A 57,671-nucleotide genomic window follows, 5' to 3' on the forward strand; every position below is an offset into this window, starting at 1 on the left:
TGAGGACTTCTTCTCGATTCTCGATACGTCGAAGGTGTCCAAAACGTCTGTCAATTCGGCTGACGTCATAACGCTCGACTGGAAACTCGTATCCGCGCGGGCTGCATTGCCGCGTAGCTTGAGCAATTTCGATGATTTGCTGGAAGCCTTCCCGCAGACTTGGTAGTAGGTTCCAGGAGCCACGGCCGGGAAGCGTTGGGTCCGCGGCAAAGCCTGTACCAAGCAGCGTCGGCGGTGTGACCCGACAAATCCGCCGCCCGGCGGGCAATTGCCCGCCGGGCATCCCTCCTCGATGCTGCTGGGTTCCTTCGGTTACCCCTGGAGAGCGGACGTAATTTTCTGTTCCAGGAAGGGAGCCAGGGTCCTGGCATAGGCAGTTGTCAGGTGGGACCCGTCGAAGTAGGTAATGAGGCCACCGTTGACGCCGTAGCATCTGCCATCCCGGCACAACAGCTCCGTGAGGTCAGCGACACTGATGTCGGCATCTCCAAGAGCGTCCGCTGCCTCGGCCATCGGATCAGGCTTCAGCCAGGAATCGCTTAAGCCCGAACATACGTCGGTGCGGTCAGGGTTTTCGGCGACACAATCCGGTATGGACGGAATTTCAGTCTTCGGATAGGGAGTATCCCGCAGGACCAGGACGTTCGTTCCGTTGTCGGCCCAGTCTTTCAGATAACTCGAGTAGCCATCGAACGCCAGTTTCTTCTGCTCGCTGGCTGAACCGCCTCCCTGCAAGGGAATGGAGAGCTGGGATGAGATGACCAGGTCAAACTTGTCGCCGGAAGTTGCCTCTTGGGCCCAGTCACCGAGCTCGGTGCAACCAGCCGTCTTCGCCGGAGTATCAAATTTAACTTTTGCATCCGTGAAATTGCATGCGCTGGCGAGAAAGGTGGTAATCGTCCAATCCCGGTCTTTTGCGATTTCCTGGAGCGCCGGTAGCCAGTGTCCGGCGTGGGAGTTTCCTACCAGGGCTATTTCAGTATCACCATCGCCGTAGGTACAGGTGACTCTGCTTCCGAAAGGCGGATGATTCCAGCAGCCGTCGGCATAGGCGGCAGGCTTGTCCTCCTTCGCCACGGCGGGATCGGTGAGTATTTCTTGATTGCTGCCGCAGTCCGGATCGGCCAACGCCGCAGCACCAAGGCAAGCAGAGCCGCTGTTCGTCTCGGCAGCAAGACGCTCATCAGCACGCAGGGAGCGCTGCCCAACCTCGACTAACTGCAGACTCCCAATGATTACCAAAACGATCATGCCGCCAACGGCGAACCTATATGTCGAAGCCGTCCTTCGGAACCAACCGGCCGATCGTGCTTTGTCTTCAACGAGGGTTTTCGTCGCTGCCGCGAGCAGGAGGGAAAGGGCCAGTATGGCCAATTTGCCGGCCAGGCCGATCTCGTCGCCGGCGGCGAAGGGTGCCAGCACGATCAGGGGCCAGTGCCACAAATAGATGGAGTAGGACACGCCGCCTAGCCATTGGATGGGTTTCGCCCGCAGGAATGTTGTCGGAGAACCCGATGCCGTCGAATTAGCGCCAATGACCAACACTGTTGCCACGACGGGCAAGAGGGCGGCATATCCAGGAAAGGCTGTCTCGCTGGTAAAGGCGGTTCCAGCAGCAACAATGCCTGCAATGCCTATCCAAGCCATGCCGGCCCGCAGCCGCGGATGGAAACTGTAAATCCGGTTGCCGGCCAGCGCGATTAGTCCGCCAAGACCGAGCTCCCAGATCCGCGTCGGAGTGATGAAGTAGGCACTTCCGGGTTCGGCGGCTGTGGCGGCGACGGAATAGGCGAAGGACGCGACCACTGTGGTCAGCAACGCCGCGAACAAGGCAGACTTCTGACGCCACCTGGTCCGCCTGGTCAGCCAGACTACTGCCGCTATCAGAAGTGGCCAAAACAAATAGAACTGCTCTTCGACCGACAGCGACCAGAAATGCTGGACAGGCGTCTGGGCGTTCTCGGCTGCCAGGTAATCGACAGAACTTCCCGCCAGAAGCCAGTTCTGCACATAGAGTCCCGAGGCGATTACCTCCTTGGCGATCTGCGCCCATTGAGTGGATGGAGCGACGAGCCGCGCCGCAATGCTGGTTGCCAGCAGGACAAGGAATGCCGCTGGCAGGAGGCGCCTGATCCGGCGCGCCCAGAACCGGCCTAGATCTCGCCAGGATACCGGGGGTTGCCGAACTAGATGAGAGGTGATCAGGAAGCCGGAGATCACAAAGAAGACGTCCACGCCCACATACCCGCCATGGAGGTGGTCCGGCCATAGGTGATAGAGAACTACCAGGGCGACTGCCACAGCCCGAAGACCCTGTATGTCCAAACGGAAGCCGGACTCGACATTTTGACGTTTCGACAGAGTCTCCATTGCAGAGGGTGCGGGGGATGTGATTGCGATTTCTCCCATCAATCGACGTCAGTCGCCGGAGGTATCCGGTACTCTCTCCTGACTTATCGTTTACCCAATGTTCATTTACACGATAGAGGGTTCAGGGGCTGTGAGCGCAATTGCCTCCCTGCCTGTTCCGGACGATCGCGATTTGTTCAGGCAGGTCGCTTCTTGGGACTGCCCTAGACTGAACTGTAGGTAAACACCAGCTGAAGCAAAGGTCTGTGGTAGCACGTGGGCAAGACGGTCCTCACATATGGAACATTCGATCTCTTCCACATCGGACATCTGAACATCCTGAAACGTCTTAGTGCACTCGGTGATCGGCTTATCGTGGGCGTTTCGACTGACGAATTTAACGCAATCAAGGGTAAGAAGCCTGTGGTGCCCTTTGAACAGCGCATCGAGATTGTCCGGTCCATCCGCTATGTCGATGAGGCGATTCCCGAAGACCGGTGGGAGCAGAAACGTGAAGACATCGAAAAGTACAGTGTGGATGTTTTTGGGATCGGCGAGGACTGGAAAGGGAAGTTCGACGATCTTGGCGACAGGGTCGAAGTTGTTTACCTGCCGAGGACTTCCGGTATTTCCACCACGGAAATGAAGCGTGTCCTGAGCGCCTTCGACGAACGGCATGTCGAGGAGCTCAAACGGACCCTGGACAGCATCAGCCAGATCGTCAAGGAGCTCAGCTAGGGTCTGGGCAACTACCGAATGACGTCTTGACCCCAAACTGTAGGGTTGAGGACAGCAGACAGGTGTCCGGCGCCACTTTGATGGCCTATCGCGAGAAAGACTTGGGTATACGGATGTCCGGCGATTTCGAATTTGCCAAAGCCCGCATTACCGCAGCAGGGGAGCTGATTCTGACGGGCACAGTCTGCCTGCCGGAAGGCGGGAATGCGGTGTCGGCGTCGTTCGTCGTCGTTGGCAGGAAAACGCAAATTGAGACAATATTCCCGGCCGAGTGGAGCGAAGGCAGGCAGCCGCTGGAGGTCACTGGGAGGATCCCGCTTCAGGCACTGGAACTGGAAGGCGAAACGTTAGCCAATGTCTACTTTGTCAGTGACGGCTCCGATCGGGAGAATCGCGCCAGAGTTGTATGGGATCCAGAGGCCGTCCACTGGCTTCCATACCCCACGAAGTTCGGCAACCTCAGCCTGAAAAGGATGGAATCTTGAGCGGTACAGACTCCGTGGCCAGGCCGCTGCTGCCGGCCATGAAGTATTTCATGGTGTTGTGGGGCATTGCCGACAATTTCGGCGGCATGACCACGATGAGCCTTCACCGTGCGGGTGCTTTTGGCGAAGCGGGACGGTCGGCCACCGTCGTAACTTTTGATCCCAAACCCAGCTATGAGGCGACCACCAAACGGCTGCGTGTCCAAGGCAAGCTTGCCGAAGACGCGAAAGTGGTCAACGTCTTCCAGCACTATCGCACTGCCGACGCCGGCAGCGTGGGCGGCCCGGCACCGGTCAAGGTGCCCGAAGACGAAGGGGAACGCGGGCTGCCGGGAGTAGTGCTGGATCCTGCCGGCAGCATCTTCTCCCGCACCTTTTTGCGTCCGGACGGAACCACCGTAGCGGCCAGGCATTTTTACCGTCCGGACGGGTCGGAGTACCTTCGGGATGAGGCGCCGCAAACCACGGCCGGCATCTCCAAGGGGCGCTTTCTGACCCTGGTCGATGAATCTGGTGCTGACGTGGCTCAGTGGCGGAGGGCCGGGGACTTTTACCGGTTCTGGATGGCGGACCTTGCGGCGGGCCAGCCTGCTGCCTTCATCGTGGACAGTTCATTTGCCAGCTCCGTCGTCGCACCGTTGGAGCGGCCCAACATCATCAAACTCATGGTGTTGCACAACAGCCACATCTCCGGAGGCGGAAACCCGTTCCTGGGCAAGCTTGCCGCAGGACAGCGACGCATCCACGAGAACAGCCTTGCCTGGGACGGGCTGGTGTTCCTGACGCACAAACAGCGCCAGGACTACGAGGCACGCTTCGGGACTTCCTCTAACCTCTTCACGGTCTCAAACCCCAAACCCAGAGCGGCCGCCCTGCCCGATTTTGCATACCGGGTGCCGGGACGCGGCGTCATGGTCTGCCGTCTGGAGGCCCAGAAGAACGTTCCGCACGCCATCGACGTCATGGCACGGGTCCACCAGGAGCGGCCGGAGGTGACACTGGATATCTATGGAACCGGCTCGTTGCGCGAGGAATTGCAGGAAAAAATCGACCTGCTCGGTCTCAGGAACGTCGTCCGTCTGCACGGCCACACTCCCAATGCTGCCGACCAGTTCGAGACGGCGCGGTTCTCTCTGCTGACCAGCCGGAACGAGGGGCAGCCGCTGTCCCTGATGGAAAGTTTGGGACGCGGCTGTCCGCCGATTGCCTACGACATCCGTTACGGACCCAGCGACGTCATCGAGGATGGAGTCAATGGGTTCCTGGTGCCGGCACAGGACGTCGGAGCCGCCGCCGCACGCACCATCCAAATGTGCGACGACGACGACTTGGCGCGCCGGATGGGGGAGGCGGCGTGGGAGCGCAGCGAGCGGTTCTCTGATGAAGCTGTTGTTGCACAGTGGGCCCGGACCATCGAAGGAGCCTGGAACCAGCGGACTGATCGACTCGTACTGAACGACCTGGACTTCCGTCTTAGCGAGCTCTTCTACACAGCAGCTGGTGGCTTTGGGCTGGCCGGCGACGTGGTGTGGAGCCAGCAGTCCGGGCCCCCTGCCGAGAACGTGTTGAAGGCCAATCTGGTCGTCGGACGGCGCTCCGGAGGGGCTCCCGCTTTCTATCCCATGGAAATCGTCGGGAAGGGGCCGGGCCTTCTGAGCCTTGAAGCCGAGATGACTGCGGATGACATCGCCAACGGAGTACCTGATGACAATAACGAGCTTGATATTTTCCTGCAGATCCATGGCAACAATGTCCTGAAATCCGTTCGGATCGGCTTTCCCGGGAAGAGTCCTTCATGGAAACCGTTCGCGACGGCACATGCGGCGATGAGCCTGAAGCTCGTTTAGGTTGGGCGGCTGGCCTCCGCCAAGGCCTTTTCGACCGCGTCGATAAAGCGTCTGGTACTAGCTCCGGGAGCGATGTCACCGAAGTGCCGGTCGATCAGAGCAAGCTGCTCCTGACCGACCGGTTGCGCCAAGAGCTCGCGCAGTTTGGATGGGACAAGGCGGCTGTCACGAGCGTTCAGCAAAGGGACGACGGCGGCAATTCCGTTTTCGTCCACGGCGGCGTCGGGTTCCACAGGCCGGGTAACCAGTAGCGGCTTCCTGCGTGGCAGCCAGTCCATGGCCATGGCGGAAATATCGCAGATGCATATGTCCGCTTCGCCTATGGAAACGCTGAAGTCCGTCCGTGTATCCACATAATGACCCGCGGCAGGGTTCTTTGTCGCCGCAGCAGCAATCATGGAGGTGATTTGCCGGACAGCCTGGCGGTGTGCCGGCAAGCGCGACCCGCTTCGCGGGTGCGGTCGGAACACCAGACGGAACTGGCCGCTGGCGAGAATCGACTCGACGAGGGCGGTTCCGTGGGATACCAGTGAACCGTAGGCCATGGCTGGACGGTCCCCTTCCCAAGTTGGCGCATAAAGGACCGTTGGCCTGGCACCAGGGGCGAAGCCGGTGGCTGTGTCGGTATCGTCAAGTTGCGGCCTGCCGATTTCCACGAGGCTGCCGGGGCGCATGTTCCTGAGCGCTGTTTCTATCCGTCGGCGGGAAGCTTCACCTGCTATGAAGCAGTAGTCGTAGGCCTTCAACTGGTTGGAGGCCATCGAGACCTTGTCACTCTCGCCATGGCTGAGGTGGATGTGGACCAGCGACGTCAGCCTAAGGACAGTAAAGTTCGCCTGATTATTGTTGACGTAAAAGACCACGCGGGAGCCGTGGGTTCTGATGAACTTTTCCACTTGGCCAATGCCTGTGGCCAAATAAACCGGGAGCGGTGAGTCCTCCAGCAAGGCAGCGGCAGTGGAGGGCCGATGGCATAGCACGGCGACAGGATGCTGTTGTGCGAGCCGTGACATTGGCCCGAACCACTGGCGTACCTGGTACGCGCTGGAAGAATCGTCCGCGAAGTAGATAACGGCGTCGTACTCCTGACCCGAAGGCGGCGTGGCCGCCGCCAACTGCCGCCGCACCTTGCGCTCCAGGCGGAGGTTGGATGCGTGGTCGGCGAAGACTTTCAGAGCACGCCGGATCTGCTCGGTACGCGGCACGGGGGACTCCTGTCGACGTGGTTTGCGGTGCAATCCAGCTTAACGAATGCCGCGGACGACGTGCTGCTTATGCTTTTCCTGGTGTGACCTCGGCGGTTGCTAGACTGAGACATCCCTTCACTGCCTTCAGGGGGCCAGCGCAGAGAGGAGCGTATGATCGCAGGATTGAACGGGAGGATCGCCCGTCGTCTGCCTCAACCGGTCCTCCGGGCAGCGTTCGACCTTCTGGAAAACCGTACATCCGTCCAACGTTCAATATCCGGGCAGCTTGGCAGGATCCGCGCCGGCCAGGCTTGGGCGGGTCTGGACCCGTGCTATGTTTCCTTGCGCTCAGGGCGCACCAGTGTCCTTGCTCGGACGGTACACCGTTTTTCGGCTGTTGAGGCCGCCGCGGAGAATGCTGCGTTTGCTTCCGCGGCGGCCGAGTCCGCAGGTGTTCCATACCGGATCGAAGCGGATGCGCCCCGACACGGCCTGCGTCTTGTCGCCGCCGCTCAGGACCTTCGTCTCATCGAGCGCGAGCTGACGCGCCAGGGCATCCAGCGGCCGCTCTACATGACCGGCGGAAACGCGGGCGACGCTATGCTGGTGCGGAACGGATCATCTGACCAGGGAGTGCCGGACGTATTCGAATACCTTGCTGCCGAACGGCTGATCCTGGCAGGTCCGGAGCTTGCCTGCAGACTCGTGGCTGCCGGAGCAGAACGGACGCACCCCGGCTTGGCTGAAGTTCTCCAACCTGTGGACCTCGTCTATACGTGGGTGGACGGTAGCGACCCCGAATGGATGCGGGAACGCGATCGAGCCTGGGCAAGGATCCATCCGGAAGAGGTGAATCCATACGCTGCCAACGCGGAGCGCTACCGGAACCACGAGGAACTGCGCTACTCGCTGCGTTCAGTCGACTACTTTGCTCCCTGGATCAACCACATTTACCTGGTTACTGCCGGTCAGGTCCCCGGGTGGCTTAATTGTGCCAACTCCCGGATCACGGTCGTCGACCACCGGGAGATCTTCCCGGCGGATGCCCTGCCAACATTCAATTCCCACGCGATCGAGGCGAGGCTGCATCGCATTCCCGGATTGAGCGAGCACTTCCTGTATTTGAACGATGACGTGTTCTTCGGCCGGCATGTTGGACCGGAGCGGTTTTTCCACGGGAACGGGCTGCCGAAGTTCTTTCAATCCGAGAACCGCATCCCGGCAGGAGAAGTTTCGATCGCGGACCTGCCGGTGGATAGTGCGGCCAAACGGAACAGGCAACTGCTGCAGCACAAATTCGGCAGGACCGTTGAGTTCAAATTCAAGCACGCGGCACATGCGCAGCGAAGGAGTACCCTGCAACGGATTGAGGAGGAGTTCCCGGCGGAGCATGCAAACACGACCCATTCGCGTTTCCGGAATCCGCAGGACATTTCCATCCCATCCTCGCTTGCACACTATTACGGCTTTGCCACCGGAGCGGCCGTTGCCGGTACGATTTCCTACCGCTTTTGCGACATCTCCGAGCCCGACGCGCTGGTAAAACTGCTGCGGCTGCTTCGCGACAGGAGCGCCGACGTTTTCTGCCTGAACGAAACGGGGCCATCGGCGCTCGACTGGGAACGGCTGGACAGGATGCTGGAGGACTTTCTCGAGGCATATTTTCCGGTGCCCAGTTCGTTCGAACGTGGATCTGAATGAATACGCCGGCATTTATCTCGAGGGCGAAGATGAAGGCCGGGAGGATGCTGAATCCAGGATCGGGTTCCGTCCGACGGGAGCTGCGCAGGCTTTCCATAGTGCAGTCTGGCCCACGCGTCAGCATCGGGGTCACGGTCGCCAACAGCTTGACCCCGATCAGTATCTGGGCGCTTGAGGAGAACAACCAGTGGGTTCATCTGGCCGATTTCGCCCCTGCCGTGCAACAGAAGCACGGTCAGGCTCGTACAGCGGAGGCCGCGTACGAGGCGGATCTTAACCTAGTCGAGCTCGCGCGGGAACTGCCTCCCCGGGCGGAGGGCGAACAAGGTGCCACGCTGACACTGTTCATCGAGTTCTCAGCCGCCGCAGCGGATGTTCCGTGGTACAGCCGCGACATTAGTTGGGGCGCTGCTGTACAAGGGCTGAGCTTCGCGGAGTTCAGGCAGCTGGGCGAAGTTCAGGGGCCGGGTTCCGCGAGCTGCCGGGCAAAGCTGGGTCTGGGCCGTTTCCTGAGGACCGATACTGGTGCCTTTGAGCCGGTTGAAGCCGAGGAGAACCGAGCCGAGCTGTACATTAGCCGCAGGGGCTTCCTTACGCTGGCGATTAACCGAACGCTGAAGCCGTACAACGCCGTATACGTTCACCGCCTTCGGGTAGACGGCGGCGTTGTGGCCTTCACCGGACGGTTGGTGACGCGGCACGGCCAGGCCAGCCATGCCGCCCTCGTCTTGCTCGGCCGCGACAGTGGCTGCCGGTTCGTCTCTGCAGCGGACATTAGCCTGAATGAAAAAGCAACTGCCCGCCGCTTCGGCCTGCGCGAGTACACGTTCCAGACCAGGCTTGACCTCGGGGGCTACTCCGATGATCAGCTGGCCGAAGAAAGCATTTTGGATGCCTGGCTCGAGGTCTACAGCGGGGCCGCCGCCGACCCAGTCCGGACCCGGATCGGCAGGACCAAGTATGTCGCGCGTAAGCTGTCTCGTGCTGGCTGGCAGCAACGTGGCACCAAGACACTACTGCTCACGCCCTATTACACCTTCAAGGCCCAGAAGACCTGCTTCCACCTGGAGCTGCTGGACACGGCGACTTTCAACCACCTGAGGCGCCGCACACGAATCCCCCTCCAGCCGCAGCGGTTTCCCGGAAGCAAGCCCGTGTGGCTGGTGGGCGAGCGGCCCTACAAAGCGCAGGACACCGGACTTCACTTCTTCCGGTACTTGCGGACTAAGCATCCGGAGATCGACGCGTACTACGTGATCGACCCGAAGTCGCCTGAACGCCGCAATCTCGACGGCCTGGGGAACGTGGTCGCATTTGGATCGCGGCACCATTTCGACCTAGCCCTGCGGGCTGAACGCTTTATTGGCTCGCATCATCCCGATTTCCTGTATCCGACCTGGATGCCGCAGTTCCGGCGCGCGGCTGGAGGCATCAAGGTGTTCCTGCAGCACGGGGTCATGGGGACAAAATGGATGGTTCCAAATTATGGCAAGAAGGCCCCAGGGTTTGACACAGATCTGTTCATTGTCAGTTCCGAGCGAGAAAAAGAATACATAGTCGACGACTTCGGTTATCCGGCCAAAGATGTCGTCGTCACAGGGCTTTCCCGGTTCGACGCGCTGTTCGCCGGCGATGTCGAGGTCAAGAAGAACCAGATACTGGTCATACCCACTTGGCGGGACTGGCTATTCCTCCCGGAGCTGTTTACGGAATCGGAATACTTCCAAACCTGGAGCGGCTTGCTCCACGACGAACGCCTGCGGACGCTTGCGACAGAACACAATGCCGAGATCGTCTTCTGTCTGCACCCGAACATGCAGCAGTATCGAAGTTACTTCGCCGATGCCCCTGCCCGGGTCATCTCCCAAGGGGAAATCGATGTACAGCACCTGCTCAAGGAAAGCGCTGTCCTGGTCACGGACTACTCTAGCGTCGGCTTCGACTTCAGTTTCCTTGACAAGCCGGTCCATTACTTCCAATTCGACCGGGAGCGTTTCCTCGGTCCCAAGGGATCGCATCTGGACCTGGACGCTGAACTGCCCGGTCGCATCTCCTTCAACGCGCAAGCACTGCTGGCCGGCCTCGAACAGACGCTGGATTCCGGCTGTACCGTGCCGGACGAGTATGTACGGCGTTCCCGCCGGTTCCTTAAGTTCAAGGACCGCAGCAACTCCGCCCGCATCTTTGAAGCGGTTCGCGACGCGAAACCGGCAACATCAAGGATCCGCAGGATCATCGACCCGGAGCTGGGGGAACGGCTCTTCGGCAAGTATCGGCGCAGCCGGTTCTATTTCCCTTCTATGCGCCGCTTTTATGCTGCCGCACGCCGCCTGCCCATGGACGAAAACCTGATTGTCTTCGAGAGCGGGCTGGGGAAGCAGTATGCGGACAGCCCGAGGTACATTTACGAAGAACTGGTCCGGCGGAAGGACCCGCGCCGCAAGGTGTGGGTGTATACCGGAAAACTGCCGGTCAAAGACCCGAATACCAAGGTAGTCAAGCGGCTTTCGCCTCAGTACTACTGGTATCTTGCCCGCGCCAAGTATTGGGTCAATAACCAGAATTTCCCATACTACATCCGGCGTCGTTCCGACGGCATCATGGTCCAAACATGGCACGGCACTCCGTTGAAGCGAATGCTGCATGACCTGAACTCAGTGCACGGCCGGGACGAATGGTATCTGGATCGGGTCAGCCAGGCGGTGAGGCAATGGAGCGTGCTGCTCTCGCCGAGTCCCTATGCCACAGCGGCTTTCCGCAGTGCCTTCCGGTTCCGCGGCCCGGTTTTGGAAACGGGCTATCCGCGCAATGACCCTGTCGCAGGGGAGGGCACAGCCGAGTTGGGCGCCGAAGTGCGGCGCCGACTCGGCATCCCGGAAGATAAGCGCGTGGTCCTCTATGCCCCGACGTTCCGGGATTCCCAGAGCAGCGGTGCAGGTCGTTTCCATTTCGAAATGCCCTTCGACCTGCAGGCATACCATGAGCGTTTCGGCACCGACACCATGCTGCTGTTGCGTATGCATGTGCTGGTCAGCGACAAGATCGCCATCCCCGACAGTGTCAGGGGATCCGTCATGGACGTATCAGGTTATCCGGAGATTCAGGAACTGTGCCTTGCCAGCGACGTTCTGGTCACCGACTACTCGTCAGTATTCTTCGACTACGCAATCTTGCGGCGTCCAATCGTCTTCTACGCCTATGACCTTGAGCTATACAGGGATACGCTTCGTGGCTTCTACCTGGATTACGGCACCGAATTGCCTGGCCCGGTGGTGGAATCGGAAGCGGACCTCCACGCAGCGCTGGAAGAGGCTTTGAAACCTGACGTGGTGCGGGAAGGCCGGCTGGCGGAATTTGCCGCGACTTACGCTCCGCACGACGACGGTCATGCGGCAGCACGGGTTGTGGACGATGTGTTCTTCCCTGCAGGGGATGTCCAGCGCCCCGGACAGGAATCGAACCTGCGACCAAGAGATTAGAAGGCTCCTGCTCTATCCGCTGAGCTACCGAGGCTTGGCGGAAACTCCGCCAGTCAGCAAGTTTAGCGTGATCGCCCGACTTTCCGGAAAGTGTTCGGCCCTGCCTCCACAGAGGCGTCACCGACATGGGTTGTCCACAGAACCGATAGCGGCGGGTCCCTATTGATACGCGAGCCAACAGACTGAAGGTGCCGGCAACACGGCCGGCCCGATAGAAAGAGGTCTGGAAGATGGCCGAGTACATTACGGTCCGGGGTGTTGTGGGGACGGAAATAGAAACAAGGCTCACGAACGGCGGCACGCAGACGGCGAACTTTCGGCTCGCTTCCTCTGAACGGAAGCTCGAAAACGACCAGTGGGTAGACAAATCCACCAATTGGTACCGGGTGGAGGCCTATCGCTATCTGGCCAACAACATCACGCACAGCCTCAAGAAGGGCGACCGCGTGATCGTGACCGGCAAGCTGCGGCTTCGCCAGTGGGTGCGCGATGATGGCCACCAGGTCACATCGCCGGAAATCGACGCCGAGTCCATCGGCCATGATTTGAAGTGGGGTACCGCGAAGTACAGCCGGAATACATCTACGCGGACTTCAGCGGCTCAAAACGCTGCTCCCGACAACTATCACGAGATGGAGCCCGACGGGAATGGACCCGCACTCCCGGTGACGGCTTTGGAGTATGGGACGCACATGCCCGATGAATACGACAGGGACCCCGGAGCGTTTGGCCACGGGGTGAAACGTTCGGGATATGAGGCTGGCGAGGCTGCGGACGTGGAGCGGACGGAACATGAAACAATGACGGCGTGACTCCACCCCTTCAAGCCTCAGTGCCCCCACGCCTGGTCCGCCTGATCTGTGTCTTAGCCGTCGGTATTGCTCTGGCCGCGTGCTCACCAGATTCCGGGCAACCCGGATCGGATACTACGGGAGCATCCGCCTCCGCTCCGGCACCATCGGTGCAGCCGGAGGCGGATGCTGGCAGGACGATCGCTGAAGCTCCTTCCGCCATCGAGGAAACTGAGCGTGAAGTGCGACGTGCGATGGAAAAACTGGCTGCGTCGTCGCCCAGGCCTTCCAGTGAACAAATGGTCAAGGCAATGACCGATGCCGGTTTGCCGGAGAATGCCGTCGAAGTTTCGGCCGACATTACCCCGACAGGACTGGCGGTCGATGCCATCGAAGCTGCTGCTCCGGTGGAGGACAGTTGCATCATCGGCCAGGTCCGTGACGGCGAGGTGGCAATTTCCGTCCTTCCGGTCCTCGATAGCGGGAAGTGCTTCGTCGGCGGAGGCGCTTAGGGAAGTCCGGGCAAATGCGGACGCCGTCGAATATGAGTTCCGGCTACCCAAGCACTAGCCTTAGGTGCATGGCGGAATTCATTTACACAATGACCAAGGCCCGCAAGGCCGTTGGTGACAAGGTCATCCTCGATGACGTGAGCATGTCCTTCTATCCTGGTGCCAAGATCGGCGTGGTCGGCCCGAACGGTGCAGGTAAGTCCACCATTCTGAAGATCATGGCCGGCCTGGATACGCCGTCGAACGGTGAAGCCAGGCTCAGCCCCGGCTACAGTGTCGGCATCCTGCTCCAGGAGCCGCCGCTGAACGAGGACAAGACCGTCCTGGGCAACGTCCAGGAGGGCGTCGGCGAGATCTACGCCAAAATCCAGCGGTTCAACCAGATCTCGGAAGAGATGGCCAGCCCGGACGCGGATTACGATGCGCTGCTCGAAGAGATGGGCAAGCTGCAGGAAGCTATTGACGCCGCTGACGCCTGGGATATTGATTCCCAGCTGGAACAGGCGATGGATGCACTGCGCTGCCCTCCGGGCGATGCGGATGTCAGCGTTCTCTCCGGTGGCGAACGCCGCCGTGTCGCGCTGTGCAAGCTTCTGCTGCAGAAGCCTGACCTGCTGCTGCTCGACGAGCCGACTAACCATCTCGACGCCGAAAGCGTCCTCTGGCTGGAACAGCACCTCAAGAACTACCCCGGGGCTGTCCTCGCAGTAACCCACGACCGTTACTTCCTGGACCATGTTGCCGAGTGGATTGCCGAGGTGGACCGCGGCCACCTCTACCCGTATGAGGGCAACTACTCGACCTACCTGGAAAAGAAGCGTGCGAGGCTGGAAGTCCAAGGCAAGAAGGACGCCAAGCTCGCCAAGCGGCTCACCGAGGAGCTGGACTGGGTCCGCTCCAATGCCAAGGGCCGGCAGACGAAGTCCAAGGCACGCCTTGCCCGCTATGAGGAAATGGCTGCAGAGGCTGAGCGAACCCGCAAGCTGGATTTCGAAGAGATCCAGATTCCGCCGGGTCCGCGCCTGGGACAGCTGGTTATTGAGGCCACGGACCTCAGGAAGGGCTTCGATGATCGTCAGCTGATCGACGGGCTTTCTTTTTCACTGCCGCGCAACGGCATTGTGGGCGTGATCGGTCCCAACGGCGTGGGTAAGTCCACTCTGTTCAAGACGATCGTGGGCATGGAGCCGCTGGATGGCGGAGAGCTGAAGATCGGTGATTCCGTCAAGATCTCCTATGTTGACCAGAGCCGGGCCGGGATCGACCCTGAGAAGTCGCTGTGGGAGGTTGTCTCCGGCGGCCACGACTACATCCAGGTCGGCCAGGTTGAGATGCCGTCCCGCGCGTACGTTTCAGCCTTCGGGTTCAAGGGCCCGGACCAGCAGAAGAAGGCCGGTGTGCTCTCCGGTGGTGAGCGGAACCGGCTGAACCTCGCGCTCACCCTGAAGCAGGGTGGAAACCTGCTGCTGCTCGACGAGCCGACGAACGATCTGGACGTGGAAACCCTGTCCAGCCTGGAGAACGCCCTGCTGGAGTTCCCCGGCTGTGCTGTGGTCATCTCCCACGACCGCTGGTTCCTGGACCGGGTTGCCACCCATATCCTCGCCTACGAGGGAACCGAGGAAGATCCGGCGAACTGGTACTGGTTCGAAGGAAACTTTGAGGCCTACGAACAGAATAAGATCGAGCGACTGGGCCCGGATGCGGCAAAGCCCCACCGCGTGACCCACCGCAAGCTGACCCGAGACTGAAAGCCAGCCAAGGGGTTGCAGCAGATAAGAGGAAGGGGCCGAACGGCAGGTGTGCCGTTCGGCCCCTTCCTCTTACGGAGCAAGAACCTAGCTAGACGTCCACAGCTTCAGTCGGTACGCGCATCATGCCCTCCTGCGCGACCGTTGCGACGAGCTCTCCGGCCCGGCTGAAGATGCGGCCGACGCCCAGGCCACGGGCGCCCGAGGCGCTGGGCGAGTTCTGGACATACAGCAGCCATTCGTCGGCGCGGAAGGGGCGGTGCCACCACATCGCGTGGTCAAGGCTGGCGAACTTCATTCCGGGGCTGATCCAGGCCACCCCGTGCCGCCGGAGGATGGGCTCCAGCAGTGTGTAGTCGCTCGCGTAGGCCAAAGCGGCGCGGTGCAGGTTGAGGTCATCGGGCAGTGGGCCCTTCGCCTTCATCCAGACCGCATTCGTGGGCTCCTTCTCGCCCTCGGCGCTGAGATACAGCGGACTCTGGACGTGGCGGATGTCGAAGGGGCGCTGGAACGCCCACTGCTGCGCGATCGGGTGGTCGAATTCGCCGAGCAGGTCGGCAGTGCTTGGCAGGGACTCGGGCTTGGGAATGCCAGCAGGAAATGCTTCCTGATGGTCCAGCCCCGGCGCGGGAGCCTGGAACGAGGCGATCATGGACAAGATCGGCACACCGTTCTGGTACGCATGCGTGCGCCGGGCAGAGAAGGACCGTCCGTCCCGCAGCCGCTGCACGCCGAACGTGATCGGTGCAGACGCGTCGCCGGGCCGCAGGAAATAGCCATGCATGGAATGGATATCGCGGTCATCGGAGACCGTGCGGACTGCGGCCAGAATGGACTGGGCAAGCACCTGGCCCCCGAAGACGCGCCCATGCGGCTGCGGCTCGGAGATGCCAACGAAGATCTCCTCATCCGTGTTCGCGCCGTCGGCGTCTGACAATTCGAGCAGCTTCAGCAAGGCTGCTATCGGATCAACGCGTTGCTCAGAAGCTGTCATCAAATCTCCTTGCGGTGTTACCCGGGGGTAATGGGCTGCTATCGAGCCTAGTTTCTCCAACAGGCCTGCTCAACCGTGCCCTGCGGGTTCGCGCGGGGAAAGAGGTTCTTGAGAGGATGGGGGCATGGTCCCCGCAATGCGTCTCCCGCTCCAGCTTCGCTTCGGCGATATCGACTCCTACGGCCATGTGAACAACGTGACCTTCTTGAGCCTGCTCGAGACTGCCAGGGTCCGACTGCATAACCAGACTTCGGCTAAGGGCACCATAGCCGACGCCGGCGGTCCGGCTTCCGGGGGCGAACTTGCGGATGATGGGCCGGAGGCATCGTTGCGGGTTCTGGCGGGCAGCGGGAACTTCACTTTGGTCGGACGGCAGGAGATCGAGTACCTGGCACCGCTGCACTACCGCGACGAGCCCGTGTACGTCCACGTGTGGGTGACCGGGGTCGGCCGTTCCAGTTTCGAGCTGGGCTATTCAGTCACCGAGGAGGACGAATCCACGGTTTACGCGGTCGCGGCCACGACGATGGTCCTTGTCAGCCGGGAGTCGGGCCGGCCGGTGGCACTGCCGGAGGCTTACCGCAGTTCGCTGGAACAGCACCTGGGTCCGGAAGTCCCGTTCCGGCGTCGTACTCATCAGGCTGCGGGGGCGTAGCGCTGTGGGACATCCTGAGCATTTGGTGCTGGCCGATCCGCAGGTCACAGCCGATTTCCGGACCTTTGTCAGCCGGGCGAGGTCGGTCAACGACGGTGCGGTGCACCTGCAGGCGTGGGACCAGGTGCTGGCAGCCTACGTCTCCATCATGAAGCCGGCCTTTTTGGGGGACGGCACGCCGACGATCCTGGGGCTTCGCACCATGATGCTCGGAGAGCGGGCGCAGGCCGAACTCACGGTTGCGCTGGGTGCAATGGCGGACCGGCTGGCGCGCATGGGCAGCAATGATGTGCTGTTGCCGGTCCCGCCGATGGAAGTGCGCGAGTCATGGACCGGCGTGCTCCCGCCGCGTTCCGGCTGGGTAGCGGAGGGAACCCTGGCTGCGGAGGCCTTGAATGAGGCGGCTGCGGCGGGGATCAGGGAAATTTCGCAGGCGGTCCCTGCCAATCCCGGCAAGGCAATCGTCGACAATGCCCGGAGTGCGGTATGGGGTCGGGACTTGGAGCTGCCTGCGGCGGATATTCCGGCCGGAGCTGCCTTCGCTGCCTTTTCGCTGGGATTTCTGGGGGAGGAGCCCGCGGCGGTGTTCCGCAATGGCCGGTGGCTCCGGGTCAGCACGCCACGCGGCCATGTGCTGGTGCGCCGGGCCGCGTCGCTGCACGAAAGAGCCGGCTAGGCGCTGTTCACCATGGAGTGGGCAGCGCGTTCGAAGTAATCCCAGAGGGTCTGCTCGTACAGCGGCGGAAGTTCCAGCGAGTCCACGGCCTTGCGCATGTGCCGCAGCCAGCGGTCACGGGCATCGAAATCCACCTTGAAGGGCTGGTGGCGCATCCGCAGCCGGGGGTGGCCCCGCAACTGGCTGTAAGTGCCCGGGCCGCCCCAGTACTGCTCGAGGAACATTCTCATCCGTTCGGCCGCCGGTCCCAGGTCTTCCTCCGGGTACATCGCCCGCAGAACCTCGTCTTCTGCAATGCCCTGGTAGAAAACGTCGACCAGCTTGGCGAAGGTTTCGTGGCCGCCGACGGCGTCGTAAAAGTTGTCCGTAAACTCCGGCTGGCTGAACGCTTGGCAGCCGAGGCAGACGGAGTCAGCGTGGCCAGCGGCCTGCCCAGTCCGTTGCGTCCCGTTCCATCGGCCGCAGCCGGCACGCTGCCGGACGCCGCCTGGCTTTCGGCAGGTTGCTGGTTGGTCATCATGCTCCTCGCAGGGTGTCGGTGCTGTCTCCCATTGTCCCAACCAGCCGCGGGGTCCTCCAATTCCCGTACGCACGCGCACAGGCCGGAGGTTCAGGACACGGCTTGTGCGGTGCGGATGGTTGGTTGGTGATGCACGGGAAAATTGACGGAGCGGGCGATGAAGCACAGCTTGTTGGCTTCGGCATGCAGCTGCCGCGCGAGGTCGGCTTGCTCACGATCGCTGATGGTCACGGTGGGGCGCAGCGTTGCGGAAGTCAGCTCCCCGCTTCCGTCGCGGTTCACGTGAAGGTTCGCCTCGGCGTCGTCCGTGTACTCGGTGACCACGACGCCGCGGTTCACGGCGACGTGGAGGTAGGAGAGCATGTGGCACTGCATCAGCGCGGTCAGCAGCAGCTGTTCCGGATTCCAGCGGTCCTTGTCGCCGTGGAAGACCGGGTCGGCAGTACCGGCAAGATCTGGCAGGCCCTGGGCGCGGATGATGTGGTCCCGACCGTAGCCGCGGTAGCTGGTTGTGCCTGCGCCGCGGTTGCCGGTCCACTGCAGGGAGACATGGTAGCGATGGTTGCTGAGGTCCATACACCCATTCAACCAGTCCCGAGGGGCGAGCGGCAGGCATCGATGCGGTAGAGTGCGGCGGTTCCCTGGGTATCGATGAGCTTGAAGCCCTGGGTGTAATCGGTCTCGTAGAATCCGGTCCACGCACGCTTCTTGAGCCTCTTATGGGCGGGATCCGCGTGGTCGGCGTACAAATAGTCCGCGCCGATGCGGTCCAGCGCCCGGCAAACCTCCGGGTCGGTTAGGATGTTCTGGAGATTGTGGCGGATGTACTCCTGGTCAGGAGTTCCTTTGCTGGCTACCAGCCGCGGAAAAACGACTTCGTGCCCGGTGAGAGCGTACAGGTGCGGCAGCCCGTTGAACGGATCCCCGATCACGATGGCATCGTCCGGCAGTTGCGCGTCGAGGGAGCGCATGAAGTCCTCTTCACCGGCAGTCAGCGAGCGGCCTTGCGGGCGCGGCTCCACGGAGTAGGGCGCCTCCACCGCGTTGTAGCGCTGTTGGTAGCGGAACTCGCCCGAGGCCGGATAGATGGCCGCCACCGCAGCGATACCAATGAGTGCCGCAGCCAAGTGCTTCCGCCCCGACGTCCGCTGCAGGGCCTCGAAAGGCTTCGCCAGCAGCCTGCCGGCCAAGGCCAGGGCCAGGGCGGCGAAGACGGCGCCGACCATCAGCACGAGCGGCAGGATTCTGGCCGGCTCTTTGTACCAGAAGCCGGACAGCCATCGGAAGGGCTTCTCGTCCCCGGCGGCCAGCACGAAGATGATGGCTGCGACCAGCATGCCGGCCACGGCGGGCCTGGCGCGTTTGCTCCAGAGCGCGATCACGGTGCCGGCGACCATCAGGATCCCGATGAGGTAGTTGTAGGCCCCCGGAACCGAGAACGTATGGCCCGGCTGGTTCGGCAGATCGAACACGGCCCAAAGGATCGCGTCCTGCCACGGGGCGTAGGGATTGCGCTGATAGTTGATCATCCCCTCGAGCACATTCGAGTGCGTCAGGAACAGCGCTATGCCAACGACGAACCCTATGGTCGCGGCGGTCCAGGCCCCGCCGCGGATCCAGCCGCGACGCCATTCGTGACGGAGAGCCAGAACGACGAAGCGGATCATGTAGGCACCGCCCAGCGCGAGCAGCGCGAACAGGGCGGAGGGATGGATCCAGATGGTGCCGGTGGTAGCGACGAGCAGCGCCAGCAGATCGGTGCCGAGACGGCGCGAGGCTCCGGGCTGTTGGCGGCGGCGGAACTGCATCTCGATCCCCAGGGCCAGCACCGCCGGGACGAGCGCGGTTGCGAACCCGTTGGGCCACTGGCCCTTGGTGCCGAGCTGGAGGTAGGGGAAGGCGACCAGCGCCGATCCGACCAGCGGCGCCAGCACCATCACGGCCGGCAGCTGCGGGAACAATGCCCGGCCGAGGTACGCCAGCGAAACGGGCCAGACGATGGCGGCGATGACGAGGCAGGCGACGTTGCCCGCAACGATCACGTCTCCCGGTGCGAGCGAGACAAGGGCGTGCCAGCCCGAGGGGTAGAACGACGGCGGTCCATCGTCGAAGATCGGCAGGATGCTCCACGGGCTCGCCTGGCCGCTGTCCTTGATCCATTGGAGGGCATTGGCGTGGTAGGTGGGATCCAGGCCTGGGAGACCCGATCAGGCCGGCCGATTCCGGCCATCATCGTGGCAGCGATGACCACTCCGGCGACGGCCAGCGTGCCAAGAGCCAGCAGCTTGACCGGCGCCGGCACGGGGTGCTCCGGCTCCAGGGCCGGCGGACGGATCCAACGCCCGAGCAGGAAGGCGGCGGCTGCTGCGAGGATCGTGGCGGCGGCAGCGCTGATCGGCGTCCACTCGATTCCGGTGGCCAGGCAGGCCATGGTGCCCGCGGCGGCCACGGCGGCCGAAGCGGCTGGTGCCAGGGCAATGGCTGCCAGCAGCGGCAGGCGCAGGCCCGAGAGGACCAACAAGCCCGGCACGTAGAAGCTCGCCAGGACTGCCAAAGCGGGCCAGAGCGCATCCGGCCACGTCATCGGGAGCGTTCCTTCCGGTCATCCGGGGATGGCTGCACGCGCGGCTGGACCTGCCGGGATCGAAGGACGTCCACACTGCACAGTGTAGGCAGAACTTGCCTGCCGGAAAGGAATCCCGGCAGGCAAGCTTTGTTCGCCGCTTAGCGGTCGGCCGCCTGGGCCCGCAGCGCGCGCTCGATGCCGTCCCGGTTTTCCAGCACCAGGCGGCGCAGTGCAGGCGAGTCCGGGCCAACGCGGTCCAGGAATTCGTCCGTCCGCGCGACGGTGTCCTCGGTGGTCAACAGGGAGGGGTAAAGCCCGACGACGATCTGCTGGGCGATCTCATGGGTGCGGGTGTTCCACACATCCTGGATTGAGGCGAAGTAGGCGGCGGCATAGGGCTCCAGCAGCTTCCGGTCATGGAGACGGTTGAAGCCGGCGATGATGGACTGCTGCGTCGCGTTGGGGAGATCTCCTTCAACGACGACGGCGTTCCACGCTTCGGCTTTGGCGCTCGCCGTGGGGATGGCGGCTTTGGCCAGGGCCGCGGCGCGGGCGCCGGTGGCCGTCTTGTCGCGTTCCAGTTCGGCATCGATTTCCGGTTGGCCGAATTCGCCGCCAGCCACCAGGGACGTGAGCAGCTCCCACCGGAGGTCCGCGTCCACGGTCAGCCCCTCCAGCGTGCGCTCGCCGGAGAGCAGCGAGGCCACAGTCTGCAGGTGCCGCTCGGACCGGGCATGGGTGGCGAACGCCTTGACGAACTGGAGCTGGTTGTCCGATCCGGCGTCCGCTCCTTCGCTCAAATCCCAGAGGCGCTGCGCAGTGCGTTCGGTCAGCTCGTCGCGGTAGTCGGGGCTGACATAGAAGGCCAGCGTGGTGGCCAGCTGGCGCAGCAGGACCAAGACGACCGAAGAGTCTGTCTCATAGGCAATGTTGTTCAGGACCAGCTCGACATACTCGCGGGCCGGCGCCTCGCCGTCGCGGGTGGCGTCCCAGGCCGAAGCCATCACGAGGGTGCGCGGCAGCGACTGGCTGATGTCCTTCAGCCGGGCCGTGGAAGTGGCGAGGGAACGCTCGTCCAGCCGGATCTTGGCGTAGGCGAGGTCGTCGTCGTTGAGCAGCACGAGCTCCGGCTGCCGCAGGCCGGCCAGCGCCGGCACCTCGGTGCGCTCCCCGTCGACGTCGAGCTCTTCACGGTGAGTGCGCACCAGCTTGCCCTCGGCGTCGGAGTTGTAGAAGCCCACCGCCAGACGGTGCGGACGGATCGTCGGGAAGTCCGGAACCGCGGACTGAAGGATCGCGAAAGAGGTGATCGTGCCGCCGTCGTCCGTTTGGATCTCCGGCTTGAGGGTGTTCACGCCTGCAGTCTCCAGCCACTTGGCGGCCCAGTCCTTGAGGTCGCGGCCGCTGGATACTTCCAGTTCAGCGAGGAGGTCCTCCAACTCGGTGTTGCCCCAGGCATGCTTGCCGAAGTACTCGCGCACGCCGGCCATGAACTCCTCCTGGCCAACCCAGGCCACCAGCTGGCGCAGCACGGAGGCGCCCTTGGCGTAGGTAATGCCGTCGAAGTTGACCTGGACCGCTTCCAGGTCCGGAATCTCCGCGACAATCGGATGGGTGGACGGCAGCTGGTCCTGGCGGTACGCCCAGGACTTCTCCATCGACGCGAAGGTGGTCCAGGCCTGCTTCCACTCCGTGGCTTCGGCCGCGCAGAGGGTGGACATGAACTCGGCGAAGGATTCGTTGAGCCAGAGGTCGTTCCACCAGCGCATGGTCACCAGGTCGCCGAACCACATATGCGCCAGCTCGTGCAGGATGGTGATGGCGCGGCGCTCCACCATCGCCTCGGTGGGCCGCGAACGGAAGACGTAGTTCTCCAAGAAGGTCACCGCGCCGGCATTTTCCATGGCGCCAGCATTGAACTCCGGAACGAAGAGCTGGTCGTACTTGGCGAACGGATACGCGGTGCCGAACTGCTTCTCGAAGAACTCGAAGCCTTGCCGGGTCAGCTCGAAAATGTTCTCCGCATCCATGTACTGCATCAGGGACTTGCGGGCGAAGACACCGAGCGGGATGGTGCGGCCGTCCGAACTGGTCAGCTCGCTCCGCACGGACTGGTAGGGGCCGGCCACCAGCGCCGTGATGTACGACGAGATGCGCGGCGTCGGTTCGAAGGACCACGTGGACCGGGCACCGCCGTCCTCGGCGGAGCCGGCGGGCACCGGTTCGGGCGTGGGGGAGTTGGAGATGACGTCCCAGTGGGAGGGCGCCGTGACATTGAAGCGGAAGGTGGCCTTCAAGTCCGGCTGCTCGAAGACGGCGAACATGCGGCGGGAGTCGGGGACCTCGAACTGCGAGTACAGGTAGACCTCGTTGTCCACCGGGTCCACGAAGCGGTGCAGCCCCTCGCCGGTGTTCATGTAGAGGGCGTCGGCTTCAACCACCAGGACGTTGGACGCCGCCAACCGGGGCAACTGGATCCGCACGCCATCGGAAACTTCCGCCGGATCGAGCTCGACGCCGTTGAGCGTCACCTTGCGTACGGTCTCGGTGACCGCGTCAATGAAGCTGGAGACTCCGGCGGACGCCGAGAACCGCACCACGGTGGTCGAACCGAAGACCTTGTCGCCGCGGGTGAGGTCCAAGGTGACGTCGTAGGACTGGACCTCCAGCAGCGCGGCGCGCTCGCGGGCTTCGTCACGGGTGAGATTCAAACCTGGCACGGTCAGGCCTCCAATGTCGCGGTGTGGCGGGCCTTTCGCCGGGAAGTCTGAAAGAACCCCTGAATAAGGCGCCATTGTCTCACTGCCGGCCGCCCATGTGCAGTACCGGCGCGAAGCCGACTCCAATGTTGCGCTGCTGCTCCGGCGGCGTCCCGCTCCCGGCCGGGGTCAACGGGCGGGACGACCTAGTAGTCTTGATGCCGAGTTTCCCCTTGCCTGACGAAGGATTTCCATGCGCGTTCACATTGCCACCGACCATGCCGGACTCGAACTGAGCCACCACCTCATCAAGCACTTGGCCGGGAAGGGGTTCGACGTCGTCGACCATGGCCCGCAGGAATACGACGCGGAAGACGATTACCCCTCGTTCTGCATCAATGCCGCGCTCGCCGTCGTTGCGGACCAGGCGGCCGGCACGGAAGCGCTGGGCATCGTGCTCGGTGGCTCCGGCAACGGGGAGCAGATCGCCGCGAACAAGGTCAAGGGCATCCGCGCCGCCCTGGCCTGGAACCTCGAGACCGCGAAGCTGGCCCGCGAGCACAACGATGCGAATGTCGTGGCAGTCGGCGGCCGGCAGCACAGCGTGGAAGAGGCCACCGCCATCATCGAAGCCTTCCTGGCCGAGCCGTTCAGCAACGCGGAGCGCCATGTCCGCCGGATCGGGAAGATCGCACACTACGAATCCACTGGCGAAGTGCTGGCGTAAGTCCCGGCCGACATGCCTGAAGGCCATTCCATCCACCGGCTCGCCGCACAGTTCAACTCGGTTTTCGCGGGGGAGCGCCTTGCCGTCAGCAGCCCGCAGGGGCGCTTCGCGGCCGGCGCCGCGCTGATCGACGGCGAGAAGCTTGAGGCCGCGCATGCCCACGGCAAGCAGTTGTTCCTGGAGTTTTCGAACGGCTTGGTCCTGCGGGTCCACCTCGGCCTGTACGGAGCGTGGGATTTCGGGGGAGACAGCACTTTCCGCGGCTCCTCGAGCATTGGCGCTCCGCGCCGCGTGGGGGAGCGGGAAATGTACGACGACGGTGCTCCGGTTGCATACAGCGGCCCGCCCGAGCCTGTGGGCCAGGTCCGGGCGAGGCTGGTATCCAGCCATGGCTGGGCGGACCTTCGGGGTCCGACTGCCTGCGAAGTCCTCACCGGCGCCGAGCGCGACGCGGTCGTCGGCCGGCTCGGTCCTGATCCGCTGGATCCTGGAGCCGACGCCCAGTCATTCATCGAGCGCGTGCGCGCCAAAAAGACCGCAGTCGGAACGCTGCTGATGGACCAGTCCGTCGTGGCCGGCGTCGGCAATATCTACCGGGCCGAAAGCCTCTTCCGCCAAGGGATCAGCCCCTACGCGCCGGGAAAGTCCTTGTCAGCCGACGAGGTCCAGGCTCTCTGGCAGGACCTCGTCGGCCTGCTGCAGGACGGAGTCCGCGACGGCCGGATCGTGACCACGCGACCGTCGGACCGCTTTGAACCGGAGGGCGCTGCTGCTGCCACGGATGCGCACTATGTCTACCAGCGGCAGGGGCAGGACTGCAGGGTCTGCACGGCCGGCATCCGGCTCGACGACATGGGCGGAAGGAAACTTTACTGGTGCCCGGGCTGCCAGCAGTGAACGTAACTGCCGGCTGAGTTGGCTGATTTGTCAATGTGGCCGGGCGGCGTGCTAAAGTTTCAACGTCCTTGGGGATGTAGCTCAATGGTAGAGCCTCAGTCTTCCAAACTGATTACGCGGGTTCGATTCCCGTCATCCCCTCTGCACGAGGCGGGTCCGCAAGGGCCCGCCTTTTTTGCAGGCGGCAATTGCCGCAGCCAATTGTGCACAGGTGCGGCTTTGGCCGTAGACTTGCCTGTGCACTACGGGGCGTAGCGTAGTGGCTAGCGCGCTGCTTTGGGAGCAGGAGATCGCAGGTTCGAGTCCTGTCGCCCCGACTCTGTATTTTTGGTGCAGATCCCATCCAAATAACAACAGGAGTTCCAACGCTGTGAAGAGCGCCGTCGAAAACCTCACCCCGACCCGGGTCAAGCTCAATGTTGAGGTTCCCTTTGAGGAACTCAAGCCCAGCATCGATGAGGCCTACAAGACAATTGCTTCCCAGATCCAGGTCCCGGGCTTCCGCAAGGGTAAGGTTCCGGCGCGTCTGATCGACCAGCGTGTTGGCCGTGGTTACGTCATCGAGACGGCCATCAACGAAGGCCTTAATGGCTTTTACCAGAACGCGGTGCAGGAGAGCGGCATCCGACCGCTGAGCCGCCCGGAGGTGGAAATCACCGAGGTTCCGGATCCGTCCGCCACCGAAGGCCAGCTCGCCTTCCATGTCGAGGTCGACATCCGCCCGGAGATCGAACTGCCCGAGTACTCAGGTCTTGAGGTCACCGTCGAGGCCGCAGAAGCCGGCGACGCCGACGTCGAGAAGGCATTGGATGACCTGCGCGGCCGTTTCGGCACTCTCAAGACCGTGGACCGCCCGGCTGCCGCCGATGACTTCATCACCATCGACCTCAGCGCCAAGATCGACGGCGAAGAGGTCGACTCCGCTGCGGACCTTTCCTACCAGGTGGGCGCCGGCACCATGCTCGAGGGCATGGATGAGGCAGTGACCGGCCTGAGCACCGGCGAGGACGCAACCTTCATGACCAAGCTGGCAGGCGGCGAGCACGCGGGCCAGGAGGCTGAGGTCAAGGTCGTGCTGAAGGCCGTGAAGGAGCGCGAGCTTCCGGAGGCGAACGACGACTTCGCCCAGCTCGCCAGTGAGTTCGACACCATTGCCGAGCTCAAGGAAGACCTCGCGAAGCAGGCTGCGGACAGCAAGGTCATGGAGCAGGGCATCGAGGCACGCGACAAGGTCCTCGACAAGCTCGTGGAGCTCATCGAGGTACCCGTCCCGGAATCCGTGATTGAAGAGCAGCTGGAGCAGCACTTCCGCCCGGAGAACAGCCACGGCGAAGACCATGACACCGAGGAGCACCGGGCCGAGGTCCGCGAGAACACCGAGCGTGCGTTCCGCAACGAAATCATTCTCGATGCCGTAGCCGACAAGGAAGAGGTCGGGGTCAGCCAGGCCGAGCTGATCGACTACATCGTTTCGTCCGCCAGCCAGTACGGCATGGATCCCAACCAGTTCGCCCAGCTGATCGACCAGAGCGGTCAGGTCCCGATGATGGTCTCCGAGGTGCGCCGCCGCAAGGCCCTGGCCAAGGTGCTGGAACTGGCCAAGGTCACTGACAGCAACGGCTCCGAGGTCGACCTGAGCGATTTCGTCCGCCCGGCAGGTGCCGAGGAAGAGGACAACGTCGAGGACATGATCGAAGCCGCCGAAGCTGAGGCCGCCAAGGCCAGCCCGGAGGACGCTGAGGAGTCCGCAGAGTCCAAGGCGTAAGTACGCCTGAGCGGCCGCCCGTTCCCAATGGGAAGCGGGCGGCTGCTGCGTTTAAGGCGCTTGTTGACCCAGGGCCCCCGGCTATGCGCCGTCAGCGAACAGCCCCGGAAATAGGCAGAAACGAGCGCGGATCCGCGTTACTGTCCAAGAAGGAAAAAGAACCTTCGGCCCCGGCCGGGAACCGGCTGGGCCAGTGGTGAGAATCGAGAGGTATTTCGGAATGTCCAGTGAATCAGCCACTCCCAAGATGGCCACGACCGTTGACCCGGCGAGCCGCGAAGACTACATCTACAACCGGTTGCTGAAGGAACGGATTATCTGGCTGGGTTCAGAGGTCCGGGACGAGAATGCCAATGCGATCTGCTCCCAGCTGCTGCTGCTTTCGGCCGAAGATCCTGAGAAGGACATCTACCTCTACATCAACTCGCCCGGCGGTTCCGTCACGGCGGGCATGGCCATCTACGACACCATGCAGTTCATTCCCAATGACGTGGTCACCGTGGCGACCGGCCTGGCTGCGTCCATGGGGCAGTTCCTGCTGTCGTCCGGCACGAAGGGCAAGCGGTACGCCACGCCCCACGCACGTATCCTGATGCACCAGCCCTCCGGGGGCATTGGCGGCACGGCTTCGGACATCAAGATCCAGGCCGAGCTGATCCTGCACATGAAGCGGGTGATGGCGGAGCTGACGGCGGAGCAGACCGGACAGACCGTTGAAACGATCCTCAAGGACAATGACCGGGACAAGTGGTTCACGGCTGAGGAAGGCCTGGAGTACGGCTTCTTCGACCATATCTCGGCTCATGCCGGCGGGGTCACCGGCGGCGGCGGAACGTCGCAGAATTCGTAGGATCCGGCTGCTGCCGACCGCTAACAGAACATCACAAGCAGGAGCATGAACATGAACCCCAACTTCGCAGCCGCGGCTGGCGGCTACGCCCGCAACCTTCCTACGAGCCGTTATGTACTGCCGCAGTTCGAAGAGCGGACGCCGTATGGCTTCAAGCGCCAGGACCCGTACACCAAGCTCTTCGAAGACCGCATTATCTTCCTGGGAGTGCAGGTCGACGATGCCTCGGCCGACGACATCATGGCGCAGCTGCTGGTGCTTGAATCGACCGATCCGGATCGGGACATCACGCTGTACATCAACTCTCCGGGCGGGTCCTTCACGGCCATGACGGCGATCTACGACACGATGCAGTACATCCGCCCGGAAATCCAGACGGTCTGCCTTGGCCAGGCCGCCAGCGCCGCTGCCGTGCTGCTTGCGGCAGGCACTCCCGGGAAGCGGCTGGCACTGCCTAATGCCCGCGTGCTGATCCACCAGCCGGCACTTGGCGGCGGCGAACGCGGACAGGCTTCCGACCTGGAAATCCAGGCGGCGGAAGTCATGCGGATGCGCACCTGGCTGGAGGACACACTGGCACTGCACAGCGGAAAGACTTCGGTCGAGATCAACCAGGACATCGAACGCGATAAGATCCTGACCGCGGAGGATGCCCTCTCCTACGGCTTGATCGACCAGGTGCTGGATTCGCGCAAGATCAACAAGCCTGCGATCAACAAAGCGTAGCTCTTGTGCCGACAGGCTGTCTGGGCCCGCGGGGCGTAACAACGTCCCGCGGGCCCTTTGGTTACTGAAACTGTCAGTGAAGTGAATTAGAGTGGAACCTAATCAGCAGCCTCCTCACTCAAAGGGGATATCCCATCCAGGGACGTTCCGGAGGTTGTTCGTTCCACTAGGACCAGGTAAGGGGACCGATTATGGCTCGCATTGGCGAGAGCGCTGATCTGCTCAAGTGCTCTTTCTGCGGCAAAAGCCAGAAGCAAGTCCGGAAACTGATTGCCGGCCCGGGCGTCTACATCTGCGACGAATGCATCGAGCTCTGCAACGAGATTATCGAAGAAGAGCTGTCCGAGGTCGCGGACCTGGGTTCGTTCGAACTTCCTAAGCCGCGCGAGATTTTCGATTTCCTGCAGGAGTACGTGATCGGGCAGGAGCCGGCCAAACGCGCCCTCGCCGTGGCTGTCTACAATCACTACAAGCGGATCCAGTCCGGCCATGCCCCGAAGGGGTCGGCGAACCTTTCGGACGCCAGTCCGCTTGAGGACGTCGAGGTCGCGAAGTCGAATATCCTGCTGATCGGTCCTACCGGATGTGGCAAAACCTACTTGGCCCAAACGCTGGCCCGCCGCCTCAACGTCCCGTTCGCGGTGGCGGATGCTACTGCCTTGACGGAAGCCGGCTATGTCGGCGAGGACGTGGAGAACATCCTGCTCAAGCTGATCCAGGCCGCCGACTACGATGTGAAGAAGGCCGAGCAGGGCATCATCTACATCGACGAGATCGATAAGATTTCCCGCAAGAGCGAGAACCCGTCTATTACCCGGGATGTCTCGGGCGAGGGTGTCCAGCAGGCACTGCTGAAGATCCTGGAAGGAACGGTTGCCTCGGTGCCGCCGCAGGGCGGACGCAAGCATCCGCACCAGGAATTCATCCAGATCGACACCACCAACGTCCTCTTCATTGTTGCCGGCGCCTTCGCGGGATTGGAGGAGATCATCGGATCCCGCGCCGGTCGCAAGGGGATCGGGTTCGGTGCACCGCTCAGCGACGCCAGCAAGGACAAGGACGCGTACGGTGAGGTCATGCCCGAGGACCTGCTGAAATTCGGTTTGATTCCGGAGTTCATCGGCCGTCTGCCGGTCATTACGACGGTATCCAACCTCGACCGTCCCGCCCTGATCAGGATCCTCACGGAACCCAAGAACGCGCTGATTAAGCAATACCAGAAGATGTTCCATCTGGACGGTGTTGAATTGTCCTTTGAACAGGACGCTCTGGATGCGGTAGCAGACCTGGCGCTGGAACGGGGAACGGGTGCCCGGGGGCTCCGGGCCATCATTGAGGAAGCCCTGCTGCCCGTCATGTTCGACCTGCCCAGCCGGGACGATGTCGCCGCCGTGGTTATTACCGCAGACGTGGTAACCAGCAAGGCGGAACCCACACTCATTTCGCACGATGTCGTCGCCAAGCGAAGGAATAAGTCCGCCTAGCGGAGCGCTGGGCAGGAAAGATCTATATCCACCGCTCTTGAGGAGTTACCGCATGTCCGAAAGCAATGACGTTTCAACGGTTGATTTCTGGTTCGACCCGGCCTGTCCGTTCGCCTGGATTACTTCCCGGTGGATGCTTGAGGTCGAGAAGGTCCGGGAGCTCAAGGTCGAATGGCACGTCATGAGCCTGGCTGTCCTCAACGATGGCCGCGACGAACTGCCGGACAGCTACAAGGAATTCCTGAAGACGGCCTGGGGCCCGGTCCGCGTAATCATTGCCGCACGGGAGCAGCATGGCAATGAGTACGTCAAGAGGCTCTACGATGCCATGGGTACCCGGATCCACAATGAGGGTAACAAGGACACCAGCGCAGTCATCGCTGCTGCCTTGGCGGAGGCCGGCTTGCCGTCCGAGCTGGCAGCCTACGCCACCTCGAGTGAATTCGACGAGCAGCTGCGGGCCAGCCACGAGGAGGGAATCTCCCTGGTCGGCGACGAAGTCGGGACACCGGTCGTCTCGTTCAACGGGACGGCGTTCTTCGGTCCGGTCCTGACCAGGATTCCCCGCGGCGAACAGGCGGGGCGGATCTTCGACGGAGCGGTGGCCCTCGCCGACTTCCCGTACTTCTACGAAATCAAGCGCTCACGGACCACGAGCCCGGAATTTGACTGATTGATCACGCCATAGGTTTTCCAGAAATTTTTGGAATACCTATGCGTGTCGGCTTGCATGAGAGTATAAATATCTATACGCATCCCCCGAAAGATGCGGGAACGAACACCAAAGATTCAGAGACAAGCCAAGTGGACCCAGTTCCACTGACTGCCAGTCCGTGACGGGACTCGGAAGACCTGAAGATCCGAGGAGTTCGCGAGATTCCAAACGTCACTAGGAGTCATAGAGTCGAAGCCCCACCAACGGCTACACGCTGATGGGGCTTCCCCTATTTAACCGCCGCCTCAGGCCGGCGTCTCCGCCGGCGCGAGCTCCACTCCGTAGACAGTCAGCTCACCATCGGCTTCGACAATCTTCAGTTCCCGCGCGTTGCCCGCAGCCTTGAGGTCACCGATACCGGCCTGCAACTGCGCCACCTGGGCAGCAGAGCCACTGATGACGGCAGTGAGCACTTCGGTGCGCTGCTTGACCTTCGCCTCCGACTTCGCCTTGCGAATCCCGCCCAAAGCCTGGCCGACAGTGCCAAGAAGATCCTTGTCAGCACCGGCCGCGATGGGGGCCAAAGCCGTGCTGGCGGGCCATGCCGACTGGTGCACCGACCCGGCGCGCCACCAGCTCCAGACTTCCTCGGTTGCGAACGGCAGGAACGGTGCGAAGAGCCGCAGCAGGGTATCGAGGGTAGTGGCAAGAGTCGCCAGAACGGAGGCCTGCTCCTCGGCGCCGGCAGCACCGTAGGCCCGGTCCTTGACCAGTTCGACGTAATCGTCGGTAAAGGACCAGAAGAACGTCTCGGTGATTTGCAGGGCCCGAGCGTAGTCATAGTTCTCGAAGGCCGCACTCGCCTGGTCCACCACATCGGACAGCTGACCGAGCAGCGAAGTGTCCAGTGGATTGATGACGGCTGCTGCGTCCTTGGTGATCACCGAGTCCTGCGTTGCACCGAGGTTAAGGACGAACTTGGAGGCGTTCAGCAGCTTGATGGCCAGGCGGCGGCCGATCTTCATCTGCGCAACCTCGTAGGCGGTATCAGCGCCCAGCCGTGCCGAGGCAGCCCAGTACCGTACAGCATCTGCGCCGAACTGCTCCAGAACATCGGTGGGCACCACAACGTTGCCCTTGGACTTGGACATCTTCTTCCGGTCCGGGTCCAGGATCCATCCGGAAATCGCTGCGTGCTTCCAAGGGGCACAGGACTGCAGCGCGTCACCCCTGACGACCGTCGAGAACAACCAGGTCCGGATGATGTCGTGGCCCTGCGGGCGCAGGTCGAAGGGGAAGACCTTGCCGAAGAATTCCTCGTCGCGGCTCCAGCGACCCACAATCTGTGGCGTCAGCGACGATGTGGCCCACGTGTCGAGGACGTCGGTATCGCCGGTGAAGCCGCCGGGCACGCCGCGCTGGTCTTCGCTGTAGCCTGGCGCAGCGTCAGCCGCGGGATCCACCGGCAGCATGTCGTCGGCGGGCAGGATCGGGTTGTCGTGATCCGGATTGCCGGCGCCGTCGAGGGGGTACCAGACTGGAATCGGCACGCCGAAGAACCGCTGCCGGGATACCAGCCAGTCCCCATTGAGGCCTTCGATCCAGTTTTCGTACCGCGACCGCATGAAGGCTGGGTGGAAATCGATGTCACGGCCGCGTTCGATCAGACGTTCGCGCCGGTCGGCGTCCCGTCCGCCGTTGCGGATGTACCACTGGCGTGAGGTGACAACTTCCAGCGGCTTGTCGCCCTTTTCGAAGAAGTTGACGCTGTGCATCATCGTCTTCGGCTCGCCGTCCAGCTCCCCGGCGCCAGCCAGGAGTTCGACGACCTTTTCCTTCGCGGAGAAGACCGTCTTGCCTGCAAGTTCGGCAAAGTGCGCTTTGCCTTCCTCGGAGGTGATCCACTCGGGCGTGTCCGGGACGATGCGGCCGTCGCGGCCGACGATGGCTCGGGTGGGCAGCTGAAGTTCACGCCACCAGGTGACGTCGGTCAGGTCGCCAAAGGTGCAGACCATGGCAATGCCTGCGCCCTTGTCCGGCTTGGCCAGCGGATGCGCCTTGACCTCCACCTCCACGCCGAAGAGCGGCGAGGTCACCTTGGTGCCGAAGAGCTTCTGGTACCGCTCGTCATCCGGGTGGGCCACGAGGGCCACGCAGGCCGGCAGCAGCTCGGGCCGGGTGGTCTCGATATGGACCTGCTCGCCGCCGGCCGTCCGGAAGGGGTACCGGTAGTAGGCACCGGGCATCTCGCGGTCTTCCAGCTCGGCCTGGGCAACGGCGGTCCGGAACGTCACGTCCCAGAGAGTCGGGGCTTCTGCCATATAGGCATCGCCGGCGGCGAGGTTGGCCAGGAAGGCCCGCTGCGACACGGCGCGGGATACGTCGTCGATAGTGCGATAGGTCAGGTCCCAGTCGACCGACAGGCCCAGGGTGCTGAACAGGTTCTCGAAGACCTTCTCGTCCTCGACCGCCAGCTGCTCGCAGAGCTCAATGAAGTTGCGGCGGGACACGACATCGAAATCACGCTGGTTCTTCGCTGGCTTGGCCGGCGGCTGGTAGTCCGGGTCGTAGCCCACCGCCGGATCGCAGCGGACGCCGTAGTAGTTCTGCACACGCCGCTCGGTGGGCAGGCCGTTGTCGTCCCAGCCCATCGGGTAGAACACGTTCTTGCCCCGCATCCGCTGGTAGCGCGCCAGGACGTCGGTCTGCGTGTAGGAGAACATGTGTCCCACGTGGAGCGAACCGGAGGCGGTCGGCGGAGGAGTGTCGATCGAGTAGACCTGGCTGCGGTCGGTGTCCGGGTTGAACTTGTAGGTCCCCTCCTCGCGCCAGCGGCGGGACAGGGCATCCTCGAGCCCTTCGAGGGCGGGCTTGTCGGGGACGTTTACGGAAACGGGCGTGTCTGTGCCCGGGGAATGTTCTGCCATGCCAGCCATTCTTTCATGCGCCGGCAGGCCCCTTCACATCCGTAAGCTCAGTGCGGCAATTCAGGGGGTGCCGCCGGCGTGTCCTCCGCGTAGGATGCCCGTTATGGCTGCCATTCGGATCAAGCGGATCTACGAAGAGCGCACGGAGGACGACGGGTACCGGGTCCTGGTGGACCGGTTGTGGCCGCGCGGGGTATCCAAGGAGGCCGCCCACCTTGATCTGTGGTTGAAGGAGATCGCGCCCTCGCCCGAGCTGCGCAAGGAGTTTGGCCACAAGGAAGACAATTTCGATGCCTTCACCCATGCCTACCGCGCCGAACTCGACGATTCCGCGGCCGTGGAGCGCGCGGTGGCACTGGTGCACGAACACGGTACCGTGACCCTCTTGTACGCCGCCCGGGAAACCCGAATGAACCATACGGTGGTGCTGCGGGACTACCTGGAGGAGAGGCTGGAAGCCGAGCGCCGCCGTCGTTAGCCGCCCGATCCGGCACCGGCGACTGAAGGCCCCTGCCCTTCCCACTACGCTGAAGGCATGACCAAGCGAGCAGTAGTAACCGGAGCAAGTTCTGGGATCGGTGCAGCCTCGGTGCGGGCGCTGCGCAAGAGCGGCTGGGAGGTCGTCGCCGTGGCCCGGCGTGCGGACCGCCTCGCCGAGCTGGCCGCGGAAACCGGCGCTGTCGCCATGGCCGCCGACGTTACCGATGCCGGAGCCGTGGAACGGCTGGTGGGGGAGGTGCTGGCCGGTGGCGGGATCGATGCCCTGGTCAACATCGCGGGCGGTGCCTTTGGCGTGGACACGATGGCTGCCGGGAAGCTCGCCGACTGGCAAAAGATGTATGACGTCAATGTGCTGGGAACGCTTCGGATGATCCAGGGCTTCCTGCCGGCCCTGCGGGAGAACGGCGAAGGTTCGGTGCTGCTGCTGACCTCGACCGCGGGCCTGGTTGCCTATGAAGGCGGAGGCGGCTACGTGGCAGCTAAGTCCGCCGAGCATTCCATGGCCGGCACGCTGCGACTCGAGGAGGCGCAGCACAATGTGCGCGTGATCGAGATTGCGCCCGGCCTGGTGCACACCGAGGAGTTTTCGCTCAACCGCCTCGGCGGCGACCGGGAGGCGGCGGACCGGGTCTACGCCGGCGTCGAGAAGCCGCTGCTGGCAGAGGACGTGGCCGATGTCGTTGCCTATTCGCTGAACCTGCCGCATCACGTGAACCTGGACCAGATCGTGATCCGCCCAGTGGCCCAGGCCGCGGCGCACAAACTTATCCGGTCCCAGGCATGACCGGGCTTGGGTCACAGCTGCATGTGGTGGCCTGTGCCCACGGCACCGACAACGTCAGCGGGAGGGAACTGATCGACGGACTACGCGCTGACGTCGCTTCGGCCCTTGCGGCACGCGGGCTGCGGGCGCAGCTCCATGAGGCGTACGTCGACGTGCAGGAGCCGGCACTCGACCATATTGTCGCAGCGCTGCCGCCAGGAGAACCTGCAGTCGTGGTGCCGCTGCTGCTATCCACCGGATTCCATACCAGTGTCGACATCAGGCAGGCAGTCGACAGCCGTCCGGAAACGCGCGCCGCCCGCGCAATTGGCCCGGACCACAGGCTGGCGGAAGCGTTGGCCCGCCGCCTGGCCGATGTTGGCCTCGGCGAGGGCGACCGTGTCGTCGTCGCCTCTGCCGGGACGCGCGTGGAAGAGGGGCTCAAGGAGGTGCGGCAGGTGGCCGAGTGGTTGGCGGTAGAAGCCGGGCGCCCGGTGACTGTTGGATTCGGCGCCGCTGCGGAGCCTTCCGTGCAGGCAGCGGTGGCGGCTGCGCGCTCGGAGCCGGGGTGCCGGCGGGTGCTGGTGGCTGCCTATTTGCTGGCGCCCGGATACTTCCATTCCCAGCTTGCTAAGGCAGGGGCAGATGCCGTCGCGGCTCCGCTGCTGCCTGATCCGGCTGTTGCGGAATGTGTCGTCGAACGCCTGCTGGAGGCGCTTAACATGACGCCATAAGTCCCCGGGCTTTGCCATTTGTTGAGCGGTATTGAGCGGTGGGTCGCCGTATGAGGTCACAGTTGAAGGCGCTCGCAGGCCGCCCCTACGGTGGCTGCCATGACTCAGGCGATCGAGACTTCGACGGCTACGCAAACCAAGCGGCGTCCGTCCGCGAAGCCCCACGGACAGTGGAAAGTGGACGGTACGGCTCCGCTGAACCACAACGAGGAGTTCAAGCAGTTCGACAACGGCTTGAATGTCCGCGAGCGCATCGAGACGATTTACGCCAAAGAAGGCTTCGACTCGATCCCTTCGGACGACCTGCATGGCCGGTTCCGCTGGTGGGGTCTGTACACCCAGCGCAAACCCGGGATCGACGGCGGCAAGACGGCCACTCTTGAACCCCACGAGCTGGAAGACCGGTACTTCATGCTCCGGGTCCGGATCGACGGCGGGGCGTTGACCACCGAGCAGCTGCGGGTGATCGGCGGCATCTCCACCGAATTCGGCCGGGACACCGCCGATGTCACCGACCGCCAGAACATCCAGCTGCACTGGATCGATATTGCCGACGTGCCGGAGATCTGGCGCCGACTGGAGGCGGTGGGACTGTCCACCACCGAAGCCTGCGGCGACGTGCCCAGGGTGATCCTCGGCTCGCCCGTCGCCGGTATCGCCAAGGACGAGATCATCGATCCGACCCCGGTCATCCGCGAAATCTCCGACCGGTTCATCGGCGATGCGGAGCTGGCCAACCTTCCGCGCAAGTTCAAGTCAGCCATCACCGGCCACCCGTCGCAGGACGTGGTGCACGAGATCAACGACATTTCACTGGTCGGCGTGGTCCACCCCGAACTGGGTCCCGGCTACGACCTTTGGGTCGGCGGAGGATTGTCCACCAACGCCCGGCTCGCCGAACGTCTCGGGGCCTTCGTCAGTGAGGAGAACGCTGCGGCAGTCTGGCACGGCGTCGTCGCAATCTTCCGCGATTACGGCTACCGGCGGCTGCGGAACAAGGCACGCCTCAAGTTCCTGATGAAGGACTGGGGCGCGGAGAAGTTCCGCCGGGTCCTGGAGGAGGAGTACCTCGGGTTCGCCCTGCCGGACGGCCCTGCCCCTGCCCGGCCGAGCCAGCCGGGCGACCATGTCGGCGTGCACGAGCAAAAGGACGGTCAGTTCTACATCGGTGCCGCACCGGTCGTCGGCCGGGTCTCCGGGACGGTGCTCACCCGGCTCGCGGACCTGCTCGAGAGCCAGGGGTCCTACCGCCTCCGTACCACTCCGCACCAGAAGATCGTGGTGCTCGACGTGGCACGGGACAAGGTCGACGCCGTCGTTGCCGGCTTGGCGGAGCTCGGGCTGAGCAGCAGCCCGTCGGTCTTCCACCGGTCGACCATCGCCTGCACCGGCCTGGAATTCTGCAAGCTTGCCATCGTCGACACCAAGGACACTGCGGGACGGACCGTCGCCGGCCTTGAGGACCGCCTCGCCGACATCTCGGAGCGGCTGCCGGCGCAGCTGAGCCTGCACATCAATGGCTGCCCGAACTCCTGCGCCCGGATCCAGACAGCCGACATCGGCCTGAAGGGGCAGCTGCTGCCGGATCCGGACGGCGGACAGACCCCGGGATTCCAAGTGCACCTGGGCGGCGGCTTGGCCTCGACCGATAGGGACGAAGCCGGCCTGGGCCGCACCGTGCGCGGCCTGAAGGTCACCGCCGACGGGCTCGTCGAGTACGTGGACCGCGTGGTTCGCCGCTACGACGGACAGCACGTTGAAGGCGAGACCTTTGCCGAGTGGGCGCATCGGGCGGACGAGGAGGACCTGAAATGAGCTTGGACAACAAGCAGGTGGCCCGGCCTGCGCGCTCAACCGAGGAAACGCAGGCCCTGAAGGAACTCGCGGCGGCCGGTGCCGAAAAGCTTGGCTGGGATGCCCCCGCCGAACAGGTCGTGGCGTGGGTGCGGGAGAATTTCGGCCTGCGGGAGGCTGCCGTGGCCTGCTCGATGGCCGACGCAGCACTGCCGCACCTGGTCGCCGAGCAGCTGCCCGGCGTCGATGTCCTGTTCCTGGAGACTGGCTACCACTTCACCGAGACCCACGCCACGAGGACCGAAGTCGCCCGGGCGCTGGACGTCAGGATCGTGGACGTGCTGCCGGACCAGACCGTCGCCGAGCAGGACGAAGCCCACGGCCCCGAACTGTTCTCCCGTGATCCTGCCCTCTGCTGCCAGCTGCGGAAGATGGACCCGCTGCGCAAGGCACTGGCCCGCTACAAGGTCTGGTTCACCGGCGTCCGCCGGGATGAAGCCCCGACCCGGACCAATACCCCGCTCGTGGCTTGGGACGAGGCGCATGGCCTGGTCAAAGTGAATCCGGTCGCGCCGTGGAGCTTCGAAGACCTGACCGGCTACGCCGCCCGGCATGCCGTTCCGCTGAATCTGCTGCTGCAGCAGGGTTACCCGTCCATCGGCTGCCGGCCCTGCACCAGGCCCGTGGCGCCGGGTGAGGATCCGCGCGCCGGCCGCTGGGCAGGCCTGGCCAAGACCGAATGCGGCATCCACGCCTGAAGACCCGACCAGATCCATGACACGAGGACCGATCATGACCCTGACCCCCTTACACGACACCGCTGCGCCCGGACTGCAGGCATCCGGCGTCCTCGACACGCTGGAGGCCGAATCCATCCACATCATCCGGGAAGTGGTGGCCGAGTTTGAGCGCCCGGCCATGCTGTTCTCCGGCGGCAAGGACTCCGTGGTCATGCTGCAGCTGGCGGCCAAGGCCTTCTGGCCGGCCCGCATCCCCTTTCCCGTTGTGCACGTGGACACCGGCCACAACTTCCCGGAGGTCCTGGACTTCCGGGACCAGACCGTGGAGCGGCTCGGCCTGAAGCTCATCGTCGGCTCCGTCCAGGAGTACATCGACCGGGGCGAACTGCAGGAGCGCGCCGACGGGACGCGCAATCCGCTCCAGACCACGCCGCTGCTGGACACCATCGCCGCCAACCGCTTCGATGCTGTCTTTGGCGGCGGCCGGCGCGACGAGGACAAGGCCCGGGCCAAGGAGCGGATCCTGAGCCTCCGGGACGAATTCGGCCAGTGGGACCCGCGCAACCAGCGGCCCGAGCTGTGGAACCTCTACAACGGCCGCCATACGGTTGGCCAGCATGTCAGGGCGTTCCCCATCAGCAACTGGACCGAACTGGACATCTGGCGCTACATCGCGCGTGAAGGCATCGAGTTGCCGTCGATCTACTACGCGCATGCCCGCCAGGTCTTCCGCCGCGACGGGATGTGGCGCGCCGTCGGGGAATTCTCCCAGCCGGACCGCGGCGAAGAGGTCTCGGTCCGCACGGTCCGCTACCGCACGGTCGGCGACATGTCCTGCACCGGCGCCGTCCTCTCCGAGGCGCGCACCGTTGACGACGTCGTGCTCGAAGTTGCGGCGTCCACCCTCACTGAGCGCGGGGCCACTCGCGCCGACGATCGAATTTCCGAAGCGGCCATGGAAGACCGCAAGAAGGACGGGTACTTCTAATGACCACCGAAATCCTGGACCGGCAGCGCCCGGCCACCGGCACGCTGTTCCGATTCGCCACCGCCGGATCGGTCGACGACGGCAAGTCCACCCTCGTCGGCCGGCTGCTTCACGATGCCAAGGCGATCCTCGCGGACCAGCTCGAGTCCGTCGCCCGCACGTCCTTGGACCGCGGTTTCGGCGGCGCCGAGGGCGGACTCGACCTGGCGCTGCTGACCGACGGCCTGCGGGCGGAGCGGGAACAGGGCATCACGATCGACGTGGCCTACCGGTACTTCGCCACCGACCGGCGCACCTTCATCCTGGCGGACTGCCCCGGCCATGTGCAGTACACGCGCAACACCGTGACCGGCGCGTCGACGGCCGACGCCGTGGTTGTCCTCGTCGATGCCCGCAAAGGCCTGCTCGAGCAGACCCGCCGCCACCTCGGCGTCGTCGCCCTGCTGCGGGTGCCGCACGTGGTGGTCGCCGTCAACAAGATCGATCTGGTCGGCTATTCCGAGGACGTCTTCGCGCAGATCGACGCTGACGTGCGCCGTGTGGCCGGTGAGCTGGGCCTCCATCACGCGGTCAGCATCCCGGTCTCCGCGCTGGTCGGGGACAACGTCGTCGAACGCTCGGTCCGGACACCCTGGTATGCCGGCCCGACGCTGCTGGAGCTCTTGGAGACGCTGCCTGCAGCGGACCAGGAGGACGACGACGCTGCGTCCTTCCGTTTCCCGGTCCAGTTGGTGCTTCGCCCGCAGGGGGCGCTGGCACCCGGGCTCCCGGCCGAGTCCTTCAGGGACTACCGCTCCTACGCAGGGCAGGTTGTGTCCGGCACGGTGCGCGTGGGCGACGATGTCACAGTCCAGACCCCCGGGCAGGAGCCCCGGACGACAACGGTGGTAGGCATCGATGCCGCGGGCCGGGACCTGGACACTGCGGTTGCGCCGCAGTCCGTCGCCCTGCGCCTGGCTGATGAGTTCGATGTCGCCCGCGGTGACCTGATCGGCGCCGCGGGTTCGTTGCCGGTGCCGGCCTCCAACCTGTCCGCTTCCTTGTGCTGGCTGTCGCCAAAGCCGCTGCTGCCGGGGGCGAAAGTCCTGGTCAAGCACGGTACCGCCACTGTCCGGGCGCTGGTCCAGTCGGTCAAGGGGCGGCTCGACCTGGACTCATTCGAGGAAGCCCCGGCAGGGACGCTGCAGCTGAACGACATCGGCCACGCGCTCCTGCGCCTGTCAGCCCCGCTGCCGCTGGAGCCCTACGCGGTCCACCGCCGGACGGGTGCGTTCCTGGTGATCGATCCCCAGGACGGCGGCACGCTGGCCGCCGGCATGATCCGGAACGGAGCCGGGCAATGAGCGGCCGCCGGCCGGATCCCGGGACGGTCCGGATCACCGCCGGCGAACAGCCGGCACGGCGGGGCTGGGAGGTCTGGCTGGCCGTAATCCTGGCCGCAGCCATCGCCGGCACCTCGGCGGCGGCCTTTGCGGCTTCCGGCAATGGTTCACGGACTGAGGCGGAAACGGCCGCCGACGCACCGGCCAGCGAACTGCGGCTCGGCTACTTCGGCAACGTCACGCACGCACCGGCGCTCGCAGGGGTGCAGAACGGCTTCCTTGCTGAGCGGCTGCGGGCGCAAGGCGGCACGAAGCTAAGCACCCAGGTTTTCAATGCCGGCCCGGCGGCGATCGAGGCGCTCAATGCCGGCGCCATCGATGCGGCCTACCTGGGGCCCAACCCTGCCATCAACTCCTTCGTCCAAAGCGGCGGCGAATCCATCTCCGTCATCGCCGGTGCCACCGCTGGAGGAGCCCAGCTCGTCGCCAAGCCGGAAATCGTTTCCGGAACGCAGCTGAAGGACAAGGTTTTGGCCACACCGCAGCTCGGCGGAACCCAGGACGTCGCGCTGAGGGCCTACCTGCGGTCGCAGGGCCTGTCTTTCGGACCGGACGACGGGGACGTGACTATCAACCCGACCGAGAACGCCCAGACTCTCAAGCTGTTCCAAGACGGCAAGCTGGACGGCGCCTGGCTGCCCGAACCCTGGGCTTCACGGCTGGTCCTGGAGGCCGGCGCCAAGGTGCTCGTCGATGAGGCGGACCTCTGGGACGGCACGCTGGCAGGCAAGCCGGGCCAGTTCAGCACTACGGTGCTGGTGGTGAACCGGGAGTTCGCCGCCGCGCACCCGCAGGCTGTCGACGCGCTGCTGCAGGGCCACGTAGACGCGATCGGCTGGCTCAACGACGCTCCGGCCGGGGAACAGGCGGCAGTGGTCAACGCCGGCCTGAAGGAAGCCGCCGGAGCGGCCCTGCCCGAGAACGTCGTCACCAGGGCGCTCGGGAACATCGAGTTCACCCCCGACCCGCTGGCGGGCAGCTATCCGAAACTCCTGCAGGACGGCGTCGATGCAGGCCTTTCCAAACCGGCGGACCTCACCGGTCTCTTCGACCTCGCTGCCCTGAACCGCATCCTGGCGGCCGGGTCCACCCACGAACCGGTCACTGCTGCCGGACTCGGCGCGGAGTAGGGAGGGAAGACGATGAGCGTAGTGCTTGAGAACCTCGGCAAACGGTTCGGGGACGGTCCTGCCGTGCTGGACGGCGTAAACGCCCGGATCGCCCGGGGCGAGTTCGTGGCGCTCGTCGGAGCCTCCGGCTGCGGCAAGTCCACCCTGCTGAACATCATCGCCGGCCTGGAGCGCCCGTCCGTCGGAGCGCTGGAAGTGCCGGCCGATGGCGCCGCCTTCATGTTCCAGGACGCCGCGCTCTACCCGTGGCTGACCGCGCGCGGGAACGTGGAGCTGGCCCTGAAGCTGCGCGGGGTGGACAACGCTACTCGCCGCAGCCGGGCAATGGAGCTGCTGGAACTGGTACACCTGGCGGAGGCGGCGGACAAACGCCCGCACGAGCTCTCCGGCGGCATGCGGCAGCGGGTGGCACTGGCCCGGGCCTTGAGCCAGGCCCGGCAGCTGCTGCTCATGGACGAACCCTTCGCCGCCCTCGACGCCATTACCCGGGATCTGCTGCATGAGGAGCTCGAGCGGATCTGGCGCGAGACCGGCTGCACCATCATCTTCGTCACCCACAACGTCCGCGAAGCCGTCCGGCTCGGACAGCGCGTCCTGCTGCTGTCCTCGCGCCCCGGCCGCGTGGTGCGGGAGTGGACGGTAGGGCCGGAGGCCAAGTCCGACGCCGCGGCTGCCGCGGCCTTGACCGGGCAGGTCACCACACGCCTCAGGGAAGAGATCCGCCGCCATGGAAAGTAAAGTCGCCGACCTCGCACCGGCTCCTGCCGCCGAAGCTGCCCGGGCTACGGCCGAGGATAATGATGAACTCCGCGCGCTTGAAGCCGGGCTGGATGAACTCCAGGCGGAGAAAACCTCCTCCCGGCGGGACTGGGGCCGCGCGCTGCTGCCGCTCGGCGCCGTCGTACTTCTCCTGCTCGCCTGGCACCTGCTGGTCTCGCTGGACCTCAAGCGCCGGGACTTGCTGCCCGGCCCGCTGGACGTCTTCACCTCGCTCGGCGGGCTTTGGGGCGAGGGGCTCGTCCAGGAGTCCGTAGGCACTTCGCTGCAGCGGGCGCTGGTCGGGTTCGCCGTTTCCGTGGCCGTCGGGACACCGCTCGGACTGCTGCTCGGCCAAGTCAGGACGGTGCGCCGCGCCTTCGGTCCCTTGGTGTCCGGCCTGCAGGTCCTGCCCTCGGTGGCATGGGTTCCTGCCGCGATCATCTGGTTCGGCCTCACCGATGCGACCGCCTACTTCGTGGTCCTGATGGGCGCCATTCCGTCCATCGTCAACGGGCTGGTCGCCGGCATCGACCAGATCCCGCCGCAATACCGCAGAGTCGGGCAGGTGCTCGGTGCGTCCCGCCTGGAACTGGCACTGCTGGTGGTCCTGCCCGCTGCGCTGCCCGGCTTCCTCGCCGGCCTCAAGCAGGGCTGGGCCTTCTCCTGGCGTTCGCTGATGGCCGCCGAAATCATCGCCGTCGGCGGCACCATGGGCTTCGGCCTGGGCTCGCTGCTGGACCAGGGGCGGACCTTGTCCGACATGGGGATCGTGATGAGCGCGGTCCTGGTCATTCTGGCCGTCGGCATCCTGGTTGAACTGTTGGTTTTCGGTCCGGTGGAGCGCAGGCTGCTGCGCGGCCGCGGCCTGCTTGAAGGGAGCACAAGATGAGCGGCCTTGATCTGTACCCGGTTTCGCTGCGGCTGCTGGGGAAGCCCGTGCTGGTTGTGGGAGGCGGAGAGGTAGCGGGGCGCCGGGCCAAGGCCTTACTGGATGCCGGTGCCGTGGTCACCGTCGTCGCGCTGGAGGCCGGGGACGACGTCGGACGCCTCGCCGAAGCGGGCCTGCTCACTTGGGAACGGCGCGGCTATGCGACCGCCGACCTGGAAGGCGTGTGGCTGGTACAGACCGCTACCGGGGTGCCCGCGGTGGACGAGAGGGTCGCCGCAGAGGCAGAGGAGCGGCGCGTTTGGTGCGTCAACGCTGCCGACCGGGAAGCCTCGGGCGCCTGGCTGCCCGCGGTCGGACGATTGGACGACGTCGCGCTCGCGGTCAATGCCGGGGGAGACCCGCGGCGGGCCAAGGCGCTGCGCGACGCGATGCTGCTGGCCTTGAAGACCGGCAGGCTCCCGCTGCGCCGGCACCGCCGCCGTCCCGGTGCGGGGCGTGTGGCACTGGTCGGTGGCGGTCCCGGCGACTCCGGACTGATCACCGTCCGGGGCCGGCAGCTGCTGGCCGAAGCGGACGTGGTGGTGGCAGACCGGCTCGGTCCGCGCGAACTGCTGGAGGAGCTCGACACCGGCGTGCGGGTCATCGAGGTTGGCAAGGCGCCGGGCAACCATCTGGCTGGCCAGGACGAGATTAACCGGATCCTGGTCCGCGAGGCCCGGGCCGGACACCTGGTGGTCCGGCTCAAGGGCGGCGACCCCTATGTGCTGGGCCGCGGCGGCGAGGAAGCGCGCTTCTGCCGGGACCACGGAGTGGACGTCGAGGTCGTGCCGGGAGTGACCAGCGCGATCTCGGTTCCGGCCGCCGCGGGGATCCCGGTGACCCACCGCGGAGCTGCGACCGGTTTCAGCGTCGCCACCGGCCACGAAGAACTTGCCGAGCTGCCGGCCCGTCCGGACCACACGCTCGTGCTGCTCATGGGGGTCCGGCGGCTGGCCCAATCCGCCGCGGCGCTGCGCTCGCGGGGACTGGGACCGCAGACCCCCGTCGCCATCGTCGAGGGGGGCTGGATGCCGGACCAGCGCGTGACCATCGGCACGCTGGCAACCATCGCCGGCCAGGCCGAACGGGCCGGGGTCCGCAACCCGGCGGTCATCGTGGTCGGCGATGTCGTCCGGCTCAGCCCCTACGCCCTGGCGGACCTGGGTCAGCAGGCTGAGCCGGACTGCAGCCCCTCGATCCACTGACGCCCACTGCCAACGAATCAACCGACTTCCACAAGGAGCCATCCATGACCGACAGCACCACCCCCAACACCGCACAGCCGCGCGCCCTGCGCGTCGCCGTCGTTGGCGCCGGTCCAGCCGGGGTCTATGCCGCCGACCTGCTCACTAAGAGCGAAGCCGCCGTGTCCGGCCAGCTGGAACTGAGCATCGACCTCTTCGACAGGTACCCGGCACCCTACGGGCTGATCCGGTACGGTGTCGCGCCGGACCATCCGCGGATCAAGGGGATCGTCACTGCGCTGCACAAGGTGCTCGACCGCGGCGACATCCGGTTCTTCGGCAACGTCGACTACGGCACTGACCTGGACCTGGCCGACCTGCGCGAGCACTACGACGCGGTCATCTTCGCCACCGGAGCGATCAAGGACGCCGACCTGAACATCCCGGGCGTGGAGCTGGCGGGATCCTTCGGCGCCGCGGACTTCGTCTCCTGGTATGACGGGCATCCCGATGTTCCCCGGGAGTGGCCGCTTGAGGCGAAGGAAATCGCGGTGATCGGCAACGGAAACGTCGCCCTCGACGTCGCACGTGTCCTCTCCAAGCACGCCGACGACCTGCTGACCACCGAAATCCCCGAGAACGTCTACCGCGGGCTGAAAAACTCGCCGGTGACCGATGTGCATGTCTTCGGCCGCCGCGGCCCGGCGCAGGTGAAGTTCACTCCGCTGGAACTGCGCGAGCTCTCCCACAGCCACGACGTCGACATCGTGCTCTACCCGGAGGACTTCGAATTCGACGAGGCCTCGGACCAGGCTGTGCGCACCAACAACCAGACCAAGACCATGGTCGGGACACTCACCAACTGGCTCGTCGAGCAGGAGGACCGCGAAGGAAAACCCGGAGCCTCCCGGCGGCTGCACCTGCACTTCCTGCACGCTCCGGTCGAAATCACCGCCGGCAGCGGCGGGCAGGACGGGCAGGTGGCCGGCATCAAGTTTGAGCGCCAGGAGCTGGACGGCACCGGCCAAGTCCGCGGCACCGGCGAATTCGTCGAGTATCCGGTGCAGGCCGTGTACCGGGCGGTCGGCTACTTCGGCTCGGCACTCCCTGACGTCGAATATGACGGCAGCCGGGGCGTGATCCCCAATGACGAGGGGCGGGTGCTGGACGCGGCAGGCCGAGCCGTTTCAGGGCTCTACGCAACGGGGTGGATCAAGCGCGGTCCGGTCGGCCTGATCGGCCACACGAAGGGCGACGCCCTGGAGACGGTCAATCACCTGCTCTCCGATCGCGAGGCCTTGCCGGCGGCGCAGCGGCCGGAAGAAGAGTCGGTGGTCCAGCTGCTGGAGGCGCGGGGCGTCGAATACACCACGTGGGAAGGCTGGCTGAAGCTGGACGAGCACGAGAAGGAACTCGGAGCCGCTTATGGCCCGGTCGAAACTCCGCGGGGACCGGCAGAACGTGAGCGCGTCAAGGTCGTGGCACGCGAGCATATGGTTGCCGTGTCCAGGCCGGCTGCTGCGGCAGCGCTGGCCGCGGACAACGTCCTCTAGCGGCCCCATCGGCCGATCAACGCCAGGCCCCGGGTCCGGTAAATGCGCCGGCCCGGGGCCTGGCGCCGCTCTGCGCTAAACTTGTTCCAGAAGCACTGACCCGGCCATCACCGGCGAGCTTCCGGAAGAACGGCGCAAGCCAAGTAGAACCGGACGGGTAAGCCCGTGACAGCAGTGAATGAGTGGCAGCCCTGGCGCGCGCATCGAGTGCGGCAGCGGCGGCAAGTGAGGTGGTACCGCGGGCTCGAAGCCCCCGGCAGCCGGGACCGGGACAGCCGGCCGGCCTGCCAGGGCAAGGGCACGTCCTCGCATGAAGTGTCCACGCTCCCAGCCGCTTCCAGGATGACCAACATGCCGCAGATCTACCCCAAGGCCACTGCCGCCGGCGCAGCCGCAGCCCAGAGTTCCCCGAAGTTCCCCGAGATCGAGGAACTGGTGCTCAAATACTGGCAGCAGGACGGCACCTTCCAGGCTTCCATCGACGCCCGCGACGCCGGCCGGAACGGCTCCAACGAGTTCGTCTTCTACGATGGTCCGCCCTTCGCCAACGGCCTGCCGCACTACGGCCACCTGCTGACCGGCTACGTCAAGGACATCGTCGGCCGGTACCAGACGCAGCGCGGCAAGCGCGTGGAGCGCCGCTTCGGCTGGGACACCCACGGCCTGCCAGCCGAGCTGGAAGCCATGAAGCAGCTGGGCATGACGGACAAGGCCCAGATCGAGGCCATGGGCATCGACAAGTTCAACGACGCCTGCCGTTCCTCGGTGCTCAAGTACACCCGCGAGTGGGAAGAGTACGTCACCCGCCAGGCCCGCTGGGTGGACTTCGAGAACGACTACAAGACGCTCAACGTCGAGTACATGGAGTCGGTCATCTGGGCGTTTAAGCAGCTGCACTCCAAGGGGCTGACCTACAACGGCTACCGCGTCCTGCCCTACTGCTGGAAGGACGAGACTCCGCTGTCCAACCACGAGCTGCGGATGGACGACGACGTCTACAAGAACCGCCAGGACCAGACGGTCACGGTGACCTTCCCGATCCTCGCCGGCGACTCGGACCTCAGCCGCGAGCTGGCCGGCGTGAATGCCCTGGCCTGGACCACCACCCCCTGGACCCTGCCCACCAACGCTGCCCTCGCCGTCGGACCCGAAATCACCTATGCGGTGGTGCCGTCCGGTCCCAACGGAACCACGGCGTCGGGGGAGCGGTTCCTGCTGGCCCAGGACCTGCTGCACACCTACGCCAAGGATTTGGGGTACGACGACGGCGCTGCCGCGGCGGAGGCGGTGACGGCCACCTATGCGGGCGCCCAGCTGGAGGACCTGCGGTACGAGCCGCTCTGGGACTACTATGCCGACACGGAAAAGTGGGGCATGCAGAACGCGTGGCGGATCGTCATCGCCGACTACGTGACCACCACGGACGGTACCGGCCTGGTGCACCAGGCGCCGGCCTACGGCGAGGACGACCAGAAGGTCTGCGAAGCCAACGGCATCCCCGTGATCGTCTCCGTGGACGAAGGCGCGAAGTTCCTGCCCTACTTCGGCGACGGCCCGCTGGCGGAAATCGCCGGGCTGCAGGTCTTCGAGGCGAACAAACCGATCACCAAGGTGCTCAAGGCCCAGGGCCGGCTGCTGCGGCAGGCCAGCTACGAGCACTCCTACCCGCACTGCTGGCGTTGCCGGACCCCGCTGATCTACCGGGCGATCTCGTCCTGGTATGTCGAGGTGACCAAGTTCAAGGACCGGATGGTCGAGCTGAACCAGCAGATCAACTGGATCCCGGGCAACGTCAAGGACGGCCAGTTCGGCAAGTGGCTGGAGAACGCCCGCGACTGGTCGATCAGCCGCAACCGCTACTGGGGCAGCCCGATCCCGGTCTGGGAGTCGGACAATCCGGACTATCCGCGCCAGGACGTCTATGGTTCGCTGGCCGAGCTCGAGGCGGACTTCGGGCGGTTGCCGCTGAACGAGCGGGGCGAGCCGGACCTGCACCGGCCCTACATCGACGACCTCACCCGGCCCAACCCGGACGATCCGACCGGGCAGTCCACCATGCGCCGCGTGCCGGATGTGCTGGATGTCTGGTTCGATTCAGGCTCGATGCCGTATGCCCAGGTGCACTATCCGCACGAGAACCAGGACTGGTTCGAGCATCACAACCCGGGCGACTTCATCGTCGAATACATCGGCCAGACCCGCGGCTGGTTCTACACGCTGCACGTCCTGGCGACCGCGCTGTTCGACCGCCCGGCCTTCCGGAACGTGATCAGCCATGGCATCGTGCTCGGCTCGGACGGGCAGAAGATGTCCAAGAGCCTGCAGAACTACCCGGACGTGTCGGAGGTGCTGGACCGGGACGGCTCCGACGCGATGCGCTGGTTCCTGATGTCCTCGCCGATCCTGCGGGGCGGCAACCTGATCGTCACCGAGCAGGGCATCCGGGACGGCGTCCGCCAGGTGATCCTGCCGCTGTGGAACGTCTGGCATTTCTTCAAGCTCTACACGAACACCGCCAATAACGGCGCCGGCTACGAGGCGAAGTCCGTCGCCGGGGACGCGGCCCGCATCGACGCCCTGGACTCGCTGGACCGGTACATCCTCGCGCACACCGGGCAGCTGGTCCGCGACATCACGGCGAGCCTTGACTCGTACGATGTCAGCGGCGCCTGCGATGCGCTGCGCGAGTACCTGGACACGCTGACCAACTGGTACGTGCGCCGCAGCCGGCAGCGCTTCTTCGATGAGGATGCCGACGCCTTCGACGTGCTCTACACCTGCCTGGAGACTGTCTGCCGCAGCGCCGCCTCGCTGCTGCCGCTGGTCACGGAGGAGATCTGGCGCGGCCTCACCGGCGAACGCTCCGTTCATCTGACCGACTGGCCGGAGCCCGCCCTGTTCCCCGAGCAGGCCGACCTGGTCGCCCGGATGGAGAGCACCCGCAGCATCTGCTCGGCTGGTTCCAGCCTGCGCAAGGCTGCCAACCTCAGGGTCCGACTGCCGCTGTCCGAACTGACCGTCGTTGCGGCCGGCGCCGAAGAGCTGACCGGCGGCTACGAGGAGATCATCAAGGACGAGCTGAACATCAAGTCGGTCCGCCTGGTCGATGCAGGCAGCGCCTCGCCCGAGGAGTTCGGCATCGAGCAGAAGCTCGTGGTCAATGCCCGTGCCGCCGGTCCCCGCCTGGGCAAGAACGTCCAGACTGCCATCAAGGCCTCCAAGTCGGGGGACTGGTCGGTGGACGACGCCGGCACGGTCACCGCTGGAGGACTCGAGCTGGAGCCGCAGGAATACACGCTGGAGACCGTGGTGGCCGACCAGGCAGGTGCCGGCTCGGCCGCCGTGACCATGCTGCCGGGCGGCGGCTTCGTGGTGCTCAACACCGAGGTCACTCCGGAGCTGGAAGCCGAAGGCATGGCCCGCGATTTCGTCCGCACCATCCAGCAGGCCCGCAAGGACGCTGATCTGGTGGTCAGCGACCGGATCCGGACCACCGTCGCCGCCGGCCCGGAGGTGCTGGAGGCGCTCAGCACCCACCAGGACCTGGTGACGGAGGAAACCCTGACCGTCGAACTGGTCCTGCTGCCGGGCGAGGGCCAGCAGGTCACTGTCGAGAAGGTGGAGGCACAGCCATGAGCGACGAATTCGGCGTCGAAAGCGTCTACGCGGAACTGCTGAGCCGAGCTCCGGAGAACAAGATGGAGCCGCGGATGGAGCCCTTGTTCCGTGCCATGGAGATCCTCGGCGAGCCCCAGAAGGCGTTCGCGAGCATCCACCTCACCGGCACGAACGGCAAGACCTCGACCGCACGGATGATCGAGGCCGGACTGCGCGCACACGGGCTGCGCACCGGCCGCTACACCAGTCCGCACCTGAGCAAGGTGACGGAGCGGATCAGCATCGACGGCGAACCGGTCGCCGATGAGACCTTCGTGCGGATCTGGGACGAAATCCGCCCGTACCTCGAGATCGTGGATACGGAGCTGGCCGGAAGCGGCGAGCCCCGGCTGACCTACTTCGAATGCGTCACGATCCTGGCCATCGCGATCTTCGCCGATGAGCCCGTGGAGGTCGCCGTGATCGAGGTCGGCCTTGGCGGCGTCACCGACGCCACCAATGTGGTGGACGGCCAGGTCGCCGTCGTGACCCCGATCTCGCTGGACCACACCGATCTGTTGGGCGACACCGTGGAGGACATCGCCACGGAAAAGGCCGGGATCATCAAGCCCGGCGGGTTCCTGGTCAGCGCCGCGCAGCCGCCCGAGGCGGCCCAGGTGCTGCTGGAGAAGGCCCGGGATACCGGCGTCCCCTTCCGTTTCGAAGGCGTCGAGTTCGGAGTGGAGTCCAGACTCGTAGCCGTCGGCGGCCAGCAGTTGACCATCTCCGGGCTGGCCGGCCGCTACGAGGACCTCCTGCTGCCGCTGCATGGCGCGCACCAGGCGCAGAACGCGGCGGTCGCCGTCGCTGCGCTGGAGGCATTCCTGGGCGGCGGCACCAAGGAACTCGACATCGAGGTCCTGCGTGAAGGCTTCCGCCAGGTCACTTCGCCAGGCCGGCTCGAGGTCGTCCGCACGGCGCCGACCATCATTGTGGACGCGGCGCACAACCCGGACGGAATGAAGGCCTCGGCCGTCGCCCTGAAGGAAGCGTTCAACTTCACGCGACTGGTGCCGGTCGTTGGCGTGCTGCACGAGAAGGATGCCGTGGCCGTGCTCGAACAGCTGCGCGAGGAGCTTGGCGACCTGGTCGACCAGATCTGCGTCACCGCCTCCAACTCACCGCGTGCCATTGCCCCCGAGGACCTGGCCGAGGACGCCATGGCCGCCGGTTTCGCCGAGGAGTCCATCCACGTCGCGGACAAACTCGACGACGCTATCGAATGGGCAGTGGAACGGGCTGAAGAGCTCAACGACCTCGCTGGCGGCATCCTGATCACCGGCTCCATCACCTTGGTGGCGGACGCCCGAATCCTGCTCGGAAAGTAGACATGGCACGACTGACCAAAGCCCAGCGCGAATGGCGCCCGGACATGCCCAAGAAGCGCCGGTCCATCAAGGTGAGCTTCTGCTCGATGGTGCTGACGCTGGAGGCCTTTGTGGTCTTCTTCGCCACCCTCGTGGCTTTCGGCCTGCACAAAGACCGCTTCCCGCAGCCCGTGGTCCTGGGCGTCGGCATCGCGCTGAGCGTCTTCCTGGTCCTCAACTGCGCCCTGCTGCGCAAGCCGGCCGGCTACGCCATCGGCTGGATCCTGCAGCTGGTGATCATCGCCACCGGCTTCGTGGAGCCCATGATGTTCGTCGTGGGAATCCTGTTCGCCCTGTCCTGGTGGTATGCGGTCAGGACCGGGAGCCGGCTGGACCGGGAAAACGCGGCCCGCGATGCAGAGCAGGCCGAATGGGAGCGCAACAACCCGCCGGCCCCGGAGCCGGAATCCTGACCGGATCGCTGCGCCCGTTCACATAGGATGGACGGGGAACTTTGCAGCCGTACGGAAGCTAATTGAGGAGAGTTACGTGAGCGTTGAGCGCACTTTGGTACTGGTAAAGCCCGACGGCGTTGCACGGGGTCTGACCGGAACCATCCTTGCCCGGGTGGAGGCAAAGGGGTACAAGCTGGTCCAGCTGAAGCTGGTCGATGCTACCCGCGAGCTGCTGGAACGCCATTATGAAGAGCACATCGGCAAGCCGTTCTACGAGCCGCTCGTGGAATTCATGCTGAGCGGACCCACGGCAGCGGCCGTGTTCGAAGGCCAGCGTGTGATCGAGGGCTTCCGCTCGCTGGCGGGCACCACGGAACCCACTCTGGCAGCGCCCGGCACTATCCGTGGCGACTTCGGGCGCGACTGGGGCCTGAAGGTCCAGCAGAACCTGGTGCACGGCTCGGACTCCCCGGAGTCGGCCGCGCGCGAAATCGGTATCTGGTTCGGCTGAGCTTTTACGCCGGACAAAGGAAAGGCCGCCTGCATCGATCGCAACGGTGCAGGCGGCCTTTCGCATATCCGGCGGGCCCCGGATCAGCCGCCAAGGAAGGCGTTCATGAAGCGGATGAATACGCTGGCGGCGGTGGCGATCCAGAGGACGGCGGTGATGGTCCAGGCCCAGTCGCTGGCGAAACGGACGACGCCTTCCGGAGCCCTGATGACGCCGTGCGCCAGGTTGCGCACGGTGACCATCACGAACATCGGAATCATCATGGCCCAGACGACCATGCAGTAGATGCAGAGAATGAAGATGTCGAACAGGGCCTGGCTCCAGAGCCAGACGACAAAGATGAAGCCGAGGGTTACGCCGGTCTGGAGACCCAGCCAGTACCAGCGCCGGAACCTCGCCCCGGCAAGGAGTGCCATCGCCGTCGTAATGGGAACGGCAAAGGCAACGATGCCGATCAGCGGATTCGGGAAGCCGAACAGCGCGGCCTGCCAAGTCTGGAAGACTGCGCCGCAGGAGACCCAGGGGCTGACATCGCAACTGGTGACATAGCTCGGGTCGACATACGTGGCGATACGTTCCAGGACCAGGATTGACGACGCGATCCACCCGATGGCGCCCGTCACCAGCAAGAGCCAGGCGAAGGGCCGTTGGCGGGCATGCCCGGCCACATCGCTATCGCTACGGTGGGCCGAGGGAACGGTGGCCGTTCCAGCCCCGGCCTGATCAGGAATTCTATTCACCGAAAGTCCTTTTCCCTCATGGCTTTTGTCTGATTCTAGCCACAGCGGAGCCGGCAAATAATAACCAAAGCCCGGCCTGTATGAGAGAATGGCTCATGGCTGGTAATGGAACCACATGCCACTACCGGTCCAGCGACAGGCTTCCAGGTTTGTCGGCGATGCTTCCGGTTTGCAAGGCCCATCATCCGGATGGGTCCCGCGGAATCCGCCTGACGACCCTACCGATGAAGAGAATATACGCGGTAGTAGGAAAAGCGCCGCTGGTCCCCGGGTGTGCCGCGCTCCTCAGATGGCGTGAGCCCGGGCGATATAACAACGACTTCCGGTGACGGGAGGCCGCAAGGCCCGAAGAATAACCGGCAAACCGCCCTTGGGGGCGCCGGAATGTGGCCGGTGCCGGAGGGGGCTGGAGTGCAGATTTACAGATGGATATTGAACAGCAGAACCCGGAAACACAACCGGAAGAAGCAGCCGGCACAGCCCAGGCGCCAGCGAAGCGTGCAGTGCGGACCCGCCGGAAGGTAGCGGTCGACCAGGACCTCGCGGCCTCGGCCGAAGAGTTGCCCATGGAAATGCCGGAGCCGCCCAAGACCCGCGCACGCCGTACACGTAAGGCCGCCGAGCCGGCCGGGGGAGCGGACAGCACTGCAGCCGTCACGCCTTCCGCCGGGCAACCCGGGATCGAAGCGGCCGCAGAACCGGCCGGCACTGAGGCGGCCAGCGTCGAGACAGCCGGCACCGAAGCTCCGCCGGCCGCAGACGAACCGCAGGCAAAGGCCCGGACCACACGGCGCAGAAAGGCAGCCCCCAAGGCAGCTGCCCCCGCAGCGGAAGACGCTGACGCCACAGGTGCGGCTGCAGCCGAAGCACCGGCCGAAGCCCCCGCTCCGCCAGCAGAAGCCGCTCCGGCGGGGCCGGATGGCCAGGAAGCTGCCGACGCTGCCGAACCGGCCGCCTCCACTGCTGCCCCGGCCCGCACGCGGCGCACGCGGACCGCAACGAGGAAGACCGCCGCCGGAACCGGAACCCCCGAACCAGCAGCCACGGAAGAGACCCGTCCGGCTACCGGCGAGCCCGCCGGCCAGGAGCCCGCTGCCGCAGCGCCCGTGCACACCGAACAGACCACCGAAGCTGCGGGCCAGGAATCGGCCGCCGCACCGGCCGCCGAAGCTGCCAGCCAGGAGCCGACCGCCGAAGCTGCCAGCCAGGAGCCGGCAGCCCAGGAGCCGGTGCTGAACCCGTTTGCCGTGCCCGAATCGCCGGTGTCGTTGCTCTTCCACGCCCCCGATCTCACGGCCGTCCGGCCAGTCCGTCCGGCCGAGGAAGCGGAAGAAGAAACCACCGACGAAGAAGAGGGCGGACGCCGCCGCAGCCGCCGGAACCGCCGGTCAAAGGCGAAGACCCGCGTCGAGGGAACAGACGAGGCGGCGGCGGAAGAAGCCCCGGCGGACGAAGAAGCAGCTGCGGCCCCCGAGTCCGGCGACGGTGTCACTGCACGCCGACGGCGCCGCCGCCGGCGGGGCGACCAGGACATGGAGCTCTCGGGCGGCCATGATGACGATCCGCCGAACACGATTACCCGGGTCCGGGCGCCCCGGCCGGTCAGCGAAACGGCTCCCAGCGACCGGGTCTCCTCGGTCAAGGGCTCGACCCGGCTCGAGGCCAAGAAGCAGCGCCGGCGCGAATCGCGCGAATCCGGCCGCCGCCGCCAGGTGATTACCGAGGCCGAGTTCCTGGCCCGCCGGGAGTCCGTGGACCGCCAGATGGTGGTGCGGCAGCGGGAAGACCGGATCCAGATCGCGGTGCTGGAAGACGGCGTCCTGGCGGAACACTTCGTCTCGAAGACCCAGCAGGACTCGCTCATCGGCAACGTGTACCTCGGCAAGGTCCAGAACGTGCTGCCCAGCATGGAAGCCGCCTTCGTGGACATCGGCCGCGGCCGCAATGCCGTGCTCTACGCCGGCGAGGTCAACTGGGACGCAGCGCACCTGGACGGCCAGCCGCGCCGGATCGAGAACGCCCTCAAGTCGGGCGACTCCGTGCTGGTCCAGGTGACCAAGGACCCGGTGGGCCACAAGGGAGCACGGTTGACCAGCCAGATCTCGCTGCCCGGCCGCTTCCTGGTTTACGTTCCGGGCGGATCCATGACCGGCATCTCGCGCAAGCTGCCGGATGTCGAGCGCAACCGGCTGAAGAAGATCCTCAAGGAGCACGTGCCGGACGGCGCCGGTGTCATTGTGCGCACCGCCGCCGAGGGCGCCAGCGAAGAAGAGTTGATGAACGACATCAACCGCCTCCGCGCCCAGTGGGAGGAAATCGAGCGCAGGTCCAAATCGAACAAGACCCTGGCGCCCGAGATGCTGTACGCGGAGCCGGACCTGACGATCAAGGTGGTCCGCGACGTCTTCAACGAGGATTTCTCCAAGCTCATCGTTTCGGGCGAGGAAGCCTGGGACACGGTCGAAGCCTACGTCACTTATGTCGCACCTGACCTGGTGGACCGGCTGGAGAAGTGGGTGGCGGACGAGGACATCTTCGCAGCCAACCGGATTGACGAGCAGATCCACAAAGCACTCGAACGGAAGGTCTTCCTGCCCTCCGGCGGCTCCCTGGTGATCGACCGCACTGAGGCGATGACGGTGGTGGATGTCAACACCGGCAAGTTCACTGGCTCGGGCGGAAACCTCGAGGAGACGGTCACCAAGAACAACCTGGAAGCGGCGGAAGAAGTTGTCCGGCAGCTGCGTCTGCGGGACATCGGCGGCATCATCGTCATCGACTTCATCGACATGGTGCTTGAAGCCAACCGCGACCTTGTGCTGCGGCGGCTCGTGGAGTGCCTGGGCCGCGACCGGACGAAGCATCAGGTAGCCGAAGTCACCTCCTTGGGCCTCGTCCAGATGACGCGGAAGCGGATGGGCACCGGCCTGCTGGAAGTCTTCGGTGAGAGCTGCGAACACTGCGGTGGCCGCGGCGTGGTGACCCACGACGAGCCGATTGAGCACCGTCGGGCAGCGGTTGCAGCCGAACACCATCAGCACCATCTGCGCACGGAGAAGCCGGGCCGGCCGGAACGGCCCTCACGCAGCGAGAAGCGCCGGAACCGCAACCAGGCTGCGGCAGCACCGGCGGAGACAAGCGCTGAGGCGGGGCAGGCCGATGAGGCCGAGCGCCAGGCCAAGGCGCAGGCGGCCAGGGCAGCGCTGGCGAACATCGCTGCAGCCGCGCAGGCAGCTCATGAGGCCGAGGACCATGCCCATGAGCTGAAAGCCGAAGCGGAAGCTGCGCCTGCCGGACCGGTACTGACCATCAACGGCGAGGAAGTGGCGCTGCCCCGGGCTGAACACAGTCCGGCAGCTGCCAAGGAACAGCCGGCATTGACCTTGGCGAATCTCACCGAGGCCTTTGACCGGGTCAGTCCGGAGGCCAAGCCGGAGCAGGTCGGAGTCCAGGAGATTCCGGCAGCGGCCGGGCGTGCCCGGGATGAGCAGGCCGAGGTGCCGGAGCACGCGGAGCAGGCCGCAGGCGGACGGCGGCGCCGCCGCCATCGGGCAGCAACCCGTCCGCAGGGCGCAGCGAATGCCGAACCGGTGCAGCAGCGTGCCGAGGAGCCCGCGGCGGCATCCGGGGGCACCACGCACTCCGCGGCTGCCCCGTCGCCGGCCGCCAAGGAATCCGCCGCTGCGGCAAAGAAGGCAGCTGAGCCGGTGATCCTGGGGGTCGGGGTTCCGGCTTCCGAACTCTGATTCCGGCAAGTCGACACGCCGCCGGACGCCTCATGCGGGCGTCCGGCGGCGTTTTGCTATGCTGGCGGCAAGTGACACGGGGTGCCGGCTGGGCCGGCTGAGATGGATACCCGTTGAACCTGAACCAGTTAGGACTGGCGGAGGGAATGTCACATGGCTCCATCGCCGGTCCGCTACTGCGGATTCGGCGCCGCCATGCATCGTTCACTCCGTCCTGAACGATGGAGCCAGCATGAAAACCCGCAGTATTCCCCGGGTCCTGAGCATCGCGGGAACCGACCCCTCCGGCGGCGCCGGTATCCAGGCAGACCTGAAGAGCATCGCCGCCAATGGCGGCTACGGCATGGCAGCTGTTACCGCCTTGGTCGCACAGAATACCCGCGGGGTTCGGAGCGTCCATACACCCCCGGCGGCATTCCTTCTGGAGCAGCTGGATGCGGTTAGTGATGACGTTGCTATCGACGCGGTCAAAATCGGCATGCTTGGTTCTGCTGACATTATTGGCACGGTGGGTAAGTGGCTGGTGAAGACTGCTCCCGCCGTCGTCGTCGTTGATCCCGTGATGGTGGCCACCAGCGGCGACCGGCTGCTGGAAGCCAGCGCCGAAGAAGCCCTGCGATCGCTGCTCCAGCATGCCGATCTGGTTACCCCCAACCTGCCCGAGCTCGGCGTGCTGCTGAATGAACCCGCCGCGCAGGACTGGGAAACGGCGCTGGCCCAGGGCCGCGAACTGTCCCGCCGATACGACGTGACGGTGCTGGTGAAGGGGGGCCATCTGCCGGGCGGCGACTGCCCGGATGCCCTGGTGGATGTGCACGGCAGGCTCGCCGAGGAGACCGTCGAATTCCGCACCGAGCGGGTCGCGACCGCCAACACCCACGGCACCGGGTGCTCCCTGTCGGCGGCCGTCGCCACGGTCCAGGCGCGCACTGGGGACTGGACGGAGTCCCTGAAGCAGGTTAAAGACTGGCTGTACGGGGCATTGCTGCGCGCCGACGAACTCGAAGTCGGCCAGGGCAACGGCCCAATCCATCATTTCCACCATCATGTGGCACCGCCGCGGTCCGCCTTCAGCCAGCAGTGCTGGGACCGGACTGCCGGGCTCCGCAAGGGTATTTTCGACTTGCCCTTCATCCGGCAGCTGGCCGACGGCACGTTGCCGGAGGCGGACTTTGCCTATTACCTCGCTCAGGACGCGCTGTACCTGGCGGACTATTCCCGGGCGCTGGCACGGGCCAGCAGTATGGCTCCGACGGCGGCCGAACAGCTTTTCTGGGCCAAGGGCGCCTACAACTGCATCGAGGTGGAAGCTGCACTGCACCGTGAATGGCTGACCGGCCGCGATGTCACGGACCGGCAGGGGCCGGTTACCAAGCAGTATGTCGACCACCTGCTCAGCGCGGGCACATCGGGCGGCTACGCCGAGCTCGTTGCTGCTGTCATTCCGTGTTTCTGGCTCTATGCGCACGTGGGGGAGGTGCTGCACGCGCAGTATCGTGGCACCGGGGCGGCAGACCATCCGTACGGCGCGTGGCTTGATACCTACGCTGATGAGGAGTTCGCCGAAGCGACCCGGCAGGCTGTGGGTATCATGGACGACGTCGCCGCCCGGTCCTCCGCGGAGGAGCGCCGGCGGATGCTCGCGGCCTTCGAAGAGTCTTCGCTCTACGAACTGCGTTTCTTCGACGCGCCGAGGTTGTACGCCGCGGCTTCGGCCGAGTGATGCACTGGATGCGGCCGCCACGCCGTGCAGCGCGTATTTGCGGGTTGGAGCGGAAATAGCGTAATCTAGATCTTCGGTGCGAACGCCTTTGAAGG

At 64.7% G+C, this 57,671-nt stretch carries 43 protein-coding genes, 3 tRNA genes, 1 pseudogene and 1 riboswitch; of the genes and pseudogenes, 37 read left to right on the plus strand and 10 right to left on the minus strand.

Annotation, left to right across the window (positions count from 1 at the left end):
* Positions 1-312: 312 nt before the first annotated feature.
* Positions 313-2,409, minus strand: coding sequence for an acyltransferase family protein (locus D477_RS04870; RefSeq protein ID WP_150110006.1), 2,097 nt, complete (start codon positions 2,407-2,409; stop codon positions 313-315).
* Between the two features lie 216 nt (positions 2,410-2,625).
* Here D477_RS04870 and D477_RS04875 point away from each other — a divergent pair, with 216 nt between their 5' ends.
* From D477_RS04875 to D477_RS04885, 3 genes are all read left to right on the plus strand, one after another.
* Positions 2,626-3,087 (plus strand): adenylyltransferase/cytidyltransferase family protein, encoded by a 462-nt coding sequence (locus D477_RS04875; RefSeq protein ID WP_005267784.1) that lies wholly within the window; start codon positions 2,626-2,628, stop codon positions 3,085-3,087.
* A gap of 62 nt (positions 3,088-3,149) precedes the next feature.
* Positions 3,150-3,572 carry a hypothetical protein gene (locus tag D477_RS22200; RefSeq protein ID WP_005267785.1) on the plus strand — a complete coding sequence of 141 codons (423 nt, stop codon included), beginning with the start codon at positions 3,150-3,152 and terminating at the stop codon, positions 3,570-3,572.
* Positions 3,569-5,419 (plus strand): glycosyltransferase, encoded by a 1,851-nt coding sequence (locus D477_RS04885; protein ID WP_005267786.1) that lies wholly within the window; start codon positions 3,569-3,571, stop codon positions 5,417-5,419. The genes D477_RS22200 and D477_RS04885 overlap by 4 nt, the downstream gene beginning before the upstream one ends.
* On the opposite strand, the gene D477_RS04890 is transcribed toward D477_RS04885, so the two are convergent.
* Positions 5,416-6,624, minus strand: coding sequence for a CDP-glycerol glycerophosphotransferase family protein (locus D477_RS04890; RefSeq protein WP_005267787.1), 1,209 nt, complete (start codon positions 6,622-6,624; stop codon positions 5,416-5,418). The two genes, D477_RS04885 and D477_RS04890, sit on opposite strands and share 4 nt — an antisense overlap.
* A 153-nt stretch (positions 6,625-6,777) precedes the next feature.
* Between D477_RS04890 and D477_RS04895 the strand changes: the two genes are divergently transcribed.
* Positions 6,778-8,307 carry a stealth family protein gene (locus D477_RS04895; protein ID WP_081608477.1) on the plus strand — a complete coding sequence of 510 codons (1,530 nt, stop codon included), beginning with the start codon at positions 6,778-6,780 and terminating at the stop codon, positions 8,305-8,307.
* A gap of 44 nt (positions 8,308-8,351) precedes the next feature.
* Positions 8,352-11,786 (plus strand): CDP-glycerol glycerophosphotransferase family protein, encoded by a 3,435-nt coding sequence (locus D477_RS23825; RefSeq protein ID WP_005267789.1) that lies wholly within the window; start codon positions 8,352-8,354, stop codon positions 11,784-11,786.
* On the opposite strand, the gene D477_RS04915 is transcribed toward D477_RS23825, so the two are convergent.
* Positions 11,748-11,820: transfer RNA gene (locus D477_RS04915), tRNA-Arg, on the minus strand. The two genes, D477_RS23825 and D477_RS04915, sit on opposite strands and share 39 nt — an antisense overlap.
* Positions 11,821-12,016: 196 nt before the next feature.
* On the opposite strand from D477_RS04915, the gene D477_RS04920 reads away from it, so the two are divergent.
* From D477_RS04920 to ettA, 3 genes are all read left to right on the plus strand, one after another.
* Entirely contained in the window at positions 12,017-12,598 is a 582-nt protein-coding gene (locus tag D477_RS04920) for a single-stranded DNA-binding protein (RefSeq protein ID WP_005267790.1), read from the plus strand.
* Positions 12,599-12,747: 149 nt separating this feature from the next.
* Positions 12,748-13,089, plus strand: a complete 342-nt coding sequence (locus D477_RS04925) for a DUF6993 domain-containing protein (RefSeq protein ID WP_237740709.1) — start codon at positions 12,748-12,750, stop codon at positions 13,087-13,089.
* 68 nt (positions 13,090-13,157) lie between these two features.
* Positions 13,158-14,840: an energy-dependent translational throttle protein EttA gene (gene ettA, locus D477_RS04930; protein WP_005267792.1), complete on the plus strand. Its 1,683-nt coding sequence runs from the start codon at positions 13,158-13,160 to the stop codon at positions 14,838-14,840.
* Between the two features lie 91 nt (positions 14,841-14,931).
* Here the strand turns inward: ettA and D477_RS04935 are convergent, their stop codons facing one another.
* The gene (locus tag D477_RS04935) at positions 14,932-15,834 is read right to left on the minus strand and encodes an acyl-CoA thioesterase (RefSeq protein ID WP_005267793.1); all 903 of its coding nucleotides are present in this window, start codon (positions 15,832-15,834) and stop codon (positions 14,932-14,934) included.
* A 124-nt stretch (positions 15,835-15,958) separates the two neighbouring features.
* On the opposite strand from D477_RS04935, the gene D477_RS04940 reads away from it, so the two are divergent.
* Positions 15,959-16,489, plus strand: a complete 531-nt coding sequence (locus D477_RS04940) for an acyl-CoA thioesterase (protein WP_005267794.1) — start codon at positions 15,959-15,961, stop codon at positions 16,487-16,489.
* A gap of 4 nt (positions 16,490-16,493) precedes the next feature.
* Positions 16,494-17,165 (plus strand): hypothetical protein, encoded by a 672-nt coding sequence (locus tag D477_RS04945; RefSeq protein ID WP_043845699.1) that lies wholly within the window; start codon positions 16,494-16,496, stop codon positions 17,163-17,165.
* On the opposite strand, the gene D477_RS23165 is transcribed toward D477_RS04945, so the two are convergent.
* The 4 genes and pseudogenes from D477_RS23165 to pepN all read right to left on the minus strand — a co-directional run bounded on the left by D477_RS23165 (position 17,162) and on the right by pepN (position 22,962).
* The gene (locus D477_RS23165) at positions 17,162-17,485 is read right to left on the minus strand and encodes a globin (RefSeq protein WP_052510691.1); all 324 of its coding nucleotides are present in this window, start codon (positions 17,483-17,485) and stop codon (positions 17,162-17,164) included. The two genes, D477_RS04945 and D477_RS23165, sit on opposite strands and share 4 nt — an antisense overlap.
* A 290-nt stretch (positions 17,486-17,775) precedes the next feature.
* Positions 17,776-18,261 carry an OsmC family protein gene (locus D477_RS04955; RefSeq protein WP_005267797.1) on the minus strand — a complete coding sequence of 162 codons (486 nt, stop codon included), beginning with the start codon at positions 18,259-18,261 and terminating at the stop codon, positions 17,776-17,778.
* A gap of 8 nt (positions 18,262-18,269) precedes the next feature.
* A pseudogene (locus D477_RS04960) lies at positions 18,270-20,269 on the minus strand (DUF6541 family protein).
* 140 nt (positions 20,270-20,409) lie between these two features.
* Positions 20,410-22,962, minus strand: a complete 2,553-nt coding sequence (pepN, locus tag D477_RS04970) for an aminopeptidase N (RefSeq protein ID WP_005267803.1) — start codon at positions 22,960-22,962, stop codon at positions 20,410-20,412.
* Positions 22,963-23,203: 241 nt separating this feature from the next.
* Here pepN and D477_RS04975 point away from each other — a divergent pair, with 241 nt between their 5' ends.
* The 9 genes from D477_RS04975 (at position 23,204) to D477_RS05015 (ending at position 30,072) form a co-directional block, all read left to right on the plus strand.
* Positions 23,204-23,677, plus strand: a complete 474-nt coding sequence (locus tag D477_RS04975; protein ID WP_005267805.1) for a ribose-5-phosphate isomerase — start codon at positions 23,204-23,206, stop codon at positions 23,675-23,677.
* 12 nt (positions 23,678-23,689) lie between these two features.
* Positions 23,690-24,574, plus strand: a complete 885-nt coding sequence (locus D477_RS04980; protein WP_005267807.1) for an Fpg/Nei family DNA glycosylase — start codon at positions 23,690-23,692, stop codon at positions 24,572-24,574.
* 70 nt (positions 24,575-24,644) lie between these two features.
* A tRNA-Gly gene (locus tag D477_RS04985) sits at positions 24,645-24,715 on the plus strand.
* Positions 24,716-24,819: 104 nt separating this feature from the next.
* Positions 24,820-24,891 (plus strand) — tRNA-Pro (locus tag D477_RS04990).
* A 53-nt stretch (positions 24,892-24,944) separates the two neighbouring features.
* On the plus strand, positions 24,945-26,339 hold the full coding sequence (gene tig / locus D477_RS04995) for a trigger factor (protein WP_005267809.1): 1,395 nt from the start codon (positions 24,945-24,947) through the stop codon (positions 26,337-26,339).
* Between the two features lie 220 nt (positions 26,340-26,559).
* Positions 26,560-27,189: an ATP-dependent Clp protease proteolytic subunit gene (locus D477_RS05000; protein WP_005267810.1), complete on the plus strand. Its 630-nt coding sequence runs from the start codon at positions 26,560-26,562 to the stop codon at positions 27,187-27,189.
* Between the two features lie 51 nt (positions 27,190-27,240).
* Entirely contained in the window at positions 27,241-27,915 is a 675-nt protein-coding gene (locus tag D477_RS05005; protein WP_005267812.1) for an ATP-dependent Clp protease proteolytic subunit, read from the plus strand.
* 191 nt (positions 27,916-28,106) lie between these two features.
* Entirely contained in the window at positions 28,107-29,399 is a 1,293-nt protein-coding gene (gene clpX, locus D477_RS05010) for an ATP-dependent Clp protease ATP-binding subunit ClpX (protein WP_005267815.1), read from the plus strand.
* 52 nt (positions 29,400-29,451) lie between these two features.
* Positions 29,452-30,072 carry a mycothiol-dependent nitroreductase Rv2466c family protein gene (locus D477_RS05015; protein WP_005267817.1) on the plus strand — a complete coding sequence of 207 codons (621 nt, stop codon included), beginning with the start codon at positions 29,452-29,454 and terminating at the stop codon, positions 30,070-30,072.
* Positions 30,073-30,359: 287 nt separating this feature from the next.
* On the opposite strand, the gene valS is transcribed toward D477_RS05015, so the two are convergent.
* The gene (valS, locus tag D477_RS05020; protein ID WP_005267818.1) at positions 30,360-32,981 is read right to left on the minus strand and encodes a valine--tRNA ligase; all 2,622 of its coding nucleotides are present in this window, start codon (positions 32,979-32,981) and stop codon (positions 30,360-30,362) included.
* A gap of 103 nt (positions 32,982-33,084) precedes the next feature.
* Here valS and D477_RS05025 point away from each other — a divergent pair, with 103 nt between their 5' ends.
* The 16 genes from D477_RS05025 (at position 33,085) to ndk (ending at position 51,367) form a co-directional block, all read left to right on the plus strand.
* Positions 33,085-33,459, plus strand: coding sequence for a DUF488 domain-containing protein (locus tag D477_RS05025; protein ID WP_005267819.1), 375 nt, complete (start codon positions 33,085-33,087; stop codon positions 33,457-33,459).
* Positions 33,460-33,516: 57 nt separating this feature from the next.
* Complete coding sequence (locus tag D477_RS05030) at positions 33,517-34,266, plus strand: SDR family oxidoreductase (protein WP_043845704.1); 750 nt, start codon at positions 33,517-33,519, stop codon at positions 34,264-34,266.
* Positions 34,263-34,979 (plus strand): sirohydrochlorin chelatase, encoded by a 717-nt coding sequence (locus D477_RS05035; RefSeq protein WP_005267821.1) that lies wholly within the window; start codon positions 34,263-34,265, stop codon positions 34,977-34,979. The genes D477_RS05030 and D477_RS05035 overlap by 4 nt, the downstream gene beginning before the upstream one ends.
* Before the next feature lie 99 nt (positions 34,980-35,078).
* Entirely contained in the window at positions 35,079-36,794 is a 1,716-nt protein-coding gene (locus D477_RS05040; RefSeq protein WP_005267822.1) for a nitrite/sulfite reductase, read from the plus strand.
* Positions 36,791-37,531: a phosphoadenylyl-sulfate reductase gene (locus D477_RS05045; RefSeq protein WP_005267823.1), complete on the plus strand. Its 741-nt coding sequence runs from the start codon at positions 36,791-36,793 to the stop codon at positions 37,529-37,531. Before D477_RS05040 ends, D477_RS05045 begins: the two co-directional genes overlap by 4 nt.
* Positions 37,532-37,565: 34 nt before the next feature.
* Positions 37,566-38,501, plus strand: a complete 936-nt coding sequence (cysD, locus tag D477_RS05050) for a sulfate adenylyltransferase subunit CysD (protein WP_005267824.1) — start codon at positions 37,566-37,568, stop codon at positions 38,499-38,501.
* Entirely contained in the window at positions 38,501-39,844 is a 1,344-nt protein-coding gene (locus D477_RS05055) for a sulfate adenylyltransferase subunit 1 (protein ID WP_005267825.1), read from the plus strand. The genes cysD and D477_RS05055 overlap by 1 nt, the downstream gene beginning before the upstream one ends.
* Positions 39,841-41,013, plus strand: a complete 1,173-nt coding sequence (locus D477_RS05060; protein WP_005267826.1) for an ABC transporter substrate-binding protein — start codon at positions 39,841-39,843, stop codon at positions 41,011-41,013. The genes D477_RS05055 and D477_RS05060 overlap by 4 nt, the downstream gene beginning before the upstream one ends.
* 12 nt (positions 41,014-41,025) lie before the next feature.
* On the plus strand, positions 41,026-41,751 hold the full coding sequence (locus D477_RS05065; RefSeq protein ID WP_005267827.1) for an ABC transporter ATP-binding protein: 726 nt from the start codon (positions 41,026-41,028) through the stop codon (positions 41,749-41,751).
* Complete coding sequence (locus D477_RS05070) at positions 41,741-42,661, plus strand: ABC transporter permease (RefSeq protein WP_005267828.1); 921 nt, start codon at positions 41,741-41,743, stop codon at positions 42,659-42,661. Before D477_RS05065 ends, D477_RS05070 begins: the two co-directional genes overlap by 11 nt.
* Entirely contained in the window at positions 42,658-43,905 is a 1,248-nt protein-coding gene (cobA, locus tag D477_RS05075; RefSeq protein WP_005267829.1) for a uroporphyrinogen-III C-methyltransferase, read from the plus strand. Before D477_RS05070 ends, cobA begins: the two co-directional genes overlap by 4 nt.
* 44 nt (positions 43,906-43,949) lie before the next feature.
* Entirely contained in the window at positions 43,950-45,437 is a 1,488-nt protein-coding gene (locus D477_RS05080) for an FAD-dependent oxidoreductase (protein WP_005267830.1), read from the plus strand.
* 351 nt (positions 45,438-45,788) lie between these two features.
* Positions 45,789-49,073: an isoleucine--tRNA ligase gene (ileS, locus tag D477_RS05085; RefSeq protein ID WP_424579998.1), complete on the plus strand. Its 3,285-nt coding sequence runs from the start codon at positions 45,789-45,791 to the stop codon at positions 49,071-49,073.
* Complete coding sequence (locus tag D477_RS05090; RefSeq protein WP_005267832.1) at positions 49,070-50,422, plus strand: bifunctional folylpolyglutamate synthase/dihydrofolate synthase; 1,353 nt, start codon at positions 49,070-49,072, stop codon at positions 50,420-50,422. The genes ileS and D477_RS05090 overlap by 4 nt, the downstream gene beginning before the upstream one ends.
* A gap of 2 nt (positions 50,423-50,424) precedes the next feature.
* Positions 50,425-50,874 (plus strand): DUF4233 domain-containing protein, encoded by a 450-nt coding sequence (locus D477_RS05095; protein WP_005267833.1) that lies wholly within the window; start codon positions 50,425-50,427, stop codon positions 50,872-50,874.
* A 76-nt stretch (positions 50,875-50,950) separates the two neighbouring features.
* Positions 50,951-51,367, plus strand: a complete 417-nt coding sequence (ndk, locus tag D477_RS05100) for a nucleoside-diphosphate kinase (protein ID WP_005267834.1) — start codon at positions 50,951-50,953, stop codon at positions 51,365-51,367.
* Positions 51,368-51,450: 83 nt separating this feature from the next.
* On the opposite strand, the gene D477_RS05105 is transcribed toward ndk, so the two are convergent.
* On the minus strand, positions 51,451-52,035 hold the full coding sequence (locus D477_RS05105) for a vitamin K epoxide reductase family protein (RefSeq protein WP_005267835.1): 585 nt from the start codon (positions 52,033-52,035) through the stop codon (positions 51,451-51,453).
* 497 nt (positions 52,036-52,532) lie between these two features.
* Between D477_RS05105 and D477_RS05110 the strand changes: the two genes are divergently transcribed.
* Together D477_RS05110 and thiD are read left to right on the plus strand one after the other, a co-directional pair.
* Entirely contained in the window at positions 52,533-55,853 is a 3,321-nt protein-coding gene (locus tag D477_RS05110; protein WP_005267836.1) for a ribonuclease E/G, read from the plus strand.
* Between the two features lie 67 nt (positions 55,854-55,920).
* A riboswitch (TPP riboswitch) is annotated at positions 55,921-56,017 on the plus strand.
* A gap of 68 nt (positions 56,018-56,085) precedes the next feature.
* The gene (thiD, locus tag D477_RS05115) at positions 56,086-57,576 is read left to right on the plus strand and encodes a bifunctional hydroxymethylpyrimidine kinase/phosphomethylpyrimidine kinase (RefSeq protein ID WP_005267837.1); all 1,491 of its coding nucleotides are present in this window, start codon (positions 56,086-56,088) and stop codon (positions 57,574-57,576) included.
* The last annotated feature ends 95 nt before the right edge of the window (positions 57,577-57,671 follow it).

Origin of the sequence: Arthrobacter crystallopoietes BAB-32, from assembly GCF_000328305.2 — a bacterium.
Lineage (GTDB): Bacteria > Actinomycetota > Actinomycetes > Actinomycetales > Micrococcaceae > Crystallibacter > Crystallibacter crystallopoietes_A.

Bases quoted from the DNA above. Each gene is read 5' to 3' on its own strand.
- D477_RS05065 (WP_005267827.1), top strand. From the start codon at position 41,026: ATGAGCGTAGTGCTTGAGAACCTCGGCAAACGGTTCGGGGACGGTCCT.
- D477_RS05110 (WP_005267836.1), top strand. From the start codon at position 52,533: ATGGATATTGAACAGCAGAACCCGGAAACACAACCGGAAGAAGCAGCC.
- valS (WP_005267818.1), bottom strand. From the start codon at position 32,981: ATGGCAGAACATTCCCCGGGCACAGACACGCCCGTTTCCGTAAACGTC.
- D477_RS04935 (WP_005267793.1), bottom strand. From the start codon at position 15,834: ATGACAGCTTCTGAGCAACGCGTTGATCCGATAGCAGCCTTGCTGAAG.
- cobA (WP_005267829.1), top strand. From the start codon at position 42,658: ATGAGCGGCCTTGATCTGTACCCGGTTTCGCTGCGGCTGCTGGGGAAG.
- cysD (WP_005267824.1), top strand. From the start codon at position 37,566: ATGACCCTGACCCCCTTACACGACACCGCTGCGCCCGGACTGCAGGCA.
- D477_RS04920 (WP_005267790.1), top strand. From the start codon at position 12,017: ATGGCCGAGTACATTACGGTCCGGGGTGTTGTGGGGACGGAAATAGAA.
- D477_RS04975 (WP_005267805.1), top strand. From the start codon at position 23,204: ATGCGCGTTCACATTGCCACCGACCATGCCGGACTCGAACTGAGCCAC.
- D477_RS05070 (WP_005267828.1), top strand. From the start codon at position 41,741: ATGGAAAGTAAAGTCGCCGACCTCGCACCGGCTCCTGCCGCCGAAGCT.
- D477_RS05015 (WP_005267817.1), top strand. From the start codon at position 29,452: ATGTCCGAAAGCAATGACGTTTCAACGGTTGATTTCTGGTTCGACCCG.
- ettA (WP_005267792.1), top strand. From the start codon at position 13,158: ATGGCGGAATTCATTTACACAATGACCAAGGCCCGCAAGGCCGTTGGT.
- D477_RS05035 (WP_005267821.1), top strand. From the start codon at position 34,263: ATGACCGGGCTTGGGTCACAGCTGCATGTGGTGGCCTGTGCCCACGGC.
- thiD (WP_005267837.1), top strand. From the start codon at position 56,086: ATGAAAACCCGCAGTATTCCCCGGGTCCTGAGCATCGCGGGAACCGAC.
- D477_RS05025 (WP_005267819.1), top strand. From the start codon at position 33,085: ATGGCTGCCATTCGGATCAAGCGGATCTACGAAGAGCGCACGGAGGAC.
- D477_RS04940 (WP_005267794.1), top strand. From the start codon at position 15,959: ATGGTCCCCGCAATGCGTCTCCCGCTCCAGCTTCGCTTCGGCGATATC.
- D477_RS05030 (WP_043845704.1), top strand. From the start codon at position 33,517: ATGACCAAGCGAGCAGTAGTAACCGGAGCAAGTTCTGGGATCGGTGCA.
- D477_RS05045 (WP_005267823.1), top strand. From the start codon at position 36,791: ATGAGCTTGGACAACAAGCAGGTGGCCCGGCCTGCGCGCTCAACCGAG.
- D477_RS05055 (WP_005267825.1), top strand. From the start codon at position 38,501: ATGACCACCGAAATCCTGGACCGGCAGCGCCCGGCCACCGGCACGCTG.
- D477_RS05090 (WP_005267832.1), top strand. From the start codon at position 49,070: ATGAGCGACGAATTCGGCGTCGAAAGCGTCTACGCGGAACTGCTGAGC.
- D477_RS04895 (WP_081608477.1), top strand. From the start codon at position 6,778: ATGATCGCAGGATTGAACGGGAGGATCGCCCGTCGTCTGCCTCAACCG.
- D477_RS05060 (WP_005267826.1), top strand. From the start codon at position 39,841: ATGAGCGGCCGCCGGCCGGATCCCGGGACGGTCCGGATCACCGCCGGC.
- clpX (WP_005267815.1), top strand. From the start codon at position 28,107: ATGGCTCGCATTGGCGAGAGCGCTGATCTGCTCAAGTGCTCTTTCTGC.
- D477_RS04870 (WP_150110006.1), bottom strand. From the start codon at position 2,409: ATGGGAGAAATCGCAATCACATCCCCCGCACCCTCTGCAATGGAGACT.
- D477_RS23825 (WP_005267789.1), top strand. From the start codon at position 8,352: ATGCTGAATCCAGGATCGGGTTCCGTCCGACGGGAGCTGCGCAGGCTT.
- D477_RS05005 (WP_005267812.1), top strand. From the start codon at position 27,241: ATGAACCCCAACTTCGCAGCCGCGGCTGGCGGCTACGCCCGCAACCTT.
- D477_RS05080 (WP_005267830.1), top strand. From the start codon at position 43,950: ATGACCGACAGCACCACCCCCAACACCGCACAGCCGCGCGCCCTGCGC.
- D477_RS04980 (WP_005267807.1), top strand. From the start codon at position 23,690: ATGCCTGAAGGCCATTCCATCCACCGGCTCGCCGCACAGTTCAACTCG.
- ileS (WP_424579998.1), top strand. From the start codon at position 45,789: ATGCCGCAGATCTACCCCAAGGCCACTGCCGCCGGCGCAGCCGCAGCC.
- D477_RS05000 (WP_005267810.1), top strand. From the start codon at position 26,560: ATGTCCAGTGAATCAGCCACTCCCAAGATGGCCACGACCGTTGACCCG.
- D477_RS05095 (WP_005267833.1), top strand. From the start codon at position 50,425: ATGGCACGACTGACCAAAGCCCAGCGCGAATGGCGCCCGGACATGCCC.
- D477_RS04955 (WP_005267797.1), bottom strand. From the start codon at position 18,261: ATGGACCTCAGCAACCATCGCTACCATGTCTCCCTGCAGTGGACCGGC.
- D477_RS05040 (WP_005267822.1), top strand. From the start codon at position 35,079: ATGACTCAGGCGATCGAGACTTCGACGGCTACGCAAACCAAGCGGCGT.